52 protein-coding genes and 2 pseudogenes are annotated in these 56,473 nt (G+C 54.8%); 19 read left to right on the forward strand and 35 right to left on the reverse strand.

Translation table 11 applies throughout. The features are described from left to right. Positions 1 to 218 precede the first annotated feature (218 nt). From PMI17_RS11805 to PMI17_RS11825, 5 genes are all read right to left on the reverse strand, one after another. Positions 219 to 1,244 (reverse strand): Gfo/Idh/MocA family protein, encoded by a 1,026-nt coding sequence (locus PMI17_RS11805; protein WP_007889722.1) that lies wholly within the window; start codon positions 1,242 to 1,244, stop codon positions 219 to 221. Between the two features lie 120 nt (positions 1,245 to 1,364). Then, on the reverse strand, positions 1,365 to 2,546 hold the full coding sequence (locus PMI17_RS11810) for an FAD-binding oxidoreductase (protein WP_007889724.1): 1,182 nt from the start codon (positions 2,544 to 2,546) through the stop codon (positions 1,365 to 1,367). Between the two features lie 118 nt (positions 2,547 to 2,664). After that, a complete protein-coding gene (locus PMI17_RS11815) occupies positions 2,665 to 3,606 on the reverse strand; it encodes a 2-hydroxyacid dehydrogenase (RefSeq protein ID WP_007889726.1) in 942 nt (313 codons plus the stop codon). 245 nt (positions 3,607 to 3,851) lie between these two features. Further along, the gene (locus tag PMI17_RS11820) at positions 3,852 to 4,226 is read right to left on the reverse strand and encodes a hypothetical protein (protein WP_007889728.1); all 375 of its coding nucleotides are present in this window, start codon (positions 4,224 to 4,226) and stop codon (positions 3,852 to 3,854) included. A gap of 200 nt (positions 4,227 to 4,426) precedes the next feature. Continuing rightward, complete coding sequence (locus PMI17_RS11825; RefSeq protein ID WP_007889732.1) at positions 4,427 to 4,888, reverse strand: helix-turn-helix domain-containing protein; 462 nt, start codon at positions 4,886 to 4,888, stop codon at positions 4,427 to 4,429. A gap of 259 nt (positions 4,889 to 5,147) precedes the next feature. On the opposite strand from PMI17_RS11825, the gene PMI17_RS11830 reads away from it, so the two are divergent. Genes PMI17_RS11830 through crtB form a run of 5 tightly spaced genes read left to right on the forward strand, consistent with a single transcriptional unit; the run spans position 5,148 to position 10,918 of the window. Further along, complete coding sequence (locus tag PMI17_RS11830; RefSeq protein ID WP_007889734.1) at positions 5,148 to 6,053, forward strand: polyprenyl synthetase family protein; 906 nt, start codon at positions 5,148 to 5,150, stop codon at positions 6,051 to 6,053. Between the two features lie 14 nt (positions 6,054 to 6,067). Beyond that, on the forward strand, positions 6,068 to 7,345 hold the full coding sequence (locus PMI17_RS11835; protein WP_007889737.1) for a glycosyltransferase: 1,278 nt from the start codon (positions 6,068 to 6,070) through the stop codon (positions 7,343 to 7,345). Beyond that, positions 7,345 to 8,514: a lycopene beta-cyclase CrtY gene (crtY, locus tag PMI17_RS11840; RefSeq protein ID WP_007889740.1), complete on the forward strand. Its 1,170-nt coding sequence runs from the start codon at positions 7,345 to 7,347 to the stop codon at positions 8,512 to 8,514. Before PMI17_RS11835 ends, crtY begins: the two co-directional genes overlap by 1 nt. Continuing rightward, the gene (locus PMI17_RS11845; RefSeq protein WP_007889742.1) at positions 8,511 to 9,992 is read left to right on the forward strand and encodes a phytoene desaturase; all 1,482 of its coding nucleotides are present in this window, start codon (positions 8,511 to 8,513) and stop codon (positions 9,990 to 9,992) included. Before crtY ends, PMI17_RS11845 begins: the two co-directional genes overlap by 4 nt. After that, entirely contained in the window at positions 9,989 to 10,918 is a 930-nt protein-coding gene (gene crtB / locus PMI17_RS11850; RefSeq protein ID WP_007889746.1) for a 15-cis-phytoene synthase CrtB, read from the forward strand. Before PMI17_RS11845 ends, crtB begins: the two co-directional genes overlap by 4 nt. Here the strand turns inward: crtB and PMI17_RS11855 are convergent. Beyond that, on the reverse strand, positions 10,857 to 11,390 hold the full coding sequence (locus PMI17_RS11855) for a sterol desaturase family protein (RefSeq protein WP_007889748.1): 534 nt from the start codon (positions 11,388 to 11,390) through the stop codon (positions 10,857 to 10,859). The genes crtB and PMI17_RS11855 overlap by 62 nt on opposite strands. A gap of 176 nt (positions 11,391 to 11,566) precedes the next feature. On the opposite strand from PMI17_RS11855, the gene PMI17_RS24840 reads away from it, so the two are divergent. The 3 genes from PMI17_RS24840 to PMI17_RS11865 all read left to right on the forward strand — a co-directional run bounded on the left by PMI17_RS24840 (position 11,567) and on the right by PMI17_RS11865 (position 13,440). Beyond that, on the forward strand, positions 11,567 to 11,806 hold the full coding sequence (locus PMI17_RS24840; RefSeq protein WP_071531055.1) for a type II toxin-antitoxin system CcdA family antitoxin: 240 nt from the start codon (positions 11,567 to 11,569) through the stop codon (positions 11,804 to 11,806). A gap of 2 nt (positions 11,807 to 11,808) precedes the next feature. After that, entirely contained in the window at positions 11,809 to 12,117 is a 309-nt protein-coding gene (locus PMI17_RS11860) for a CcdB family protein (RefSeq protein WP_007889750.1), read from the forward strand. Positions 12,118 to 12,249: 132 nt separating this feature from the next. Continuing rightward, the gene (locus PMI17_RS11865) at positions 12,250 to 13,440 is read left to right on the forward strand and encodes an MFS transporter (RefSeq protein WP_036621002.1); all 1,191 of its coding nucleotides are present in this window, start codon (positions 12,250 to 12,252) and stop codon (positions 13,438 to 13,440) included. Here PMI17_RS11865 and PMI17_RS11870 read toward each other — a convergent pair. The 3 genes from PMI17_RS11870 to PMI17_RS11880 all read right to left on the reverse strand — a co-directional run bounded on the left by PMI17_RS11870 (position 13,433) and on the right by PMI17_RS11880 (position 16,003). Beyond that, on the reverse strand, positions 13,433 to 13,777 hold the full coding sequence (locus PMI17_RS11870) for a helix-turn-helix transcriptional regulator (protein WP_007889758.1): 345 nt from the start codon (positions 13,775 to 13,777) through the stop codon (positions 13,433 to 13,435). The genes PMI17_RS11865 and PMI17_RS11870 overlap by 8 nt on opposite strands. Before the next feature lie 97 nt (positions 13,778 to 13,874). Beyond that, positions 13,875 to 14,816 carry a sugar phosphate isomerase/epimerase gene (locus PMI17_RS11875; RefSeq protein WP_007889760.1) on the reverse strand — a complete coding sequence of 314 codons (942 nt, stop codon included), beginning with the start codon at positions 14,814 to 14,816 and terminating at the stop codon, positions 13,875 to 13,877. A gap of 8 nt (positions 14,817 to 14,824) precedes the next feature. Further along, entirely contained in the window at positions 14,825 to 16,003 is a 1,179-nt protein-coding gene (locus PMI17_RS11880; protein WP_007889761.1) for a Gfo/Idh/MocA family protein, read from the reverse strand. 405 nt (positions 16,004 to 16,408) lie between these two features. On the opposite strand from PMI17_RS11880, the gene PMI17_RS11885 reads away from it, so the two are divergent. The 5 genes from PMI17_RS11885 to PMI17_RS11905 all read left to right on the forward strand — a co-directional run bounded on the left by PMI17_RS11885 (position 16,409) and on the right by PMI17_RS11905 (position 22,373). Then, on the forward strand, positions 16,409 to 17,422 hold the full coding sequence (locus PMI17_RS11885; RefSeq protein ID WP_007889762.1) for a LacI family DNA-binding transcriptional regulator: 1,014 nt from the start codon (positions 16,409 to 16,411) through the stop codon (positions 17,420 to 17,422). A gap of 17 nt (positions 17,423 to 17,439) precedes the next feature. Beyond that, entirely contained in the window at positions 17,440 to 18,264 is an 825-nt protein-coding gene (locus tag PMI17_RS11890; RefSeq protein WP_007889763.1) for a sugar phosphate isomerase/epimerase, read from the forward strand. 276 nt (positions 18,265 to 18,540) lie between these two features. Then, positions 18,541 to 19,269: a gluconate 2-dehydrogenase subunit 3 family protein gene (locus PMI17_RS11895; protein WP_007889764.1), complete on the forward strand. Its 729-nt coding sequence runs from the start codon at positions 18,541 to 18,543 to the stop codon at positions 19,267 to 19,269. An 18-nt stretch (positions 19,270 to 19,287) separates the two neighbouring features. Continuing rightward, positions 19,288 to 21,057 (forward strand): GMC family oxidoreductase, encoded by a 1,770-nt coding sequence (locus tag PMI17_RS11900; protein ID WP_007889765.1) that lies wholly within the window; start codon positions 19,288 to 19,290, stop codon positions 21,055 to 21,057. A gap of 2 nt (positions 21,058 to 21,059) precedes the next feature. Next, entirely contained in the window at positions 21,060 to 22,373 is a 1,314-nt protein-coding gene (locus tag PMI17_RS11905; RefSeq protein WP_007889766.1) for a cytochrome c, read from the forward strand. Positions 22,374 to 22,435: 62 nt separating this feature from the next. Here the strand turns inward: PMI17_RS11905 and PMI17_RS11910 are convergent, their stop codons facing one another. Together PMI17_RS11910 and PMI17_RS11915 are read right to left on the reverse strand one after the other, a co-directional pair. Further along, positions 22,436 to 22,900 (reverse strand): heme-degrading domain-containing protein, encoded by a 465-nt coding sequence (locus PMI17_RS11910; RefSeq protein WP_007889767.1) that lies wholly within the window; start codon positions 22,898 to 22,900, stop codon positions 22,436 to 22,438. A 168-nt stretch (positions 22,901 to 23,068) separates the two neighbouring features. Next, a complete protein-coding gene (locus PMI17_RS11915) occupies positions 23,069 to 23,419 on the reverse strand; it encodes a cupin domain-containing protein (RefSeq protein ID WP_007889768.1) in 351 nt (116 codons plus the stop codon). A 144-nt stretch (positions 23,420 to 23,563) separates the two neighbouring features. On the opposite strand from PMI17_RS11915, the gene glsB reads away from it, so the two are divergent. Then, positions 23,564 to 24,487 carry a glutaminase B gene (glsB, locus tag PMI17_RS11920; protein WP_007889770.1) on the forward strand — a complete coding sequence of 308 codons (924 nt, stop codon included), beginning with the start codon at positions 23,564 to 23,566 and terminating at the stop codon, positions 24,485 to 24,487. Between the two features lie 9 nt (positions 24,488 to 24,496). Here glsB and PMI17_RS11925 read toward each other — a convergent pair whose 3' ends face one another. Together PMI17_RS11925 and PMI17_RS11930 are read right to left on the reverse strand one after the other, a co-directional pair. Further along, complete coding sequence (locus PMI17_RS11925) at positions 24,497 to 24,874, reverse strand: type II toxin-antitoxin system death-on-curing family toxin (RefSeq protein ID WP_007889772.1); 378 nt, start codon at positions 24,872 to 24,874, stop codon at positions 24,497 to 24,499. Then, positions 24,871 to 25,092: a type II toxin-antitoxin system Phd/YefM family antitoxin gene (locus tag PMI17_RS11930; protein WP_007889773.1), complete on the reverse strand. Its 222-nt coding sequence runs from the start codon at positions 25,090 to 25,092 to the stop codon at positions 24,871 to 24,873. The genes PMI17_RS11925 and PMI17_RS11930 overlap by 4 nt, the downstream gene beginning before the upstream one ends. 264 nt (positions 25,093 to 25,356) lie before the next feature. On the opposite strand from PMI17_RS11930, the gene PMI17_RS11935 reads away from it, so the two are divergent. Next, positions 25,357 to 25,773, forward strand: a complete 417-nt coding sequence (locus tag PMI17_RS11935; protein ID WP_007889774.1) for a DUF2946 domain-containing protein — start codon at positions 25,357 to 25,359, stop codon at positions 25,771 to 25,773. 72 nt (positions 25,774 to 25,845) lie between these two features. Beyond that, positions 25,846 to 27,585, forward strand: coding sequence for a DUF2534 family protein (locus tag PMI17_RS11940; RefSeq protein WP_007889775.1), 1,740 nt, complete (start codon positions 25,846 to 25,848; stop codon positions 27,583 to 27,585). Positions 27,586 to 27,686: 101 nt separating this feature from the next. On the opposite strand, the pseudogene PMI17_RS11945 reads toward PMI17_RS11940, so the two are convergent. The 3 genes and pseudogenes from PMI17_RS11945 to PMI17_RS11955 form a co-directional block, all read right to left on the reverse strand. Further along, positions 27,687 to 28,702: pseudogene (locus tag PMI17_RS11945) on the reverse strand (NAD(P)-dependent alcohol dehydrogenase). A gap of 184 nt (positions 28,703 to 28,886) precedes the next feature. Beyond that, a complete protein-coding gene (locus PMI17_RS11950) occupies positions 28,887 to 29,903 on the reverse strand; it encodes an NAD(P)-dependent alcohol dehydrogenase (RefSeq protein WP_007889780.1) in 1,017 nt (338 codons plus the stop codon). Between the two features lie 122 nt (positions 29,904 to 30,025). Further along, positions 30,026 to 30,295, reverse strand: a complete 270-nt coding sequence (locus tag PMI17_RS11955) for a hypothetical protein (RefSeq protein ID WP_007889782.1) — start codon at positions 30,293 to 30,295, stop codon at positions 30,026 to 30,028. A 289-nt stretch (positions 30,296 to 30,584) separates the two neighbouring features. Here PMI17_RS11955 and PMI17_RS11960 point away from each other — a divergent pair, with 289 nt between their 5' ends. The 3 genes from PMI17_RS11960 to PMI17_RS11970 all read left to right on the forward strand — a co-directional run bounded on the left by PMI17_RS11960 (position 30,585) and on the right by PMI17_RS11970 (position 32,939). Beyond that, a complete protein-coding gene (locus PMI17_RS11960) occupies positions 30,585 to 31,145 on the forward strand; it encodes a hypothetical protein (protein WP_007889783.1) in 561 nt (186 codons plus the stop codon). A gap of 115 nt (positions 31,146 to 31,260) precedes the next feature. Continuing rightward, positions 31,261 to 32,184 (forward strand): extracellular solute-binding protein, encoded by a 924-nt coding sequence (locus PMI17_RS11965; protein WP_007889784.1) that lies wholly within the window; start codon positions 31,261 to 31,263, stop codon positions 32,182 to 32,184. Next, positions 32,184 to 32,939: a molybdenum ABC transporter permease gene (locus tag PMI17_RS11970; protein ID WP_007889786.1), complete on the forward strand. Its 756-nt coding sequence runs from the start codon at positions 32,184 to 32,186 to the stop codon at positions 32,937 to 32,939. The genes PMI17_RS11965 and PMI17_RS11970 overlap by 1 nt, the downstream gene beginning before the upstream one ends. A gap of 54 nt (positions 32,940 to 32,993) precedes the next feature. Here PMI17_RS11970 and PMI17_RS11975 read toward each other — a convergent pair whose 3' ends face one another. From PMI17_RS11975 to tssH, 19 genes and pseudogenes are all read right to left on the reverse strand, one after another. Beyond that, positions 32,994 to 33,467 (reverse strand): heme-binding protein, encoded by a 474-nt coding sequence (locus PMI17_RS11975; RefSeq protein WP_007889788.1) that lies wholly within the window; start codon positions 33,465 to 33,467, stop codon positions 32,994 to 32,996. 87 nt (positions 33,468 to 33,554) lie between these two features. Beyond that, positions 33,555 to 34,166 carry a response regulator transcription factor gene (locus tag PMI17_RS11980; RefSeq protein WP_007889789.1) on the reverse strand — a complete coding sequence of 204 codons (612 nt, stop codon included), beginning with the start codon at positions 34,164 to 34,166 and terminating at the stop codon, positions 33,555 to 33,557. Between the two features lie 4 nt (positions 34,167 to 34,170). Continuing rightward, a complete protein-coding gene (locus PMI17_RS11985) occupies positions 34,171 to 35,478 on the reverse strand; it encodes a sensor histidine kinase (RefSeq protein WP_238541541.1) in 1,308 nt (435 codons plus the stop codon). A 325-nt stretch (positions 35,479 to 35,803) separates the two neighbouring features. Next, positions 35,804 to 36,259: a type VI secretion system baseplate subunit TssE gene (gene tssE, locus PMI17_RS11990; RefSeq protein WP_007889791.1), complete on the reverse strand. Its 456-nt coding sequence runs from the start codon at positions 36,257 to 36,259 to the stop codon at positions 35,804 to 35,806. Then, a complete protein-coding gene (tssJ, locus tag PMI17_RS11995) occupies positions 36,256 to 36,792 on the reverse strand; it encodes a type VI secretion system lipoprotein TssJ (RefSeq protein ID WP_007889793.1) in 537 nt (178 codons plus the stop codon). Before tssJ ends, tssE begins: the two co-directional genes overlap by 4 nt. Further along, positions 36,770 to 37,837, reverse strand: coding sequence for a type VI secretion system baseplate subunit TssG (gene tssG, locus PMI17_RS12000; protein ID WP_007889794.1), 1,068 nt, complete (start codon positions 37,835 to 37,837; stop codon positions 36,770 to 36,772). The genes tssJ and tssG overlap by 23 nt, the downstream gene beginning before the upstream one ends. Further along, a complete protein-coding gene (tssF, locus tag PMI17_RS12005; protein WP_007889795.1) occupies positions 37,801 to 39,555 on the reverse strand; it encodes a type VI secretion system baseplate subunit TssF in 1,755 nt (584 codons plus the stop codon). Before tssF ends, tssG begins: the two co-directional genes overlap by 37 nt. 62 nt (positions 39,556 to 39,617) lie before the next feature. After that, positions 39,618 to 41,189: a type VI secretion system protein TssA gene (gene tssA / locus PMI17_RS12010; protein ID WP_007889796.1), complete on the reverse strand. Its 1,572-nt coding sequence runs from the start codon at positions 41,187 to 41,189 to the stop codon at positions 39,618 to 39,620. A gap of 2 nt (positions 41,190 to 41,191) precedes the next feature. Next, positions 41,192 to 44,611, reverse strand: a complete 3,420-nt coding sequence (locus PMI17_RS12015) for an ImcF-related family protein (protein WP_007889802.1) — start codon at positions 44,609 to 44,611, stop codon at positions 41,192 to 41,194. Beyond that, positions 44,608 to 45,732: a hypothetical protein gene (locus tag PMI17_RS12020; protein ID WP_007889804.1), complete on the reverse strand. Its 1,125-nt coding sequence runs from the start codon at positions 45,730 to 45,732 to the stop codon at positions 44,608 to 44,610. Before PMI17_RS12020 ends, PMI17_RS12015 begins: the two co-directional genes overlap by 4 nt. A gap of 141 nt (positions 45,733 to 45,873) precedes the next feature. Continuing rightward, positions 45,874 to 46,224, reverse strand: coding sequence for a hypothetical protein (locus tag PMI17_RS12025; protein WP_007889806.1), 351 nt, complete (start codon positions 46,222 to 46,224; stop codon positions 45,874 to 45,876). Then, a complete protein-coding gene (locus PMI17_RS12030) occupies positions 46,209 to 46,988 on the reverse strand; it encodes a hypothetical protein (protein ID WP_036621010.1) in 780 nt (259 codons plus the stop codon). Before PMI17_RS12030 ends, PMI17_RS12025 begins: the two co-directional genes overlap by 16 nt. Positions 46,989 to 46,991: 3 nt before the next feature. Next, complete coding sequence (locus PMI17_RS25715; RefSeq protein ID WP_007889816.1) at positions 46,992 to 47,561, reverse strand: PAAR domain-containing protein; 570 nt, start codon at positions 47,559 to 47,561, stop codon at positions 46,992 to 46,994. Positions 47,562 to 47,625: 64 nt separating this feature from the next. Next, positions 47,626 to 48,699, reverse strand: coding sequence for a T6SS immunity protein Tli4 family protein (locus tag PMI17_RS12040; RefSeq protein ID WP_007889818.1), 1,074 nt, complete (start codon positions 48,697 to 48,699; stop codon positions 47,626 to 47,628). Next, positions 48,696 to 48,839, reverse strand: a pseudogene (locus PMI17_RS25720) (acetyltransferase); the annotation flags it as partial. The pseudogene PMI17_RS25720 and the gene PMI17_RS12040, both read right to left, overlap by 4 nt. Positions 48,840 to 48,894: 55 nt before the next feature. Then, the gene (locus PMI17_RS12045; protein WP_036621014.1) at positions 48,895 to 50,025 is read right to left on the reverse strand and encodes a T6SS immunity protein Tli4 family protein; all 1,131 of its coding nucleotides are present in this window, start codon (positions 50,023 to 50,025) and stop codon (positions 48,895 to 48,897) included. Beyond that, positions 50,018 to 51,640, reverse strand: coding sequence for a hypothetical protein (locus tag PMI17_RS12050; protein WP_007889828.1), 1,623 nt, complete (start codon positions 51,638 to 51,640; stop codon positions 50,018 to 50,020). Before PMI17_RS12050 ends, PMI17_RS12045 begins: the two co-directional genes overlap by 8 nt. A gap of 3 nt (positions 51,641 to 51,643) precedes the next feature. Then, positions 51,644 to 54,145: a type VI secretion system Vgr family protein gene (locus PMI17_RS12055; protein WP_007889829.1), complete on the reverse strand. Its 2,502-nt coding sequence runs from the start codon at positions 54,143 to 54,145 to the stop codon at positions 51,644 to 51,646. Between the two features lie 43 nt (positions 54,146 to 54,188). Further along, positions 54,189 to 56,473 (reverse strand): type VI secretion system ATPase TssH (gene tssH / locus PMI17_RS12060; protein WP_007889832.1); only part of this gene is annotated, 2,285 nt, incomplete at its 5' end.

A 56,473-nucleotide genomic window follows, 5' to 3' on the forward strand; every position in this document is an offset into this window, starting at 1 on the left:
GCCGGTCCGTCAGGAATCGCGATTGAGTGAAGGCACCGCGAAGCGGCGGGATGGGCTGGCGCAGGGCCGGGGAGTGCAGAGGGCGCGGCCAGGCGACCTCTGCTCGGTCGCCGCACAACATAGCTGAAACTATTCCAGTCAATGGCGAACGAAAGTCGCTCAGCGCTGAACTAATCGGCATTATGCCATTCATGGCGACCGATGAACCGAATATCAGGTTAATCGATGGTCACCACGCGATTTTCCCGCGAGCTGATAAAGGCGGCATCCAGTACCGCCAATACGTCAATGGCTTGTTTGGCGGTCACCGGCGGTTCGTTACCGTTGCGCACCGCTTCGGCAAAGGCTTCATAGTAGGCGTGATAGGCGCCCTGCTCCGACGGCACAGCTTCGTCGCCCTCTGCGTGGTGTAAAGTGCCCCAACGGTCGCGTTGCTCGAAGCCCCAGTTGGCCAAATCATCCGCTGGGCGCTTACCGGCAAAAATCGCCTGCGCCTGTACATCGGTGCCTTGAGAAAGATAGCTTCCCTTCTCGCCGTAAACGCGCAGCTCACGCGCGACAAGATGATTCACCTTGCTGGATGAAACATAGGAATGGCTGCCATTTTTATGCGTGAGTGTGATGAAGAAGCTGGCGTCGGTTGGACCTTCATCCACCTCAATAATGTCCAGTTGCGCGTAAACGCTGCTTACCGGGCCCAGCAGCCATAACGCCTGATCGACCAAATGACTACCCATATCACGCAGCAAACCGCCGTTGGGGCCGCCTTCCAGCGTTTCCGGTTCGTCGAGATCCATACGATTATGCAAACGCCATACTTTGCCCAGGCGTTGCTGCTCAATCAGTTTCTTCAGCGTCTGGATATCTGCATCAAAGCGGCGGTTGTGATAAACCCCCAGCACCACGCCTTTCTCCTGCGCCGCCGCAGCCAGCTCACGGCCGGTTTTGGCATCCGGCGCAAAGGGTTTATCGGCAATCACCGCCACACCCGCATCGATCGCTTCCAGCACCAACTCACGGCGGGTTTGCGGCGGCGTGGTGATGGTGACGATATCTACACCCGCTGCCAGCATTTCGGTCAGGCTGGCGTAAATCGGCACGTCGGGGAAATCCGCTTTCACTTTCGCAATGGTTGCCGGTGCGCGGGCGACAATCCCCGCCAGCTCAAGCCCTTTTGCTGCCGTGATAAAGGGGGCGTGGAAATTTTTGCCGCCGGTGCCGTAACCCACAATGCCAATTTTCATGCTTGCTCCGTGTGCGTTAAAAGAGAAGTTAATGTCATTACCAATAACATATTAGTAACAACTTAACGCGTTCAGCCACACAAAATTGGCATAAAAATATCATTTTAATAGAAAATGGCTTTACTGTGCCGCCGGGAAATTCCGTTTGATCGGGGCGAATTCTTCCACACTTTTCCCCAACAGACGCTGCGGGCGGAAGTCACTCAGTAATGCACTCGCCGCATCCTTGACCAACTCCTCAGCCACCAGCTTGCCAATCAGCGGCGAAAGCGTGATTCCGCTGTGCGTCACCGCCACATACACGCGCTGATGCGGCGTCACATAACCCAGCGCGGGCAAACCATCTGCAGGTCGCGCACGTTGCCCCACCACGATCTGTTCAATCTGCAACTCGCCAGCATCGTCAAACAACGCGTGATAACGTTCGCGGAACTGCCGGGCGATATCGCTGAGGAGGGATGGTGGTGCGGCGGAATCGGCCAGATGATCCAGCTCCAGCGCTTGCAGCAGCAAACGTCCGCCGCCATCCGGGCGCACGTTAAGTTGCGGCGAGATAAGATTGGCGTGCAGCGACAGCGGTTGCGGCGCGGTACGCACCAGGAAGCTGCAGGCCACCGCGTTGGGTTTGCTGGTATCCAGTAGCGCCAGATTGAGGCCAAGTGAATTCAACAGCTGATTGGCCCAACGCCCGGTGGCCAGCACCAGACGATCGCCCTGCCACTGCTCGCCGTTTTCAAGTTGGAGGGTAACTTGCGTAGCACTCTCGCTGATGCTGATGATGCGCTGTTGCTGATACAGCACCGCGCCATGCGCTTTAGCCTCTGACCATAAACGCGCCAGATAAATCGCGGGATGCAACACCGATTCGCTGGGGAAATGCCACACGCTGCCGCTAATCGCTTGCGCGCGCAGCTCAGGAATATCGCGCAGCACATCAGCTGGCGAAGCTTCACGCGCCGCATAGCCAAGCGACTGCAGCGACGTTGCGCGCTGCAGTAAGCGCTGCTGCGCATCGCCCTGCGCGGCCCACTCCCAGGTGCCACCGGTCTCCAGCCAGCGCAAACCGTTCGGCTGCGCCTGTTGCAGTTTGCGGTGCTCTTCCATTGATAGCGCATTAAGCTGGTGATAACTGTGCGGCTGTTTGCCGTTGGAGTTAACCCAGGCGAACGTGGTGCTGCTGGTTCCTGCACCGATATGCTGCTGTTCGAATATTGTGACTTCAACGCCCTGCAAAGCTAAAGCGCGCGCCACCGCTAAACCGATAACGCCGCCGCCAATAATTGCAATTTTTTGTGCTGTCATAATGGGCTCCCGAATAAAGTGCCAATAGCATAACAGCCCAAACAGATGAGAATTGCGATATCTTAATAAGGATTGTGGCTCAGGTTATAAGAATTTCATCTGAATACCGACATCATAATTATACCGCCGTCAGAATCTTCCCATCAGCGAAATAGGCCAGCAAATTCTCCAGTACATTATTGGTCATTTGCGCACGTGTTTCATGAGTTGCGCTGGCAATATGGGGAGTTAATAGCACATTATCCAATTGACGCAGCGCCGGATTAATAATCGGTTCTTGCGGATAGACATCCAGTGCCGCACCTTTAATGGTTCTCTGCTGTAAGGCAGCGATCAGGTCCGCTTCATTGATGACCGTGCCGCGCGCGATATTGATCAGCACGCCCTCTCTACCCAGCGCTGTCAGTACTTTTGCATCGACTAATTGCAGGTTTTCCGCGCTGCCCGGTAATGCCAGCACCAGAAAATCGCTAAATGCTGCCAGCTGCTCAATGTTGTCGCAACGCTTATAACTTACCTCTTTCGCCGTGCGCGCGGTATAAGCCACCTGCATGCCAAAGGCTTCGGCTCGGCGGGCAATGGCTAATCCAATTGCACCCAAGCCAGCAATACCGATTCTTTTCCCGCTGGCGCGACTGGAGAGCGCTACCGCATTGTTTTCCCAGGCACCCGACTGCGCAAATTGATGGTAAGCCACCAGATTGCGAGAAAATGCCAGCGTCAAAGTCAGAGCTAAATCCGCAACGTCATCGGTGAGGATATCGCGCGTAATACTGATCTGAATATCATGCGCCGCAGCATAATTAAGGTCGATACGATCGGTGCCCACGCCAAATACCGCAATCGCTTTACACTCTGGCAGCTGCTCCAGCAGTGCAGTCTCAACCCCAACGTCGCCACGCGTGACAATCGCCTTAATCGCTGTGCCGTGCCGCGCAATAAATACTGCCGGATCGGGCTGTTCATATAAACGATAGCAGTAAAAATGCTGGGTTAGCTTTTCATCCAGCTGTGGCATCAGCGGCTGAATTATCAAAATGGCAGGTTGTGAAGTTGTCATTATATTTTCCATTAGGTGTATTTATTTGCCACCAGCCTAACGGAGTTATTTATGTTACGGCGCAGCTGTTACTTTTTTCGCTAATACGATCACACTGAAAAGGGGAAATGATAAATCGCGTGGAATGAGAAAAATGACAGTAAGTATCCATGGTTTTGGTAGCGCACAAGGTTTTCTTGCTCGAAATCTTGCCTAATTTTATGGCAACAGGCTCAAATATTAATAAAAATACAAAATCAACGAGGTTAAATTAGTAAGCGAAACTTGTCTAAAGCACTTACTGTCATAGGTAAACCTTGTCGTAAAAGAGAACTAAGATAATCGGTCACACACATTTCAGGATTTTTAAAGCATGCGCGCTGAGCATTCACTGCTTGCAATACCAACGCCTGATTTAAGTCGAAGAGATCCATTATAAACTCGTCAGGGTGAAGGGCTTCAATGTGAAATTCTGTCATCAAATCTGCTGGAAAATCTTTTAAATTCATCGTGACAATGATTTCAGCCTTACCCCTGATAGCGGTCGCTACCACATGGCGGTCATTCGGATCGGGCAGTGTGATGCCTGGAATTAGCGGCTCAAATCCAGATACCATGGCATCCGGAAGCGCTTTATTCATCTACGCCTTAGTACGAGCAAGCTGCTCATAAGTTATTTCAGGTCGATTTGCGCGTAAATTACGCTGCCATTCATTCTGAATAATTGAGGTCCATTTCGGTTGGTAAAGCCCCGTCAAACCAAGACGAATCAATACATCACGCAACGTGGATGGATATAAAACACATGCATCCAACACGACGGCAAAAGGTGAATGGTTCATTAGTAAAAATTAAGTTCCTGGCCCTGGTCAGCCAACGCTTGCATTGCATCATTGCTCTCTTGGGCGCGTTTTTCTTTGAAATTCATAAGATCAGCGAAGAGTACGCGACGATGGCGACCTGTTTTATGGTATGGAATCTGACCTTCTTCTAATAGTTTCACCAGATGTGGACGTGAAACGTTTAAAATATTCGCCGCTTCCTGCGTTGTTAATTCAGCGTGTACAGGAACCACCTGAACTGCATTTCCTACAGCCAATTCACCCAACACCGACATCAGCAGCGTTAGCGCCGACGTAGGAAGTTCGATGTAATGTGTCTCGTTATGCACATCCTGAATGGATATTTTTTGCGTTTCCAGTTTGGTGGAAAGATAAGTCGCGAGATCCCTCTGCCCACGCAAAGCAGCCTCAATCTCCTTCGGAGCCGGGAGGCTCACGTTATCCAGAATTGAGTTTTTCATAAGTTTTCCAACTAGCAGTGAGTGATTAACACGGGTTTTAATGAGCGAATAGTAATCGAAACAAACGAAAAAAACAATATTCGAAATAAACGAAAAGAACCGATACCGATCACAACGTGAAGCAGCTCAGATTTAAGTCAATCCTACCCGTGGGGTGTTCTAAATCTTTCGACCACGCGGCGCCCGCTGGCGAACTCACCTTACGCAGTCTACGGTTAATCAAAAAGCATAAAAATTTCACCAACCATGGATAGCCACGATGACCGCCCATGTCGATACCACAGCACATCAGGAAAGCGAACTTCTTCAGCTGCAGCAAAATTTACAGGCACATCTTGAGCATTTGTTGCCTGCGGGTCAGCCTGCCGATCGCGTGCGTGCCGCCATGCGGGCCGGGACTTTGGCGCAGGGCAAACGCATTCGACCTTTATTACTGATGCTGGCCGCGCACGACATGGGGTGCGAGCTGACTCAACATGGTCTTCTCGATCTCGCCTGCGCGGTAGAGATGGTGCACGCTGCATCGCTGATTCTTGATGATATTCCATCAATGGATAACGCGCAGATGCGGCGTGGTCGCCCCACCGTGCATCGCGAATTTGGTGAAAACGTGGCGATTCTGGCGGCCGTCGCCCTGCTTAGCCGCGCTTTTGAAGTGATTGCGATTGCACCCGGTTTGCTCGCGCAGCACAAATCCGAGGCGATTGCTGAACTCTCCTCCGCCGTTGGCCTGCAAGGATTGGTGCAAGGGCAATTTCAGGATCTGCATGAAGGCGCGCAGAGCCGCAGCCCGGAAGCCATCGCGCTAACCAATGAATTGAAGACCAGCGTGCTGTTTCGCGCCACGCTGCAAATGGCGGCGATTGCCGCTGATGCTGCGCCGCAGGTGCGGCAACGTCTCAGCCTCATCGCTCAGGATTTGGGTCAAGCTTTTCAGTTGCTCGACGATCTCACCGATGGCTGCAAACACACTGGAAAAGATGTGAATCAGGATCAGGGCAAATCCACCCTCGTACAAATGCTTGGTGCTGATGGTGCGGAACGCCGCCTGCGCGATCACCTGCGCAGCGCTGATGCGCATCTCGCCAGCGCCTGCCATCGCGGCATCGCCACTCGCCAATATATGCACGCCCTGTTTAATCAACAGCTGGCGATGTTCAACTGAGCGCGGCTCCGCCCGTGGGCCACTTTGCGGTGATTGCACCGCCGCTTTACAGCCACTTTCACGCCTTGCAGGCGCTGGCACAAACGTTGCTGGCGCGCGGCCATCGCATCACGTTTATTCAACAAGCCGATGCGCGCACCTTGCTCAGCGACGAACGTATTGATTTTGTTGCCGTCGGGCAGCAGACGCATCCTGCCGGATCGCTGGCGCCGGTGTTGCATCGCCTGGCGTCGCCGGGCGGCTTATCGCTGTTTCGCGTGATCAGGGATCTTGCCAGCACTACCGACATGCTGTGCCGCGAGCTACCGGCAGTATTAAAGGCATTAAAGATTGATGGTGTGATCGCGGATGAAATGGAGGCGGCGGGAGGTTTGGTCGCGGAGGCTTCACGTCTGCCGTTTGTGTCGGTGGCCTGCGCGTTGCCGGTCAATCGTGAAGCCGGCATTCCACTGGCGGTCATGCCCTTTCGCTTTGCCCAGGACGAGAAAGCGCTGAAACGTTTCCAGGCCAGCAGCGATATCTATGATCGTATTATGCGGCGTCACGGCGAGGTGATCCGCAAACATGCACGCGCGTTTAACTTAACCGAGCGCAGCGGTTTGCATCAGTGCCTGTCGCCGCTGGCGCAAATTAGCCAGATGGTGCCCGCGTTTGATTTTCCGCGTCAACATTTGCCGGCCTGTTTTCATGCGGTGGGCCCGCTGCGCGCCCCGATTTCGCCTGCCCCGCTCAATGCGCCCTGGCCAGCGCTGCGCCAGCCGGTGGTGTATGCCTCGCTTGGTACGCTGCAGGGCCACCGTATGCGGCTGTTTGTGCGTCTGGCACAGGCGTGCCGCCAGCAGCGGCTGTCGTTGGTGATCGCCCATTGCGGTGGCCTGAATGCGCATCAGGTGCACCAACTTGAGTTGGCCGGTGCCGCGTGGGTGACCGATTTCGTCGATCAGCGCGCGGCACTGCAGCATGCGCAGCTGTTTATCACTCATGCTGGCTTGAATAGCGCGCTGGAAGCACTCGAGTGCGGCACGCCAATGCTGGCGCTGCCGATAGCCTTTGACCAGCCCGGCGTGGCGGCGCGCATTGAGTGGCACGGCGTGGGCCGCCGCGCTTCACGTTTCAGCCGCGTCCCGCAACTGGAACGTCATTTACACCAGCTGCTAAACGACGAGCGCTATGTGCTACGCATGTCCGCGATTCAGGCGCAGCTGCAGCGCGCAGGCGGCTGTCATCGTGCGGCGGATATCGTCGAGCAAGCGTTATGCCAGCAACAAGTTGTGCTCGCGGAGGCCACCTAATGCGTACGCAGTATGATGTGATTCTGGTCGGCGCCGGACTGGCGAATGGCCTGATTGCGCTGCGCCTGCGCCAGCTGCAACCGCAACTGACTTGCCTGCTACTGGAGAGCAACGCGCATCCGGCGGGAAATCATACCTGGTCCTTTCATCGCAGCGATCTCACTGCTGAACAGCTGAATTGGCTGGAACCGCTGATTTCCGTGCGCTGGCCGGGTTATCAGGTCCGTTTTCCCACGCTGCGTCGTACCTTGCATGGTGAGTATTGTTCGATTTTCTCAAGCGATTTTGCTCGCCAGCTGAAAGACGTCATTGGCGACGATCTGTGGTGTAACGCGCCGGTAAGCGTGGTTTCACCTACGCAGGTGACGCTGGCAGATGGCCGCGAACTTCATGCGCAGGTGGTGATCGATGGTCGCGGCTTGCAGTCAACGCCGCATCTTCAGCTGGGTTATCAGGTGTTTGTCGGACAAGAGTGGCAGCTGGCACAGCCGCATGGTTTGCAGCAGCCAATATTGATGGATGCCACCGTCGACCAGCAAGCGGGCTACCGTTTCGTCTACACGCTGCCGCTCAGCGCCGACCGCCTATTGATTGAAGACACCTACTACGTTAATCAACCCACGCTGGACGAAAACGGTGTACGCCAACATCTCGCCGACTATGCCGCGCAGCAAGGCTGGAAGCTCAGCATGCTGCTGCGTGAAGAGCATGGCGTGTTACCCATTACCTTAAGCGGTGATATCGACCGGTTTTGGCAGCAACAGCGCGACCAGCCCAGCAGCGGGCTGCGTGCCGGATTATTTCACGCCACCACTGGCTATTCATTGCCGTCAGCGGTCGCGCTGGCAGAGCGGGTTGCCCGCAGCTTGCCCGGCGACGCCAGCACGATCAGCCAGCAGATCGAACGCTTTGCGCGTCAGCAGTGGCGCGATCAGCGCTTTTTCCGACTGCTGAATCGCATGCTGTTTCTCGCCGGACGTCCCGAGCAGCGCTGGCGCGTGATGCAACGTTTCTACCGGCTCGACGCCGGACTGATTAGCCGCTTTTACGCCGGGCGACTGCGCCTGCGCGACAAAGCACGAATTTTATCCGGCAAACCGCCGGTGCCTATCGGCGAAGCGCTGCGCGCGCTATTGATGACTTCAGGTAATACAGGGAAGAAAAAATGAAACGCACTTACGTGATTGGCGCAGGCTTTGGTGGCCTGGCGCTGGCGATTCGCCTGCAAGCCGCGGGCGTGCCGACAACCTTGCTGGAGCAGCGCGATAAACCGGGCGGACGCGCTTATGTGTTTGAGGATGAAGGTTTTACCTTCGATGCCGGGCCAACGGTGATCACCGATCCCAGCGCCATTGAAGAGTTGTTCACGCTGGCAGGAAAATCGCTCAGTGATTACGTCGAACTGATGCCGGTGACACCGTTCTATCGCCTGTGCTGGGAAGATGGTAAACAACTCGATTACGATAACAATCAGCCGCTGCTCGAGCAGCAGATTGCCACGTTCAACCAGCAGGATGTCGCTGGCTATCGCCAGTTTCTCGCCTATTCGCGCGAGGTGTTTAAAGAGGGTTATCTGAAACTCGGCACGGTGCCGTTTTTGCATATTCGCGACATGCTGCGCGTCGCCCCGCAGCTGGGTCGTTTGCAGGCCTGGCGCAGCGTTTACAGCATGGTAGCGAAATTTATTCAGGACGATCACCTGCGCCAGGCCTTTTCCTTTCACTCATTGCTGGTCGGCGGTAATCCTTTTGCAACCTCATCGATCTATACCTTAATCCATGCGCTGGAGCGTGAATGGGGCGTGTGGTTTCCGCGCGGAGGCACCGGCGCGCTGGTCAAAGGCATGGCGCGACTGTTTGAAGATCTCGGCGGCGAACTGCTGCTGAATGCCGAAGTCAGCCAGCTTGAAACCACAGGTGAGCGGATTAGCGGTGTTGAGCTCAAGGATGGCAGACGTTTCGCCGCCGCCGCCGTGGCCTCAAATGCCGATGTGGTCCATACCTACGACACGCTGCTGCGCCAGCATCCGCACGCCCGCAAGCGGGCGACCTCGCTGAAGCGTAAGCGTATGAGCAACTCGCTGTTTGTACTCTATTTTGGCCTAAATCAGCCTCATACGCAGCTCGCGCATCACACGGTGTGTTTTGGTCCGCGCTACCGCGAGTTGATCGATGAAATTTTTAACAGCAACGAGCTGGCAGAGGATTTTTCGCTCTATTTACACGCGCCCTGCAGCAGCGATCCTTCGCTGGCACCGCCGGGCTGCGGCAGCTTTTATGTGTTAGCGCCGGTGCCGCATCTCGGCACCGCTGACATCGACTGGCAACAGGAAGGACCGCGCTTGCGCGATCGAATTTTTGCTTATCTGGAGCAGCACTATATGCCGGGACTACGTCAGCAATTGGTGACACACCGCATGTTTACCCCGTTTGATTTTCGCGACACGCTGCATGCCCATCACGGTTCGGCGTTTTCGCTGGAACCGATTTTGACGCAAAGCGCCTGGTTCCGTCCGCACAATCGTGATGCTGATATCAGCAATCTTTATTTGGTTGGCGCGGGCACGCATCCCGGCGCGGGCGTGCCGGGTGTGATTGGATCGGCCAAGGCCACCGCCCAGCTAATGCTGGAGGATCGCCACCAATGAACCGTCAGCCACTCCTTGAGCAAGTCACGCAAACCATGGCGGTAGGTTCGAAGAGTTTCGCCACCGCCGCAAAATTATTCGATGCGCCAACGCGCCGCAGCACGCTGATGCTGTATGCGTGGTGCCGCCACTGCGATGATGTGATTGATGGACAAACGCTAGGCGAAGGGGGCACGCAACACCCGGTGGAGGATGCGCAGGCACGCATGCACCATCTGCAGATTGAAACGCGTCGCGCCTACAGCGGTGCCCACATGGATGAACCGGCGTTTAAGGCTTTTCAGGAGGTGGCGATCATCCACCAGTTGCCTCAGCAGCTGGCGTTTGATCATCTGGAAGGTTTCGCCATGGATGCGCGCGATGAACACTACGCAACCTTCGATGACACGCTGCGCTACTGCTACCACGTCGCGGGCGTCGTCGGCTTGATGATGGCCCGCGTGATGGGCGTTCGCGATGAAGCGGTGCTGGATCACGCCTGCGATTTAGGGCTGGCATTTCAGCTTACTAACATTGCTCGCGATATCGTGGAAGATGCGCAAAACGGCCGCTGCTATCTGCCGCAAACCTGGCTCGAGCAGGCTGGATTACGTGCCGAAATGCTTGGCGATCCGCAACATCGTACCGCGCTGGCATTGCTGGCGGCGCGCTTAGTGGCGGAAGCGGAACCTTACTATCATTCGGCACGATCCGGCTTGCCGGGTTTGCCGCTGCGTTCGGCGTGGGCCATTGCCACCGCACACGGCGTTTATCGCGAAATTGGGGTAAAAGTTCAGCAGGCCGGTGCGCACGCCTGGGATGCTCGGCAGCGCACCAGCCGGGCGGAAAAACTGGCGCTGCTGGTGAAAGGCGCGGGTTCCGCCATTACTTCACGCGTGGCTCGTCCTGAGCCGCGTCCGGCTGATTTGTGGCAACGTCCTCGTTGAGTTTGCGTCCGTGGCGCTGCCGCAGCGTGGCCTGTAGCTTGTTAAGCGACGGCGCATACAGGAAGCCAAATGATACGCAGCCTTCACGTCCACGTACCGCATGATGCATGCGGTGCGCCATGTACAGGCGCTTGAGATAGCCTTTACGCGGGATGTAGCGAAACGGCCAGCGTTGATGTACCAGACCATCGTGCACCATGAAATAGAGCGCGCCGTAAGTGGTCATCCCAGCGCCAATCCACTGCAGTGGCCACAAGCCCTGCACACCGACATAAATCAGCACAATCGCCAGCACTGCAAATACCACTGCGTAGAGATCGTTAAGCTCAAACTTACCGCTGTGCGGTTCGTGGTGTGATTCATGCCAACCCCATCCCCAACCGTGCATGATGTATTTATGCGAGAGCGCCGCGACGATTTCCATCACCATCACGGTCGCTAACAGAATAAGCGCGTTCCATAACCAGAGCATTGTTCGTCCATTTGTGGAAAAAGGGGGAAATACTAAAGGTGGACGCGGATAGCGGATGGCGCAAGGTAAGATGATTGAGTTTTTCAGGTTTATGGGAGGCGCGCATTGAAGTATCAGCAAACATCACACATACTCATCACACATGTTTATACACGTGTAATGTACACGGGGAAATTATGCCATCTACAACTGTAAGACAAAAAAAAACAGTCAGTGTGACACTTGAACCCACTTTGCTTGAACAAGCGAGAGAAGCTGGCCTTAATCTATCAGCAATTCTCTCCCGAGCTTTGCAACATGAGATCCGAGCAACAGAAGCAGAAAGATGGAAGCGTGAAAATAGCGAAGGTTTACAAGAGTTGAACCGCATCACTGAAGAACATGGATTATTGTCGGATGAATACAGGACGTTTTAGCAATGCAATATTTCATTTATCGCAACACCAACAAGAATAGCGAATACCCTTTTTTGATAGATGCCCAAAGCGAGATTATCGGCGAGCTGGCCTCGCGAATCGTTATTCCACTTTATCCCGTTAATCTATTCAAAAAAAACCAGGTGAAGCGACTCAATCCGGTGATTACTGTTGAAGGTGAGGAATACTTAGTCATGACCCACGAAATGGCAAGCGTACGCGAATCACTTCTCGGCGATCAAGTTATGGATGCGCATGTTTATCGACAGCGCATTAAAGATTCGATTGATTTTATCTTCGATGGGTTCTGAGAACTTTACATCAGCACATCCCCTCGTTAGTATTGCCCTCCTTTCAGCGGCCTGCCGCCGCTGCGTAAGCGTTAACGTCAACCAACGCACCATATGCAGACCTGGTCTGCCTCATTGCTATGGTGCGAAAATATGACCCATACCGCTTTATCTGCGAATCCTGCCCTACGTCGTTCTGGTTTTTTCCTTTTTTTGCTGCTGCTGACGGCGGCCAATTTGCGCACGCCGATTACGGCGGTCGGTCCGGTGCTGGAAAATATTCGTCTGACGTTTGGCCTGAGCGCCAGCGCGGCGGGGGTGATTAACTTCTTACCGCTGCTGATGTTTGCCACCTTAGCGCCACCGGCTGCGTGGTTCGGCAATCGTTTTGGTCTGGAGCGCAGTTTATGGGGCGCGTTGCTGCTGATTACGCTGGGATCGGTGCTGCGCATTAGCGGCAGTGAAAATGCCCTGTGGGCCGGCACCGTAATTCTCAGCTCCGGTATTGCTGCCGCCAATGTGCTTCTGCCGCCGCTAATTAAGCGTGATTTCACCGAGCATACCGCGCGTTATATTGGGCTGTATGCAATGACCATGGCGATTACCGCCAGTATCGCGTCTGGCGTTGTCGTGCCGCTGGCAGAGTTGAGCAGCGCAGGCTGGCGTCTTTCGCTGGCGGTATGGCTGATTCCGGCGATAGTCGCGCTGCTCGCCTGGCTGCCGTATTTGAGAAAGCCCGCCACTCAGAAAAAAGGTACAGCCAGCGCCGCTCCCACGCGATCGCCCTGGCGCGCCGCATTAGGCTGGCAGGTTTCCCTGTTTATGGCTTGCCAATCGCTGGTGTTTTACACCTTAATTGGCTGGTTCACCCCTTTCGCGCAAGACAGCGGCATCAGTCAACTGGAAGCCGGCGGCATGCTGTTTGTGTATCAGATAGTGGCGATCGTTTCGAATCTGGCCTGCATGAGCGCCTTGAAGAGAATGCGCGATCAGCGCGTAATCGGTTTTCTCGCGTCACTGGCAATCTTTGCGGCCGTAGCAGGGTTGCTGCTTGCGCCGAACTACGCGCTAATGTGGCTGATTCTGGCGGGGCTGGGGGCGGGAGCGTCAATGGTGATTTGCCTGACGCTGTTTAATCTGCGCACTGGTGATCATCTGCAGGCCGCGAAATTATCGGGCATGGCGCAATGCGTCGGTTATGGATTGGCGGCGCTCGGACCGTTGTGCTTTGGCCTGCTGCATGACGTCAGCGGCAGCTGGCAGTGGCCGCTAATGTTGCTATTAGTGATTGCGGCGTTGCAGATGGTGGTGGCTACGCTGGCGGGCCGCGCGCGGGTTATTTAACGTGGAACTCATTCAGCGTGGCGGTGGTGAGCGCATCTTGCTCAGTGGCACTCAATAACGAATCCAGTAAACCGGGAAAACGCGCGTCGAGATCGTCGCGTCGCAGCGACAGCAGGTTTTCCCGGCCGGACGGTTTCTGCCAGATAATGCCGCCCTCGCGCAGCACGCGCCAGTGATGGGTCAAGGTCGATTTCGATACGCCTTTCAGCAGCGACCCGCAGGTATGTTCACCGCCATCCGCCAGAATGCTGACTACCGTCATGCGCATCGGATTGCCCAATGCCGCCAGTACATTTTCCAGACGAATATCAGCGCGCGGTGGGTGATTTTCCAGCATGGCTTGCCTCTCAATGGTTCGTATAAGTACGAATTATCAGGCAGGCGCTGGAGGAAGTACAGCACACGGCGAGCGCAAACCCGCCGTGTATTGCACCTTACTGGCTAAGGGTTTGCTTGAGTGCCGCAATCGAGGAGGTGATGCCGGCGTCCACCGACATGGTAAGATCTTCCATCTCCAGCGATACCCAATCGTTATAGCCCATCATGCGCACCACCGAGAAGAACTCCTTCCACCACTGCAGATCCTGGCCGCAGCCCACTGCAACATAGTTCCACGCACGGTTGGCAACGTCTTCCACCGGTTTGGTTTCCAGTAAGCCGTTAATGTTCACCAGCCCACGTTCCAGTCGCACATCCTTGCCGTGGCAGTGATGAATCGCCGGGCCGAGCGCGCGCGCGGCAGCAATCGGATCGGCTCCCATCCACAGCAGATGGCTGGGATCGAGATTCAGCCCGACTATATCGCCTACCGCATTACGCAGACGGAACAGGGTTTCCGGATTCCACACCAGCATCGAGCTGAAGTTTTCAAGTGCAAACTTTTCGACGCCGCTGGCTTTGGCACGTTCCACCAGCCCTTGCCAGTAAGGAATTGCCACTTCATTCCACTGATAATCGAGGCAGTTTTTCAGCGTGGGCGGCCAGCTTACGGTGTAGGTGATCCAGTTGGGAATGGTGTCATGCGGGCTAGCGGGCGGCAGGCCACTCATCATGACGATTTTCTTCACGCCCAATTCACCGGCCAAAACCAGCGCGTTTTCCGTATCGCGCTTGTGCTTATTGCCCAACTCGCCCGGATCGAGCGGATTTCCCGACACATTCAGCGCTGCAATTGACATGCCGCGACTCTCCAGCGCCTGCAGCAACTGCTGCCGTTGCGTCGCGCTCCCCAGCAGCGCTTCGGTGCGCAGATGCGGCGCCGGGGACCAGCCACCGGTGGTCATTTCAACGCCGTAAACCCCCAGCTCCAGCAGTTTATCCAGCATCTGTTCAAACGGCAGATGACCCAGGCTATCGGTACAAAAAGAGAGTTTCATGGCATTCCTTATTCGTAATTAACCCAGCTCGCGCCGTTATCCGCAGACCGCACGCAGTTTTCGATCCAGCGCACACCTTCAATCCCGGCGTTGATGTCCGGATAGATCAGGTTATCGAGCGTCTGTTGGTCGCCGCGTTGCGTGGCGCTGATGGCGATGGCAAATTTGAGATAGATATTGGCCCAGGATTCCGCCAGCCCTTCGGTATGCAGCGCCCCGAGACGTTCATCAGCCAGGGCGCTTTCGTGCAGATACGGCATGCCGTGATGCATAATTTGATTCGGTTGGCCCTGCACTTCATACTTCAGCTCGCCCGGGTTGTAATCGCTCCACTCCAGGCTGGCACGCGAACCAATCACCCGAATGCTTTGGCTGTCCATCGAACCGGCGTTGATGGAGGACGCCCACATGCGCCCTACCGCACCGTTGTCGTAATGCATCAACACCATCGCGTTATCTTCCAGCGGCGCACGTGACGGAATAAAGCTCTGGCGATCGCACAGCAGCGATTTCACTTTCAGCTGCGGCAGCACCAGCTGTGAGATGTAGAAGGTGTGAGTAGAGATATCCCCAAGTACAAACGAAGGTCCGGCAATTTTGGGATCGACCCGCCATTTCTGCGCTTCGCTGAACTTGTCGGCGCTGTCATTGGCGCTAAAGCCGTGGGTGTATTGCAACTCCACCATGCGCACATCACCAATTTCGCCATTAGCGATCATCGCGCGCATCTGCATCAGCAGCGGATGGCCAGAGAATCCGTACGTCACGCCAACGATCAAGCCTTTCGTCGCGGCCAGTTGTTTGATTTCCTGCGCTTCGGCACAGGTGAAAAACAGCGGCTTCTCGCAAATCACGTGAATACCAGCATTCAGAGCGGCTTTGGTGATTTCATAGTGAGTGCCATTTGGCGTGGCAATCGATACCACTTCCACGCCATCTTCCCGCTTCGCCTCTTCGGCCAGCAGTTGCTGATAATTGTCGTAGCAGCGTTCTGCCGCCAAACCGAGATTGACGCCAAAATCGCGACCGCGCTCGGCATCAATATCAAACGCGCTCGCCACCATTTGATAGGCGGTGTTATCACGCAGGGCGCCAGAACGGTGTTTATAGCCAACCTGGCTTAGGCGACCGCCGCCGATCATGGCCCAGCGCAATGGACGTGGGATACTCTTTTCACCGTTGAGCATAACAACTCCTGTTAATTTTGCACCCGGGTGCAAAATGAGTGGCAGTAAGATTCGAGGGTATTTATTCTGCTAACATTAACTTTGTTACCGGGTGCAAAAAAGCCTGCACTCATGAGTATAAACGCCATTTTTTCGCGTTAAACTGAGCGAAATGTCTGCGATATTGACTTTCCCGTCAATCTGGCAAAGTGCAAATCAGCGAAATCGATCACAAAATCTTAGTGCAATGCACCCGATTGCAAAAAATGTTGCAATCGGGTGCATTGATCAAACATAATCGCAACATCATAAAAACAAGATTATTTGTCGCGCTTTGCGCCAAATGCGTGCGCTCAGGTGTTTATTTTCCGTTGGCTTTAACGTTCAATGCTGGGGGTCTTCCGCTAATACCCCTACGCAGGTGCTATGAGTAAACCAACCGAAAAATCACATAAAGCCACCGCCAGCGACGTTGCGCGATTGGCAGGCGTCTCGAAATGGACGGTCTCGCGCGCTTTTACGCCGGGCGCGTCAATTTCTGACAAAGCGCGCGAACGCGTCATGGCCATTGCCAGCGAGCTGGGCTATCGCCCTAACCTGCTGGCACGCAGCCTGTCGCAAAAGAAGACACATATTATTGGCGTGGTGATCGACGAGCTAAAAAATCCGCACACCATGCTGATGCTCGACACTGTCACCCGCCAGCTGCAACAGCGCGGTTATATGGCGCTGCTGTTGAATATCGGCAGCGGCGAAAATTATCGCGCAGTGCTTTCGCTGGCCGACCAGTTACAGGTTGATGGCATGCTGTTTCTCGGCACGGTGCTGAGTGATGAATTAATCGCCGTTGCGCGCGAGATGCACCACATTCCGTTAGTGCAGGTGTGCCGTAACAATGATGAGCCTGGCATTGAAGTGGTCAGCATTGATGGCTTACATGCGGGCAAAAAGCTGGGTGAACTGCTGCTGGCACAGGGTTATACGCGCATCGGTTACATGATGGGACCCGCCACCAGAAGCCACCACACGTTGCGTCTGGAGGGCCTTCAGCTCGCGCTGAACGATGCAGGCTTGCAGCTCGACGTGTTGCTGACGGCAGGCGCTTATGCCCGCGAGTGTAGCTATACGGCGTTAACCGATTACCTAAATGCGCAAGCGCCCGATCAGCGCATCGAAGCGCTATTTTGTGAAAACGATGTGCTGGCACTCGGTGCATTAGCCGCACTGCGCGAAGGTGCAGGCAATAAATTTATGGCGGTGGTGGGCTTTGATGACATCGATGAAGCCAGTCTGCCGAGCTGGCAGCTCACCAGCTTCAGCCAGCGTATTGATTTGATCATCACAGAAGCCTTAAACCGGCTGATTGATGGACGTGCCACTCCAGGTGGCGTTTGGTCTCAGGGAGAATTGCGTGTTCGTCGCTCTCACCTGAAGCCGTGAGGTAACAAGGAGGAGAGATGAAGTTGTCGTTGCATGGCGTGTCTGTTTGGTACAGCAATGCCGTCACTCAGTTACGCATCGCCCATGAAACGGGCTTTAGCGGATTAGAAATCCTGCCAGAACATCTGTATCGCTATCTGGATAACGGTGGCAGCTATGCCGCCTACCGCGATTTGATGGCGAAATACAGCATCGAGATTACCTGCATCAATGCACTGAAACGCATTGGTCGCCATGAGCCACAAGCGCGAGCCGAGCTGCTGCGCGAAGCGGAAAAAATCTGCCAGGCCGCTGTGGAGCTGCGTTGTCCAGTGGTGCAAATCATGGCGCTGACCGAACTTGATCACCTGACTAATGCCGAGCGCGATGCCATCCTGCTGGACAACATCTCCGCGATTGCCGATATCGGTGCGCCGCTCGGCATCAAATTCCAGATTGAAGTCGTGGCGTTCACCGCGTTCAACTCACTGCAGCACGCGCTCGATCTGATCAAACAGAGCGGCAAAGATAACCTGGGTGTGGTAGTGGATTTCTGGCATCTGCATGCGGGCGGCGCTACCACGCCAGCGGAAGTGGCGCGCATGGATAAAGATCTGATTTACGGCGTGCATTTCTGCGATGGCCGCGCGGCTAAACCGGGCGAGGCCTGGGACGAATGGGTGCAACGTAACTATGCGCCGGGTGAAGGCGATGTGGATATTGCCGCCTGGGTCGAAGCTGTGAAGGCTACCGGATACGATGGCGTCTGGTCGCCAGAATTATTAAGCCCGCATAACTGGGAAGATGACCTGTGGGATATTTCCCGTCACTGCATTGATGATATGAATAAATATATTAATTAACAGAAAGGGAGCCCGATTAACGGGTTTCCCATGAAGCTTATTTGCCATGGCGCGGAAAACCTCCAGCCTGATAAATAGCGCGTTGGCCCTATTGCAACGCGCGATGCGTATTTTAATACCTTCTGCCAAAAAATAATAACGAACGTGGATTCGTCGATGACGCCTGAGCGCTATTTGCATTGGGCATCACTGCGTCTGTCAGTTTAGAACGTCGTGCTCTGTAAATAATAATCTGTGGTGTCCATCTGAGGATGGAATGATTAAGGGATAAGAAGTATGAACCGAAGAGAAGCGCTCTTTTCACTCAGCGGCATTGTTGCATCGCTCGCCGTCGCGCCGCAGCTGCGCGCCAAAGAGCTGCATAACGTCCCGCTGGAGACCCAACTCAGCTCCGATCACTTGCCCCAGCCGGCATGGCGAGACGGCTATCAGGTACTCACCAACCCATTGGATCGACAAAACCTGGCGGCCATTTTTGATCGTCTGATCCCCGCCGATGATCTTGGCCCATCCGCCAGTGAAGCGGGCGCGATTGAATTCCTCGATAACCAATTAGCGGGTGATTATGGTTCTGGCGCAGCGCTCTATTTACAGGCGCCGCTGCACCCGGAAAATGAAGAAGCATTGATGGGCAGCCCGCAATTTCTCACGCCACCGAAAGCGCGCTATTTAACCGGCTTAGCGGCGCTGGAAAAGTGGGCACAGCAACATCATCAGGCCTCACTGCATACCTTATCTGCGCAGCAGATCGATGAATTTCTGACAAAGATGGAAGACGGCAAAATTGATTTAGGAGCAGACGTTAATAGCCAGGCGCTGTTTGAATTAATGCTGCAAAACGCGCGTGAAAGCTATTTGGCCGATCCGATTTATGGCGGTAATAAAAATATGGTGGGCTGGAAGATGATCGGTTTTCCCGGTGCGCGCTATGACTATCGTCCTTATATCGAACGCCGTAACGAAAATCTGGCACTTATTCCCGTCAGTCTGATTCCTAACGATTAAATAGCCGGAGCTGAGTTAATGTCACTAGTAAGAAATAAAGCTGACGTGGTGATCGTCGGCCTGGGTTGGGCCGGTTCGGTGATGGCGGAAGAGCTAACCCGTGCGGGACTCAATGTGGTTGCCATTGAGCGCGGAGCCTGGCGTGATACCTCGACCGATTTCCCGGTCGCCATTGATGCCGACGAACTGCGTTTTCATACCCGCCGTAAAATTTTGCAGCCCATGAGCGTGGAAACCACCACCTTCCGTAACCGCAGCGATCAGCTCGCCGCCCCGGTGCGTAACTGGTCAGCGTTCCAGTTTGGCTGGAACGTCGGCGGCGCAGGTACACATTGGGCTGGCATGTCATGGCGTTTTACGCCGTGGGATTTTGAAGTGGCAAAGCAAACCCGCGAGCGCTATGGCGTTAAAAAGATGCAGGACTTGCAGTTGCAGGACTGGGGCGTGACCTACGACGACATGGCGCCGTTTTACGATCGCTTTGAGCGTATTGCCGGGACGTCTGGTATCGCCGGCAATCTCAACGGTCAGTTGCAGAAAGGCGGCAACGTGTTTGAAGGACCGCGCTCGCGCGACTATCCGACGCCACCGCTGAAAGATACGCACTGGATGAGCAAATACCGCAAAACCACCGAGAGCATGGGTTATCACCCCTTCACCATCCCTGCAGGTAATCTCTCTCAGGCTTACGTGAATCCACTCGGCGTCAGTATGGGCCCGTGCACCTATTGCGGCTTCTGCGACTTCCACGGCTGCGGCAACTTCTCCAAATCATCACCACAAGCGTGCATCCTGCCGGTGCTGATGCGCCGCCCGAACTTCACGCTGCTGACCGAAACCGAAGTGCTACACGCGGTGAAACATGACGATGGCAAAACGGTAAAAGGCGTTAAATTCATCACGCAGGATGGCGTGGAAGGCTTCCAGCCAGCCGATATCGTCTGCATCACTGCTTATCAGATGGATAACGTGCGCCTGATGCTGCTCTCCGGCGTAGGCGAGCAATACAATCCGCTGACCGGTCGCGGCACCATTGGCCGAAACTACAACTATCAAACCTGCTCCACGGTCACCGGTTACTTCGATAACGAATATATGAACCCGTTCATCGGCGGCGGCGCGCTTGCGGTGCAAATCGATGATTTCAACGGCGATAACTTCGATCACAGCGAACTCGATTTCATTGGCGGCGCGGGCATCATGGGCTTCTCCACCAACGGCCGTCCGATTCAGAACATGAATAGCCTGCGTCCTGGCACCAGGCGTTGGGGCAGCGAGTGGAAAGCGGGCTACAAACGCGATTACCAAAGCGCTGGCACCATCTTCTGCCAGGGCACCTCAATGCCGATGCGTGAAGCCTATCTCGATCTCGATCCGAACTATAAAGATCGTCACGGCCAACCGCTGATCCGCACCACCTTCGACTGGAACCAGAACGATGTGCGCATGGCGAGATATGTTACCGACCGCGCTATCAACATCATGAAAGAGATGGGCGGCCAGCACATGGTGGTCGATAACCAAGCAGAGAAGAGCTGGAACCCTTACCAGCAGCACAGTTCGCATACCATTGGTGGTGCGGTGATGGGCGCCGATCCCAGCACCTCGGCCCTCAATCCTTATCTGCAAAGCTGGGATGCGCACAACCTGTTTGTGGTGGGCGCGTCGGCCTTCCCGAATAACGGCGGTTACAACCCCACCATCACCATTGGTGCGCTGGCGGTTCGCGCCGCACAGGCGATTCACCAGAAGTACATCAACAATCCGGCACCGCTGGTGGGGGCGTAATCATGGCGAAAGCAAAGAAAATAACTTACACCCTCGCCGCACTGGCGGTGCTGGCGGGCATTGCAGCAACAGGCAGATTATGGGTGGTGTTGGACAGCGCTCGCTCCAACGTTGCCGACGATAAGGTGCAGTTGGCCGATTTTCACAGCAACGATGATGCGGCCATCAAACGCGGCGAATATGTGATGCGTCTTGCCGACTGTGCCGCCTGCCACAATGCCGACTTCTCCGGCGGCTATAACATCGATACGCCGTTTGGCGCGCTGAAAACCTCGAACATTTCGCCAGATCGCGCCACCGGAATCGGCAAAATGACCGAGCGCGATTTCTTCAACGCGGTGCGTCAGGGACGTGGCGATCACGGCTTCCTGTATCCGGCGATGCCGTACACCGCGTACACCCAGATGAGCGATGGCGATATGCACGATCTTTGGGCCTACTTCTCGGCGCAAAAACCGGTGAACAACGCCGTAGATGAAAATGCGGGCATGAACTTCCCGTACAACATTCGTCTGGCGATGGCGGGCTGGAACCTGTTGTTCTTTGATAACAATGCGTTTAAACCGCAAACCGCGCAGAACGACGAGTGGAATCGCGGCAAATATATCGTGGATGGTCCAGCGCACTGTAGCGTTTGCCACACCGCGCGCAACGCGCTAGGCGGCGAGATCGGTAGCCAGTATCTGCAAGGCGGTAATCTGGGCAGCTGGTACGCGCCAGACATCACGCCAAATCCACACGCTGGCATTGGTAAATGGAGCGACGCGCAGATTGCCGACTACCTGAAAACTGGCTCCAACGGCGAGAGCGTGGCGGCAGGCCCGATGGCGGAAGCGGTTGAACACTCAACGCAATATTTTAACGATCGCGATCTGCAATCTATCGCCACCTATCTGCGCAGCTTACCAGCGTCGTCCACCGCAAAAGCCAGCGGATTTGTGATGGATAAAGCGCGTCAGGAACAGGCCGCGCTGCGTTATGAAGTGGATTGCTCTGCCTGCCACGGTTTGTCGGGAGAAGGTATCACCGGCATGGTGCCAGCCTTCGCCAGCAATGGCGCGATGCAGAACGATCCGACCAACATGATTCATGCGCTGCTGGATGGCGCTCGTGCGCCGCACACCGAAGGCCGCCCAACGTCCGCAGGCATGCCGGCATTTTCCTGGAAGCTCAACGATCAGCAGATGGCCGACGTGCTCAACTACGTGAGGAATTCGTGGGGCAATCAGGGTGCAGAAGTGAAAGCCAGTCAGGTTGCCGATCTACGCAAAGCCACCGGCGCAGGGGATAAGTTGAAACTGCCCGCGATGAAATAACAGTCATTTTTTCATCAGAAGTTGAAGCGGCGCGATTTCGCGCGCCGCATCACACTGGATTATCAGCGCAGCAGCTGGGTAATTCCCCACAGCGCTAACGCATGATCGTCTGCAGAAGGTAAACCGCTGATGGTGACGGCGCCGATGATCGCGCCCTGAGAAGTCAGCAATGGGAAGGACCCACCGTGATCGGTGTAATCTTCCTGACGGATATTGCGCTGCTGTGCCATCCGCTCGCCCTTCTGCTCATTAAAAAGTCCCACATACATCGACGAGTGGCCGGTTAACAGCACGGTGTTACGTTTACGTCGCATCCATTCCAGATTCTCTGGCGCAGATCCTGGCAATGCTGCAAGAAATAGCACCTGGCCAAATGCATAGACTTCGATAGCGATAGGCGCATTCTCTTCACGGCCACGCTGCTGGATGCTTTGTCCAATTTGCCAGGCTAAATCGAAATCAAACTGCGGTAAACGGTGTTCAGCTTCCTGCTGCAACAGGCTGTCCAGAGACGGGAGCGATGACATGATAGAATCCTCTCAAATTGAAGTTAATTTTCCATATTTTATAACATGGAATATATTTTTCGCGCGTAATGAGGCTCTCAGTTCATTAGTCACTAAGCGGAATCGTGCGCCACCCTCACTACAGGCGCGCCGCTGGACCACTTCGACGCACAGCGTCGACAAGCGTCCTTAAGCCAAATCCGTCGGCAGCGCGCCATAATGCACCGCGAGCCACACGGTTGGGCCGCTGCTGTCCGTCCAGTTAACGCGATGGCGGCAGCCTGCTGGAATCTCGACAAAATCGCCAGCATGCAGATGACGCTCCTGCGCTTCGCCTTCCAGCTCCAATCCTGCCGATCCTTGTAAAACCATCACCCATTCACCCTGCGTCTGGCAGTACCAAAAATCGGGTGGACTCGCTTGCCCGGTTGAAACGATGCGTTCGATATGCAGATTAGGCTGCGCCAGCAGCGCTTCAAACGTCTCAGCGCTGCCGTTCTGTGCGGCGGCGGGGAAATCGCGGAACAGGTTGGTTATCATCGCGCGGGCTCTAAAGTTAATGAAACAGCCCGCACTGTAACGCAGGCTTCACCCAGAAGGCTCACAGAATTTCGCGCTGCCGATTGACGCGCTGCGCGCAAATCACCATTATCCTGGCCACGATTGGCTACACGGAGCGTGAAGGTGTCGGAACTCAGTAATGCACTGCTTGAAGAGATAGTTAGCGAAGTTCGCCCATTAACCCAGCAGGGAAAAGTGGCGGATTATATTCCGGCGCTGGCCGATGTAGACGCCGATCAGCTCGGCATCGCTATTTGCACGCCCGATGGCCGCTGTTTTCAGGCCGGTGATGCCGCGACCCGTTTCTCCATCCAGTCAATCTCCAAAGTGTTGTCACTCAGCGTGGCGCTGACGCTGTACGAAGATGGCGAGATCTGGCAACGCGTCGGTAAAGAGCCTTCCGGCCAGGCATTTAATTCGCTGGTACAGCTTGAGCTGGAACAGGGCAAACCGCGCAATCCGTTTATTAATGCCGGCGCGCTGGTGATGTGCGATCTGCTGGAAAGCCGCCTCACCGCACCGCGTCAGCGCATGCTGGAGATCGTAAGGCGTCTGGCACAGCAACCGGACATCAATTACGACCGCGTCGTGGCGCGTTCTGAATACGAGCATTCGGCGCGCAACGCGGCGATTGCCTGGCTGATGAAATCGTTTGGCAATTTCCACAACGATGTCAGCAAAGTGATGGAAACCTATTTTCACTACTGCTCGCTGGCGATGAATTGCGAAGAGTTGGCGCGCACCTTCCTGTATCTCGCGAATCACGGCCGCACTCAGGATGACGAATCGGCGGTGATCTCGCCGCGTCAGGCGCGTCAGGTGAATGCGTTGATGATGACCAGCGGCATGTACGATGGCGCGGGTGAGTTCGCCTGGCGCGTTGGGATGCCGGCTAAATCAGGCGTTGGTGGCGGTATTGTGGCCGTGATTCCCGGCGAGATGAGTATTGCGGTCTGGTCGCCTGCGTTGGATCACTCGGGCAACTCATTGGCCGGCACCGCGCTGCTGGAAAAACTCACCGAGCGGCTGGGACGATCGATTTTTTGATGTTCTAAGTTAATGCGACCCAAAAAATGTGCGCAACTGATTTGCGAGATAAGCCACTCCAGCTTCGCCTGTTGCTGCCATGACAGTTAACTCAACTAATTCGGGGCGGTCATGAACGCGTATGCCATTACGCTTTAAAAACAACATCGTTACGTTAAGAGATGTTCTCTTATTAGCATCGGCAAAAATATGCCCGCGTGAAATTGCCACCCAATAAGTGGCTGCGAGCTCAAAAATATCGTGGATGTTTTCGTAGTACTCACGATTAATAACACGCGTAACGATAGCGTCGGCACGACCCGGATCAGGCATACCCTCGACGCCGGCATAACGCTTTAAAACGTAATCGTGGAATGCAATAACCTCTTCGGCCGAAACGTGATTCATCTATCGGTTAGCGCTTTATTAGATGCATCAAATTCACCCATTAATTCGGCAAATTCTGCGTCAAGTGCAGCTTTACGATATGCTTCGAAACTGGCTTTGCTGATGACGATAGCGGAATCACCACTACGACGAGTAATTTCAACAGCTTCGCCTGCTATCACCTGATCCAGAAGCTGAGATAAATTTTCTCTGGCGCTAGTATATGTAAATTTGTTCATAACCCCTCCAACATGTACAGGTGAATGGTACATATCTTATGCTTAGTCAGCAATCTGATTTACGAAACGTAAGTATTTATGGATTGAGTGGAAATGTTTCTTCTCTGTTTTTAACAAGTTAAATAGAGGTTAACAAACGCGGCGCGTTAAGTGACTATTTTCAAAAGGTGCGAATTTTTTCTTAAATAGCCTCTATTTTTTTAACCCATCCATGTCAATCGCGTTACACTTCCGCCTCATTTACGGAATCATCCACTAGCAACCATGACGTTTACACATCACTTCCGCCAGCGTTTGACTGCCTGCGTCGCCATTGTGGCGGTGCTGCTGCTGTTCGTCGCGCCGATTGTATCGAAAACGTTGATGGAGCGGCAAAACCAGATGCTGGCGATGCCGCAACACAGCATGATGAGCAGCTCGATGAGCCATCATGAGATGATGATGGCGGATATGCCGATGCCCGGCATGAGCCATCACATGATGGATGACGGCGAGTTCGCCTGCGGCTATTGCGATCTGTTGGTGCATGTCCCGCTGCTGATGTGGGTGTTCATCCCATTCATCTGGCTAATCATGGTGATCTCGCGTGCGCCGCCGCTGCCACATGTGGTTGCGCCGATTGTACGTCGCGTTAGCAGCATCCATCGACCGCGCGCCCCTCCTGCACTTCTTCCCTGCTGACTTAATTTTTTGCAGTGCACGCTCAACTGTAGCGTTGCGCTAAGACAATTTCTTTTTGGAAGGAAGACGGCTTTGTCTGCTGCTCACTCTGCAGCACCGCGCGGTGCGGTGCTTAATTTGCTACGTCGCTTACATTTTTACATCGGTCTGTTTGTCGCCCCGTTCATCTTTATCGCGGCACTCAGCGGCACGCTTTACGTGTTAACACCCCAGTTGGAAAACCTGATTTATGCCGATGCGCTGACCGCCGAACCGCACGGCAATGCGCAGCCGCTGTCGGCACAAATCACTGCCGCGCGCGCTTATGCTGGGGAGAACCAGCACATCTTCGCGGTACGTCCGGCGCCCGGCGCAACGGACACCACACGCGTGCAATTCAGCGATTCGTCACTCGGCACTTCGCAGTCACGCGCGGTGTTTATCGATCCTTACAGCCTGAAAGTAGTCGGTGATCTGCCGGTGTATGGCACCAGCGGCGTATTGCCGCTGCGCACTACCATCGACTTACTTCACAGTAGCCTGCTGCTTGGCGATTTCGGACGCAATTACAGCGAACTGGCCGCATCCTGGCTGTGGGTAGCCGCACTTGGCGGTGTAGTGCTGTGGTTGGGAACGCGTCCAAAACGTAAGCTGAAACAGCAGCGTAAAGGATTTGCCTTCAGCCGCCACTGGCATGTCACGCTCGGTTTAACGCTGGTGGTCGGATTGGTGTTCTTCTCGATCACTGGCCTGACATGGTCGCAGTGGGCGGGCGGCAATATTGATCGCATGCGTACCGAGCTAAACTGGCTGACGCCGCAGGTTAATACGTCGCTGAACAGTGATGCGCCCGCAGCCCCCGCCGATCCGCATGCCGATCATATGCCGGATATGGATATGGCCGGCATGAATATGTCGATGTCATCCATGACCAAACCGGCGACGGCGCCAGCAAAACCGATGCGTAATAACGCCGCCGATGCCGATTGGGATCGCGTGCTGAATGCGGCGCGTCAGGATGGACTCAGCGCGGCCAAACTTGAACTACGTCAGCCGAAAAGCGCGGAAAAAGCGTGGGCGGTAACGGAAATTGACCGTAGCTGGCCAACTCAGGTGGATGCGGTTTCGGTTAATCCACAGGACTTTAGCGTGGTGGACCACGTCTATTTCGATCGTTTCCCATTAGTTGCGAAGCTGACGCGCTGGGGCGTCGACGCACACATGGGCGTGCTGTTTGGTTTGCCTAATCAGCTGTTGCTGGCGTTCTTTGGTTTGGGTTTGTGCAGCATGATCGTGTTGGGTTATCGCATGTGGTGGATTCGTCGCCCGAAAGATGTGGAAGCGAACCCGGCACAAACCCTGACCGAAAGCTGGATGGTGCTGCCGCATTATGCGAAAGGTGCCTGGTTGATGGTAGCGCTGGCGCTTGGCTATGCGCTGCCGGTGATGGGGGCGAGTTTGCTGGCCTTCCTGCTGGTGGATATTCTGCGCTGGCGCAAGCAGCAACGTGCACCGCTGGATGAGGCGGCCCTGCTGGCCTCACAGCAATCGCCGCTGGGCATTATCCGCGCGCGTTTTGCGGTGAAGCGTAAAGAGATGCGCTACTTCCTGCGCGGTTTGTTTATTCTGGCGCTGATTGTTGGTACCGTGATGAGCAACGCCATTATCGGTGGCGTGATCGATCAATATGGCATTCCGTTTAGCCATTGGTCGCTAACCATGTATATCACGCAGGGCTTTATGATCGCGTTATATACCACGGTGTTTACCGCGCTAACGTCGATTCCATTGTGGTATTTCTTCCTCGGCGAGAAGGATGATTCGCGGGGCTGATGTAAAACGGTGCGCACTTTTTCTTTATCAATGCACTAAGTTGTAGCGGCGCAATTTATTGCGCGATAAATCGCGCCGCTACGGTATGTGCCAATACGCGTCTAAAAATCTGCTTTCAACACCACACGATAATGCGCTTTACCGGCACGCACGTGATCCAATGCGGCATTCACCTGCGACATAGGAAACTCCTCCACCTGTGGCGCAACATCAGTGCGCGATGCCAGTTTCAGTAACGCACGTAGTTGTCCCGGCGAACCGGTAGACGAACCCGTTAACGCCCGATCGCCCACAATCAAACTGAATGCCGGCACTTCAAATGGCTTCATCACCGCGCCGACAGTGTGAAACGCGCCTTTGCGCGCCAGCGCCTGATAATAGGGCCTCCAGTCCAAATCCACCGCCACGGTGCTAATAATCAGGTCAACTGCCCAGCCAATGCGCTTAACGCCTGCGGATCGCGGCTGTTTACCACCCGATCGGCGCCCATCGCCTTGATCGAATCGGTTTTCGTCGCTGAGGAGCTGAACGCAGTAACCTGAGCGCCCATGGCGCGTAGCAATTTGATCGCCATATGCCCCAGCCCACCGATGCCAATCACGCCAACGCGACTGGTGGCGGAAATGTTGTGCATCAATAGCGGTTTGAACACGGTGATACCGCCGCACAGTAAAGGGCCGGCAGTGGCGATATCCAGCGCCTCCGGCAGCGGAATCACCCATTGCCAGTTGGCACGCAGATGGCTGGCAAAACCGCCGTGATTATTAATGGTCGAGGTTTTACCGTTTTCGCAGTTCACCTGATCGCCTTCAATGCAGGCATCGCAGTGCTGACAGCTTTTCGCCGTCCAGCCGATACCCACGCGTTGGCCTAATTTCAGCCCTTTATTGTGCGCCGCATCACCCAACGCCACGACGCGACCGATCACTTCGTGGCCCGCGATCAGGGGATAGCGTGAACCGCCCCATTCGTTATCAATCATCGACAAATCGGAGTGGCAGACGCCGCAATAATCCACCTCAACCTGCACATCTTCCGCGGCCAGTGGACCGGCATCATATTCGTAAGGCACCAGCGCCTCACCCGCCTGCAGAGCGGCATAGCTGGAAATCTTCATTGCTGTCCTCAATGTTGGTTTGCTGGCAGCAGTTTATCAAAGCACTACGTAATATTGTGCCGAATAATCAGGTGATTAAGAGGGTGGATGCTGTTTGAAGGGAGGTGAGTGCAGTAAAACGGTGCGCAGGCGTGCGCACCTTGCGACCTGAGGTCGGCATTCATGCCGACCTGGTCATCTGAGGTTAGAAATCAGCTTTCAGAACCACGCGGTAATTGGCTTTACCCGCACGCACGTGATCCAGCGCTTCATTGATTTTTGACATCGGGAACTCTTCAACCTGCGGCGCGATATCCGCACGCGATGCCAGTTTCATCAGTGAACGCAGCTGGCCTGGCGAACCGGTGGATGAACCGGTCACCGCACGATCGCCCATAATCAGGCTAAACGCTGGTACTTCGAACGGTTTCATCACCGCGCCAACGGTGTGGAACTTGCCGTGAGGCGCCAACGCCTGGAAGTACGGCTGCCAGTCAAGATCGACCGCGACCGTGCTGATAATCAGATCAAATTGTCCGGCCAATGCATTCAGCGCCTGCGGATCGCGGCTATTCACCACACGATCGGCACCCATCGCTTTAATTGACTCGGTTTTGCTGGCGTTGGAGCTGAACGCCGTCACTTCGGCACCCATCGCGCGCAGCAGTTTGATCGCCATGTGGCCTAAGCCACCAATGCCAATCACGCCGACGCGGCTGGTGGCGGTGACATGATGCATCAACAGTGGTTTAAACACGGTGATGCCGCCGCACAGCAGCGGGCCTGCTGAGGTGTAATCCATCGCTTCTGGCAGCGGGATCACCCATTGCCAGTCGGCACGCAGATGGCTGGCAAAACCGCCCTTGTTCATGATGGTGGGCACGGAACCATTTTCACAGTTGACGTGTTCGCCGTTGATGCAGGCATTACAGTGCTGGCAGCTTTTTGCCGTCCAGCCGATGCCCACACGCTGGCCGACTTTCAACCCTTTGGTCTGCGCTGCAGCACCTAACGCGCTGATACGACCAATCACTTCATGGCCTGCAATCACCGGAAAGGAGGAGATGCCCCATTCGTTATCAATCATCGATAGATCTGAATGGCACACTCCGCAGTAATCGACCTCAACCTGCACCTCTTCCGCAGCCAGTTCACCTGCCTCATACTCGTAAGGCACCAGCGCTTCACCCGCATTCAAGGCGGCATAACTTTTGATTTTCATTACTGTCCTCTGTATCTACGTTTTTGACAGGGCAAGTCTAGCAGAGCGTGTTTACCGCTCATGACCATAAATCCGCCACTTAGTCACTTTGCCGCGAATAGACAGGGGAAAAGCATCCAGGGTTAAAGAGGATCGTGATTAAGCGGCGAGCGGTACGCCACGCGCGCTTCTTCAATCAGTTGGCTGGCGGTGACCGTGGGCGGTAAGCGCATCAGCACTTTGCTCGCTTGCCAGTAACAGAGCACCATTAATTCATCTGTTTCGCTTTCAGCCATCTCCAGCAGCCGCTCGCGCAGTGTGGGGACGTCCAGCGTTTGTTGCTCATCCATAAGTTCTGCAATGGTTTCATTGAGAACCTGATGGATGATTTTCCAGGAGAGATTGGCAAACACATTGAACCTCGATGCTTAACGTTTGGCTCCAGGCAAATGAATCAAAAATGCTGCAAGAAATAAAATTGAAACAGAACTAACTATAGCCGCTTATTTTCTGCACTAAGGCGCTGCAGGCAGACTTTCTTGTAGCTCGCGGATCTATAAAACGATTTTTATTTCAGCACATTTTCGCCAGCCGAATGGCCTTGTAACAAAAAAACACAAGCCTGCACTGGCTGTCGGCGCAGCGCTTTGCCAAAGTAAGGCAGCGTTATCCGTTCAACTCCATTTTCTACAGGGAATAACAATGAGCCAATCCGCCGCATTACATGCCGACCCGCTGGTTTGGGGCCACGGCCCGAAGGTGTTTGAAGTGTTTCTGGAGCCGACCTGCCCGTTCTCGGTACGCGCATTCAATAAACTGGATGCGCTGCTGCAGTTAGTGGGAGAAGAGAAGATGACGCTGAAGATTCGTCTGCAATCGCAGCCATGGCACATGTATTCCGGCGTGATTGTGCGTTACATCCTTGCCGCTTCCACTTTGGCTGAGGGAAAAGCGGCCGCTAAAAAGGTGCTGCAGGCGGTCGCCGATCATCGTGAAGAGTTCGAGTTTACCGATCACAGCCACGGTCCAAATATGGATGCCACGCCCAATCAGATACTCGATCGTCTGGAGAAATACAGCGGCGTAAACGCTCGCGAGCCTTTCCTGCGCGCCGAGTTGCAGAACGAGATTAAATGGCACAGTAAATATTCGCGTCAAAATGGCATTCATGTGTCGCCGACTTTCATCACCAACGGTTTGGTGCAGCTGGATATTGGCAGCGGTGACGACATCGAATCCTGGGCAAAGCGCATCCTCGCTTAGCCGCTTCGGCCCGTTGCGACGGGCCTTTGGTATGATTTCGCAATAGATTTTCGCTTGCACTGTCCGCACCAATTCCGATAATCGCTATCTACCTAATTATATAGCGAGAAAGGGAATGCGATTTACTCACCTCAGCGCGCTGCTGCTTACCGTCGGCGCGGGCTTTACGCTGCATGCACAAGCCAATACCGATATCCGCGTCACTTATGCCGGTTCGATGGGTAAAGTGATGGATCAATCTTTAGGTCCAGCTTTCGCTAAACAAAACAACGGCAACTATGAAGGCCAGGGTCAGGGCGCCTATGGCATGGCACGTTTGCTGGCGAGCAAGAAAATCACCGCAGATGTGTTCGTCTCGATTACGCCGGGGCCGATGCAAATCCTGAAGGATGCGGGATTGATTGATGACGCGATTCCAGTGGCGAGCACCAGCATGGTGGTGGCCTATAGCCCAAAAGGCAAATACGCGCAGCAGTTCGCGCAGGCCAAAGGCAGTGATGCCAGCTGGCTGAAGGTACTGGCAACGCCGGGCATTAAATTTGGTCGCACCGATCCGATCAACGATCCCAAAGGTCAGAACATCATCTTTACCCTGCTGCTGGCTGAGAAATATTATCAGCAGCCAGGCATCGCCGATAAAATCATGGGCGGCTATCAAAACCCGGCGCAAACCCATCTGGAAGGCGGCCTGCTGACGCGTCTGGAGAGCGGCCAGGTGGATGCTGCGGCGGGGTATGAGAGCGAGGTGATCTCCGCACACCTGCCCTACGTGGCGCTGCCCGACGAGATTAATCTGAGTAATCCGGCGATGGCGAAGCAGTGGTACGACACGGTGAGTTTCAATGTGAAAGACAGCGCAGGCAAAGACAAAGTGCTGCACACCCAGCCGCTGGTTTACTACGCCGCGGTGCTGAAAAATGCCCCACACGGCGCGGCTGCAGGTCAAGCCTTTGTGGATTTTATGCTGAGCCAGCCGGGCCAGGCGCTGTTTAAACAGAATGGTTATGCCGCGCCGAAAGGCGGTTCCCTCTACCCGTAATGAAAACCCGTCACGCCACTGCGCTGTGGCTGTCACTGCCGGCACTGCTGCTGTTGGCGGTGCCCTTTATCACGTTGATTGGCGTTACGCACTGGCAGCATCTGCAGCTGGCGTGGGGCGATGGCAATGCCATCGCGACCTCGCTTGGCTTGGGTGCTGTCGCGCTGGTGCTGATTTTTGTCAGTGGATTGCCGGTGGCGTGGTGGTTGTCGCAGGCACGCGGTCGTGCGCGATTGATCGTTGAATTGCTGGTGATGATTCCGCTGCTGACGCCGCCGCTGGCAATGGGCATTTTGCTGGTAAGCGCTTACGGCCCTTATAGTTTGCCAGGTGAGCTGTTGGGGAGGTTTGGCTGGACGCTGGTTAACAATCCCGCCGCGTTTATTCTCGCGCAATGGTATGGCGCGCTGCCCTACTTCGTCACCACCGCACGTTCCGCGTTTGCCGGCGTACCGCAGGATATTCTGGAAGCGGGTCGCACGCTTGGCGCTTCTGCGTGGCAACGTTTCTGGCGTTTGTCGATACCGCTGGCCGCGCCGGGATTGGCCTCCGCTAGCGCATTAGCATGGGCGCGAGCAATGGGCGAATTTGGCATCGTGATGATTTTTGCTTATTTCCCCCAAGGCATGCCGGTTCAGCTGTATAACAACCTGCAAAACAACGGTATTGATGCGGTTTATGTACTGCTGTGGCTGCTGCTGCTGTTTACTTTGCCGGTGCCGTTGATCAGCTTTGCGCTGTCACGACGCGTTTAAGGTCGTCGTTGATGGCGACCAGGTGCGCATTCATGCGCACCTTACGCAAAACGATTACTGAATCGCTTTCAGCGCATCCATCGCACAGGCTTCATCCAGATTACCGCCCGGCGCACCGCCGATACCAATCGCGCCAATCACCTGATCGCCGCTTTTCACTGGCACACCGCCAGCCAGCAGCAGGAAGCCTGGAATATCACGCATATTCTGCGCACCGGCATTGTTCTGCGCCGCTTCCATCACTTTACCGCTTGGATTTTTGGTGCTCAGCGCGGTGTAAGCTTTCATCTGACTGGCTTCGACGGTATGCGGACCGGCGTTATCCATGCGCTGCACGGCTTTAACCAGACCAGCGCGATCCACGACGGTCACGGTAACGTTATAGTTTTTCGCTGCGCACGACTGAATCGCGGCGCTTGCCAGCTTCTGTGCATCAACCAGCGAAAGGTTGGATTCGGTTAATGCCGCGTGGCTACCGAAGGAAACAAAGGCCGCCGCAGCGGCAATCAGAGAAAGGCGAATGTTCATGGGTCACTCCTGAGTAGTTGATGAGTGACACTTTAGGGTGCAGAGCGGGAAAAAAATATTCGGGCGATTACGCGTTCGGCCTGGTAGTTATACCTGGTTCAGCTGCTGCCAGGCGTGAATCAGCTGGGCGAGATTACTCAGCTCCAGCTTGGCAAACACCGCAGCCCGGTGCGCTTCAACGGTGCGCGGCGACAGCGATAAATCCCGCGCGATCTCTTTGCTGGTTTGCCCGGCAATCATCAACTGCATCACTTCACTTTCGCGCGCGGAGAGCAGCGCAAACCGCGCCTGCAAACCCTGTTGCGATTGCCAACGTTGCGCGCGCTGCTCACTTTCGTTTATCGCCTGGTGAATGGTTTCCAGCAGCGGTTCAATATCCAGCGGCTTGGTGAAAAACTCAAACGCGCCCTGACGAAACGCGCGACGGCAGGCTTCAATGGTGCCGTGGCCAGTCATAATGATCACCGGCAGCAGCGGATGACGATCGCCCTGCTCCGCCAGCCAGCTCAGACCGCTAATGCCCGGCATGCGCACATCCAACAGCAAACAGCCGCGCAGCGGCTCCAGCGCTTGAGTGGCCGCTTCAAACGAGGCCAAATCAGCAAAATCTGCCACGTCGTATTCCAGTGTTTTCAGCAGAAAACCGAGCGATTCCCGTACCGATAAATCATCGTCCACTAACCAAACCTTCGCGCCCATTCCTTTACTCCGCCAGTTGGAAAATTAAGGTAATTTCCGCGCCGCCCTCAGCGCGATTCCCCAGCCTAAGCTGGCCATTCATACGTAACATCAAACTCTCGACCAGCGTCATGCCTAATCCCATGCTGTTGGCGCGCGAGCTATAAAACGGCATACAGGCCTGCGCTAATCCTTCCGCAGAGAAACCCGGGCCGTTATCGCTGATGATGATTTTGATACCTTGCGGAACCTGTTCCGATGCAATGTTCACCCACGCATCCGGGCGTCCCTGCTGCATATGAATCGCGTTTTGCAGCAGGTTATGAAACACCTGCTCCAGCCACTGGGGATCGCTGAGCACCTTCGCCTGACCATGCTGAAACTGCTGGCGCAACGCCACATCACCATCATCCAGCTCCTGCTGCAGCAGGAGCGTCACGCGCCGCCATACCGCTTCGGGGTTAACGGCAGTCATTGCCACCGGACGTTCACTGACGATGTCGCGAAAACGTTGCAGCAATCCTGCAAGGCGCTCGGTTTGCAGACTCATAGCATTGAGCGCTTGCGGCAGATTCTCGTGTTTGCCCTGTTTCAGCAGCAGTTGGCTGCTGTGCAGCCAGGTGTTGATCGCGGTCAGCGGCTGGTTAATTTCATGGATAATGCCCGCGGTGAACTCGCCCAAGGCTTCGCGACGCGTGCGCTGAAAATAGTCGGCACGCAAACGCATCTCTATGTGCTGGCGCCAGTGGCGCAGCAGCCACCAGCCGAGTCCGCCGATCACCAGCCACAATAGCAGCGCCAACATAAACGGCAGTGCATGCAGCGCGCGCAGATCAGGATTAGCGCTGCCTTTGAGTAAAAACGGTTGATAGTGATTGATGAACGGTCGCTGCCATTGCCAGCGGGCATTTGCATCATAGTTTGGCGTCTGAATCGCCGTTGGCGCATGAATATGAAAGGCCAGCGCCAGCGCCACGTCCGAGGTTTGCAGCGCAAAATGCAAATCCACCAGCATGCGTATCTGACGATAGGGATTGTAAAGCCAGTATTGACCGCCGCTGACCTCTTCAAAACGCGGCGCTGTTAACGCACGATTCACCGTGTGTTCGATCAAAACCAGCTGCGGAAATTTCGACTGTAACAAGGCAAGATCTTCGTCACCGGTCAGTAACGGCAACAGCGTTTCATTCTGCGTTTGATAGGCCGCGAGTCGATTAAACTGTTGGTTAAAATGCGCTTCGCCCGCGCGCTGTTGCTGCAAAATTTGATCGGCGAACAGTGCGATCAAGGTGATCAACGTTAACAACAGCCAGACCAGCCAATACCTTTTCATCCATGGTCGGTAAGTGTGAGGCATAAATTTCCATCGCTCTGCAGTCAAAAAAACCTCCATTGCGCATAGCGAGGAGGTCAGCTCTTAACGAGTTAAGTCAAACGTTGTAACCCGCGCCGTATAGGGATTCAATGACTTTCCCTGGATTACTATGGTTTTCAGAAGTCTACCTGGATTGACCATAATTATCAGTGGATCTTGCTATGGATGGTAAAGGTAAGATTTCAGCATTACGGCAATCCAGGCTGGATGCCATGAGCAGGGCTCTACGCCGGTCGTTAGATAGTGAGGTTGAGATGAAGTCATTGCTGTATTCGGTGCTGGCTCAAAGGGGTGCACGGGCATCCAGATAGTGCTGCTGTTTCATATGGCGGATCATCATGCGGCCTTCCGGCATAAACTCGGTGCCGAAGCGAACCAGCCCGATCTCTTTAAGTTCGGCATCAATGGCATAACGCAGCTCGCCGGGCATGCTCTGTTCCAGTAACACCACGTCAAGACGCTTCAGGCGCGGCTCATATTTCAGCAGCACCGCAGAGAGCGTATACAGCAGTTGATGCGCGGTGCCGGGCATGCCCTGCAGGATGCGCGTCATGTCGGGCAGGCCGTAATCGGGGAGATGCGACAGCGATCCGGCGCGGGTATTGAGGATGCGCTGCATATTATCGAGCACGGAAAGGATCACCTGATCCTGCTCCTTCACGCGATCCAGCTCAAGACCACCAGAAAAGCTGCCTTTCAGCAGCTCATACAGCGAAGGTTGATGATTGCCGCCACTCATGGTTTTACCTCGCTGATCAGGCGCAGGCTGTTGCTGCTTAACTCAATCACGCGTGCTTTATCCGGAGCCAAATCGTTGCGCTCCAGCACCAGCCGCCAGCTGTTTTTCGTCATATCCGGCTGCTGGAACAGTGCGACTACCGCGACAAATTTTGCTTCTTTTCCCATCGGTATATTCAGCGACACGTCGCCGCCCGGGGTTAGCACCACGTCGCGATCGGCGAGGAGTTCTGACTTGAGCACGTCCGCCGCATCGCCGGTCAGTTGCTGATATACCGCGCCGTCGAACGCCTTGCGCTCGCTAAGCTGGAACACGCGCACCATCACCGGCTGCGACAGCGGATTATGCTCGCGGCTGTCGCTGTTGAGGCTTGCGCGCGCGCTGAAATCAAGGTGCAGGGTTTTAATCTGCTTGTAGAAAATCGCGTCAAACGCCGCGACGGATCCATCAGTGACTTTCTGCTGCAAACCGCAGCCGCCAAGCAGCAACAGTGCGCTGCACATTATCATGTTAATCAAAGTGGTAACTGACACGTCGCTGCTCCTCGCAGGGTTTGACCGGGCTCATGCCTGCATAGCAGCCCAGTTCAGTGGTAAAGGTTTGGGGGATGTCGCTGCACCCCTTGTCCGCGCCGAGCACGCCGGTCATGCCGAGCCAGAACGGCGCATCGCCCAGTTCCGGCGGGGCCAGCAGTTGGGTATCAAGACACAGCCGGATGCGCGCGCGATAGCGCCAGCCAAGATAGACGCGCAGCATCACCAGAAAGTCCTGATACAGCTGGCCATCCGGCAGCCAGCGATGAGCCTCATCCGGGCAGGCGGTCTGCAGTTCAATCAGTAGCTGGCTGTTAGCATCCATCGCTTCATCGCCGAGCGGCGCATTGCCGTCGAGTACGAACTCGCATTTCAGCGGATGGCTTACCGGCACCGGACGCAAACAGTGCGGCTGCACGCGAACCGAGGTGCCAGGCGCCAGTAAACGCACCAGCGCGCGAATGCCCTCTTCCGTTCTGCCCGGCTGGCGCATGACGCCGAGTAGCGCCAGAAAGCGCGAAACCGGCGTGGCGATATGCCTGCCGGTGCCCGGAATACCCAGCCCCACCAGCCCGAGCAGCGACTGCGAGGTCTTATCGCTGCCGCCCGCTTCAAAAGTTGCCGGATACGAGTATTTGCGCCAGATGCGATAAAACTGCGTCAGGATGCGATGATTGAAAATATCCAAAAATCCCTGCAGCGCTTCATGCCCTTCATCGCGCTGGGTGATGTCATCGATATAGCTGCCGGGCAGCGGCGAATCCACGCCGTATAAACCCAAAAACGTGGTGCGTACCACCGGCGGCGCGGCGGCATCGGTTTCAGGGTATTCAACCGCTTTCAGCTCGCCAGCCGGAAAACCCATGCCGGGATGCGGCAGCAGCCGCACCGCGTCGTTTTCCGGTTTATTAGTGCTGCCCAGCGGCGGCTTATCTTTGTGTTGCTGCTCTATCAGCTGACAGAAGCGGTAAAAGTTCAGCCGTGTTAGCTCCTGCTCCAGCCGTGGCGTCAGCCGGAGATGCGGCGATTGTGCTTCTCTTCCCATTCGAGGCGCTCTCCGGTTGGCTGCAGGATTAAAATCAGACGGTTAAACAGGTGGATATCGGTATACAACGCGAAGAAGCGGCTGAGCATTTCGCCAAACAGGCAGATATCGCCGCTGCCGGCAAAGCCGCTGCTGTCGAGGGTGATTTCAATCTGCACGCCGCGCAGCAGATAACCCTGCTCAAAGCGTTCGGTCTCTTTGTGGCAAACGTGCAGAATCGCCTCCAGACGACGGCAGTTCATTTCACTGTGCGTCCAGTCATACAGCGCCAGCGTGCCGCGCAGTACCTCGGCGTTATCCATCATCCACAGGAAGCTGGAACCGAGATGGCTCAGCACGCGCCAGTGAAAACGATCACGATTGGGCGGATAGCACGGCAGCGTCGGTGCGCACAGGTTGCGCACCTGCATCGCCACGTCGGTGCTACTTACGGCGGTATCCAGCAACGTGCTCTGCAACGCACGGCGCGGCAGCTGGCCGTTGGTGCCGGTGACGCTCACCGACAGGCTTTCGTTCTCCGGCAGGCTGTGATTATCAAAGGCTTCGCCACCGAGGATCATCCAGGTTTCATGCAGCCCGGACGGGCCGCGCCGCACGCGCGTGTGATAGTAATGTTCCGGCGCTTCGTGACGCAGCATGCCGCCTTTGTGGCGGAAGCTGCTGAACGGTACGTACGGCAGACCTTTCGATGAAATCACTGAATCCACCGAGTAAATTTCAGTATGTCCGTCCTGCACGCGCATCGGGCGTAGCATATATTCGGTCTGTAATCCGTTGATCATCAGCGGATCGGATTCCATCGCGAACAGATTAATCACCGGCACGGCGTTGAGGCGCAGATGTTTTTCGCTGAACTGGAAATCATGCTCCCAGCGCTGGGCCAGCACCACATCGAGTTCAAACCACGGCAGAGAGGCGGGCAGCGCCACCTGCTCAAGCCCGCGCAGGTTCACCGCCATAAACTTCTCGCGGAAGGTGAAGTATTCCAGCAGCAGCTGATAGCCGCTGAAGCTGCCCTCATCGCCCGGCCACAGCCGATCCTCCTCGCTGAAGCCCTGCGCGCTGAAGTGCCCGTCGAAGCGGCGGTTGTCGGTTTCGCCTGGCAAACGCAGTGCGATGCTGGTGACGTTAAGCGTCAATGCTTCGTGCAGTGCGCAGGCCAGCGGCGCATCGGCATTGAGATAGAGCGGAATGTGGCTGACATCGATGCGGCTCCAGTCGGCCAGCGCGCCGCCATTAAAGCGCAGGCGGATCACCGAGCGGCCGGCGGCATCGGTGTTTAACTTTGCCGACTCCAGCGCCAGCGGCAGCACCTGCACCTCACGCGTGGTGGTGTAGCGACAGCGCGTGCCTTTTTCACCCACCGGACGTGAAATCACTTCAAAGCCGCGCGCCAGGCGCATCGGCTCCTTCATCTCACGCCAGTCGGGCGTGAATTCCACCACCGACATCGACGGAATGGTGCGCAGATAGTGCGGCCACAGCAAGCTCACCAGCCCTTCGGTGAGCTCAGGCAGGTCATCGTCGAGCTTTTCCCGCAGTCGACCGATCATAAAGGCAAAGCCTTCGAACAGCCGTTCAACGTAGGGATCGCGGGCGCCGGCTTTGTCGAGATTGAGCATTGCTGCCTGTTCAGGGTGGGCACGAGCGAACTCTTCGCCCGCTTCCTGCAGGTAGCGCATTTCAGCGTCGTAATAACGCAGGGTTAAGTCGTCCATGGTATTCACTAAGTAATGTGCCGGCGGAGTGAATCAGGCGGCAGAAAGTTGAAAGGCGGATGTCAGCTGCAGAGGATGGCGGCCCTGACCGGGTCAAGCGTGATAAGGCCGGACAACAGCGCGTCCATTTCCGGTTGAATGCGCGTGCGTTCCCTTTCGCTACGCGCTGCTCTGGCACGCAGCAACTTCAGTCGTCGGGCTCGCACTTCGAATAATAAGGTTGGTTCCCACTGCGAAAGCGTCAGTGCTCCAGCATTTTGATTGAGTTCATGCAGCAGATGCAGTGCCATTTCGCTCTTACCAAACTGCTCGCACACGCGCGCCATAAGCAGGCGCAGCAGCCACTGATCTTTCGTATTGCTGGTGCCCGGACGCATTTGCAGCCAGGCGAGTGCGGCTTCGACGCTTTCCGCTTCCGCTTTTTCCGCCGCTTCACTTTCCAGCGACAGAATGTCGTTGCCCGGCCCGGCAAACGGCGCGTCGCTCTCTGTTAAGCGCACATCGCCCATCACTTTCTGCGCGATCCAGCTGCGGGTCACCTCATCGGCAAACGGCGTGCCGTCTGAATACGAGAGCGTTTCCAGTCCCGGCAGCCTTAATAAAAGCCCATGCAAATCCTGCTGCACAATGTTCGCCAGCGCCGCGCCCTTGTCCTGACGATTCAGCGCTTCACAGGCGTACCACTGCAGATCGAACCACACGTGATTGATGGCCTGCGCAAACAGCGAGTCGGTCAGTTCCAGCAGCTCCGTCCAGCTTTGCTGCAGATACAGGCGCTTGAGGTGCGCACGATGATCGGGTTTCGGCGGGGGCAAACGCGTATTGCCGCCGGGTCCGAGCGCGGGAAGATTGAGGATGGTATCCCAGCGCACGCTTTTCATCAGATGATGTGCCGAAAGCCAGCCGCCGGGCTGCTCGCGCAGGTAGTTTGCCAGCACTTTTGCCTGCGCCTTCAGCGTTTCACCGGAGTTGACCGGCGCGAGTGCGGCAAGAGCTGAATCATCCACGTCCGCATGCGCCGGGCTGTTAAGCGGCACCATGGCGCTGGCTCCGCCGTTCTGCGCCAGCCGCAGCTCCAGCGCACGCAACAGCGGCTGAAGTCCGTTACGCTCGTCTTCGTCCAGAGCATCTTCAATCAGCAGCAACGCGCCGCTGATACGACAAACCCGTGCGATATCAGCTTCCGGCCACAGCGTCAGGCTGTCGAGCATTCTGGCGCTGCCGAGCCAGGCCAGCGCGCCCTGACGGCTGCGGCTGCGCTGCGGATGAAGCTTTCCACCAAACTGATGCAACGCGGCGGCCAGCAGTTCCAGTCCTTCCGCCAGCCCCTGCTCACCGTCCTGATGCAGGCGTGCCCAGGCGTAAAAAGTGATAACCCGGATGTCCTTGCTCACGGTTGTCAGCAGCGATTCAGCCAGGCGCGCAATGGTGTCAGTATCAAACCCGGAAAGCTTGTTCACCTCTTCGCGGATCTGCATAAACTGATCGTCGTAAGCCGGATCGTCTCCGGCGGGCAACGCTTGACTGATTGGTTCAAGCCAGCGCGCCCAGTCGCTGCGGCGCTGTTGTGCATCGGTTCTCAGCGTAGACTCATCCACGCCGCAGGCGTGCACCAGTTCGGTCATCGCGGTCATTATTATGCTCCGTCCATATTGGTGGTGAAGTCATCCGTGCTTGTTTCACGCGGGGCCATCGCTTCTGAAGCACTCGCCGCATCCACGCTGAAAATTTCTGTCGGCAGCGTAAAACCACGCAAACGTAGCAGCGCCAGCGGACCGTCGCGCATCTGGGTACGCAGCACCCACGTCAGGGTGCGTTTATCCGGCGTGGTGAAACTTAGCAACCAGCGGCTGCGATCGAGGCGCTCACGTTTCGCCTGCTCCAGCCAGCGGATAAAGCCCCAGGTGCCGGGATAATCGCCGTAAATCTGCGCGCTGCTTTTCACACCGGTCCAGGTCAGCAGCGTACCCGGCTTCAGGCTGTCGCCCGGCCAGCGCATCGCCTGCCACGTCGCCATCTGGTTGAAATACCGCAGCGGCTGACCATCCAGCATTAGCTGGGTTTCAATCACCTCCGGCGCAGCGCGGCCCTGCAATTCAAAGCTGATGCCCTGCGTGCCGTCGGTAAACAGAATATCGGACAGCTCGCGCAGCTGATTTACCGCCTTGAGGAAAGCAGGATTGAAGGTCAATCCCTGGCTGTGCGCCGCATCCGGTACCCAGCTGCTGCCCTCTTTTTGCAACACGCCACCGAGACGGCTGCTGAGAAAGCTGTCGATACGTCCGGCGTCGCGGCGGATAAACTCCGCCAGCATCGGCAGTGACGCGTCGCTTTGCCCGGCGGCAAATGGATAGCGCCCATCAAACGCAGTGCGCCAGTTTTCCACGATGGCGCGCTGCCACTGCGCGTTCAGGCTCACCGCCGACGGCTGCAGGATGGTTTCCCACGCCTGCGTCAGCGGCTGCACAAACATCGTCTGCCCGAATCCACTCCACTCTTCGCCGAGGCTCGCCGCCATCAGGCTGCCGTACTGCTGGGTATCGGTGAGATCAACGCTCTTGCCCTGGAAAACCGTCTGCGCCAGGGTTTGCAGCATCTCCTGCGGATCCGGTGCGGCGGCAACCTGCTGCAGACGCAGGCGCACGCGGGTGATGCGGGTTAAATAGGTTTGCAACGTCAGGCTGCTGTCGGCGGCCATCAGCTGCGAACCGCTGTTTTTGCCGGTGAGCGCCAACAGCGGGCCGAAGGTCACATCCAGCGGGCCTTCGGGGCCGGTGGCTTTCTGGCTGATCACTGGCTTATCTTTCTGGCCAATCAGATCTTTGGCTGAATTGATCAGCGTGTCGGACAGCGCCTCGCGCTGCTGCCCGGTCTGCCCCTGCCATGCCAGCGTGTTCATCAGCGCAATCAGCGGCGACTGCCGCACGTCGCTCATCAGCGTCAGCTGGTCCGTGACGTCGGCAATGTTCTGGGCTGGGTTAAGCCGGATGCCGTTAAGGACGTTGAGCCAGCTGGCGGCAAAGTCACTGAAATAGCGCTCAGTTAACCGCGCCTTCAGCGCCTCGGGGGAAATTTCCTGCGGCACGGCGCTGCGGGTGTCACTGAGCACCCAGTCGATTTCATCGCGCCGGGTGCTGGCCGCTTTCTCAATCTCCTGGCGCACGCCGCCTTCCCACGCCTGGCGTGTAAACACGCCAGGCACTTTGTCCTCGCTGCTGAACAGCCGGCGCATATCTGTGCCCGGCGTCATGTCTTCCAGCGTCAAATCGGTATAGTTGCGGCGCACGTCGCGCAGAACGTTTTGATACAGCGTCATCTCGGCGTTGCGCTGGCCGGTCTGCAGCAGCAGTACCTGACGCGCCTGACTCAGCAGCGACGCATCAGGTTTGATGCGCCAGCCCGGCTGCGACGGCAACGACGCGGCATAGAATGCCCACAAATTCGGGGCCAGCGTCTGCCACAACGACGTGGAAATGCCAGGATATTCCGGCTGAACGGTCGCCATGGTCTGCGCATAAAACGCCGGTTCGGCACGCTCCGGGCGCGCCATCATCAGCCAGGCCTTTAACTGCTTATAACCCGGCTGCGCCAGCGTGGCGCGCTGCGGGCTGGCGGCAGGTAAACCAGCCAGATAAGTCAGCTTCTCTTCCAATGCGATGCGCGCCGGTTCGTGGATCATCCGCTGCGCCGCGACGCCGTACCACGGCAGCAGCGCATCATGCAGCTGCTGCGTGTGATTAATGCCGAAGCGCTGATACCAGGGCGCGCCGTGCTCCAGCCAGTGCTGCTGCTGACCGAGATCGTTACGCAGGCCGTGCAGCGCAATCAGCTGCGCATCGTCAACCTTCGTTGAATTCACCAGTACCTGGGCTTTCTCCGCCGCACTGACAATCTGATGACGGTTGAACAATGAGGAGGCCAGCATGCCTGCACCAGCGAGCAGCATCAGGCTCATCAGCGACCAGGCCAGCGTCTGTTCCCACGGCAACCCGGTGCGACGACCTCTGGCGCGGTCTAACGCGATACTCTGCCAGAGCGCGCTATCGGATAATGCATGAGGATGCACGCTGTCCAGCGCAGGCTTTGCTTCCGGCAGGCTGAACATCAGGCCCCGTAGAAAAATGCGTTGTTGGGAAGCATAGAGCCATGGCGCCAGTTGCTGAGCCCAGCGGGCAATACCGCCAACTTTAAGGTGCTGGCCCAGACGCAGCAGAAAATCATGGCCGTTTTTCTCAGTGACCTGACTGACACCCTGCGCTCGCAGGACCGGCAACAGCTGCTCAAGCTGATGGATAATATCGTCTTCTTTTGCGCGAGGTGGAAAGCTTGCCCCTACTGCCTGCTCTGTACGCCCGTCTTGTGGCCACTTGCTGTCGCACAGCTGCCACAGCCAGACCGGCGCGGAATAGCGCAGCAGTTCACTGATTTTTTCCAGCCCGCGCAAATCGTTGTCGCTGACTTGCGGTGTCAGGTTAAAAAACTGAGGCATGATGCGAACAATACCGTCCAGTGGGCGTCCATGGCGCAGTTTACGCAGCGCGGTGTATTTTCCCTTGTCGGGTTCAGCGGTCAGGCTGCCGCCGTAAATCAGAACAGTAAGGTTGCCTTCAAGCCACTGCTGCTGTTGCAGGCCGGGAATCAGTTGCTCAATTGCGGCTTCGTCGCCAGTGACCAGTAGCAGGCGAACTTTGTGACGCCAGAAGAAGTTGTGGCGGCGGCGGAGATGTTTTTTAAGGCCAGAAAAAGATTGGACCCTATCTCTACCCTCAACGGAGATCGGCCCGATATTCTCGCCAGGCACCTGCGGCTTATAGACTACCTGACTTCTTTTCTGCTTCCATCGCCACCAGACAGGTGAACCAATCAGGCCAAGTAGTAAGACGGCAAAAAAGCCCCCCCAAATTGTCCAGATTCTCTGAGTTGATATCCCGATGCTATTTAAACTGTCCTGATTGATAAAAAGAACAAAAGCACTTATCCCTGCCAGACCAATAACCAGTAGGAAATATCCCCATGATCCATAACGTGCATTGGGTAATATTTTTTGTTCGATCATGCGTAAAGCTCCCTGGTAATCAAGCAAAGTATCCCTGTTTGCAGCGGCGTCTGATTAACCAGCAGCTGATCTTTGACCGTTATATTGGCGGCTTCAGCCATCATGGCTAAAGACAGTGGTAAAGCCATCTCTCCAGGTGGTCCAAAGGAGAGATCGATAGAATGCAGCGGCCTTTTTTCAGGCAGAAGCCACTGTTGGTGAGTTGCGTACTGCATAATTTCTGAGGCTGTTTTTTCAGCCGCCCCCAACAACCAAACGTATTCCAGATTCTCCTTATCAGGTTGTATATATTCAAATAACATATCTAACTCATTAATAAGCTTCCCGGCTTCCAGCGGCATCATCCGAGTTATGCCGGCGATAACAGGTAGTGAATGCTGGCGCACAAAATCAGGTGAAGTGATAAGCTGAGCAGAAATAAACTCACTCGACGACCCGACGCTTCGAGCGGGCCAGTCCTGGAGACAAAGAATTAATATTAGCCCATCAGAGATCTTAACATCATAGAAAGAATCTACGATTTTCATGGAATGGATTGAATTGGGTATGAGATCCCATTGTTGAAAAATCAATTCATCGCGTTCTTTATCAACTCTGTTTGCCGGTTGATAAACATAAATAGAGTAGAGAAGATGACGATAGCCCGGATACTGCTGTTCCAGTTTTCGGTCTATTTCTTTCATTAATGTTGGAAAACTATGTGGTGAGTTGAATAAAGGGCGAGCTTTCTTAGGAAACGCCGGAACTTTTTCCAACTCACCCAATAGAGCCTCCATCCCTTTTTCTTCCGGAGAAAATAACACATTGCCAATCACGGCAAGCTGTTGTCGACTCCAGCTCCGCCATTCGTCTTTGGTTCGTTCTGTTTCGAAATCCCAGGCCCGGTTGGCTACGATGGACTGTTCATAACGATTAAGCATTACCCCGTATAAACATAACCAAAGCGATAATGCAGGCAGGGTTCCATAAAATAAAACATCCGCGTAAGTTGCCATATTCCAGACCCATAAGCTGGAAATAGCACCTGCAATTAACATCAATATCAATACCATTATCCAGAGCCAATACTTTGGTGCTGGAAGCGGTTTTTTTTCAGGAATATCAGGTATAGGCCACGCCATAGTAAAACTCGACACCTGTATGTTTTATTTAAAATCAAGAGGAGAGGTTAAAATAGCCATGAATAATACTCCTGATTACGTTGGCGTTACGATGCTTGGTAACAGGATAAATTAAATAATAAGATAACTTATATTTTATGGCTATCGCTGTAGAATTTCATATTTCAGGCTTAGCCATTCTTTTTTGTAGGCTATCTTAAGAATAGACACAAGCATCTTATGTTTGCATTTTGCGGCAAAGCCTTTTTTACTTTTATATTCACAAATATCAATCCATAACGATTTTTTATCAAATCCGCTCCATATAGAAGGTGCTGGCGTCAGGAGGTTGGTGTAACAAACAGGGGCAACCCATTCAAAAAAAATTTCTTCAACTGTAGCGACAGGGAATTTTTTTGCTATTGATGAAATATATTTTAAGTCAACTTCGTTATCGACAAATATATCTGATAGTGCGCCACATAAATCGAAGTAAACTAGTTGATCTTCCACGTTGTAAACTCCTCGATTTCCTCATCCAGACTGTCAGCGACTACCGAGCCAGCGATACCGCCCGCAGCGCTACCTAATAATACTAGCGCAATGGCACAGACCGGAGCCCCTGGGCCGCAAAGTGACGACACTGTGAGGCCTGCTAACCATCCACCCGCGACACCGCCGCCAACTTGCATACCCTGCCTTATCGCTTCTTTAGGTTTGTTTTCCGCATTTAATATTTCATAGGTTGCCAGTGATGCTGTAATTAAAATACCAACCTTTCCCATTACTTTTAGTCTTTTGTTTGATGTAGTGAATCTAGGGTTGTCTCGCGATGATGACTCAATGATTTCATAATGAATAGAGCTTTTCTGCTGCTCAGTTAACTCCTTGAAGGAGCGTTCGAATTTTTTAAACGCATACTTATCGTATAGATCATCTAATTTTGGTGGCGTTTTTTTATGTTTTTCTGCAAATGACAAGCCTGTTGAGGAGGTGTATTTTCTATGCTCCTCCAGAATTTTATTTCTCATCTCGTAGCAAAATTCAGAAGCTTCTTTCACCGTTATTTTTTTAGCCTTAACCATTTCTTTTACTTCTGATGTAACTCTTTTAATATTTGATGTGTAACTGGTTCTGATATTAGCATCGTTAATAGCATCAGTAGAAAACTTGATAGCTGCACCCTCAAGAGCAGCAATTGCATTATCCAACACCGGGGTCTCTAACTTATGCTCTTGCCCTGCCTCATACAGACCTTTAATGATCATATAATCCATTAATCACCCCATTATATTCTTTAATAGTTGGCTGGTCATACTTTCTCCAATGCTGTTGTCATCACTCGGGCTTTCAATTTCAACGGAAATACAGGACCTGGCAGAAATAGAAGGAATGTATACTTTATTATTTTCATCGAAAATTCCTTTATGCACGCTGCCATCATCCATTGTTAAACGATAATTAATACCTGCATAATTTTCTGTTTTTGGCAAAGCAAAACTTATCCATAAATTATCCATTGCATATTTAGCCTCTTTAACATCAGAAATTGCTTCTTCCAATCCTGCCACATCCCCCTTAGCGTAACTATCCGGAATACCCGGGATAAATTTTGCGTGGCACGGGCAGGAACTAAAACTGTCAAGTGACCCCGCCAGAACCTGGCCTCCATCGAATATATCTGCTACTCCGCCCAGGATTTTATAAGTTCCCGGATGCTTACCACAGTTAACCATGTCCCCTTCTCTGGCAGCAGAAACGCCATACCATTGAAACGTAGGATCACCGGTAAGGATCTTCCCACCGCACGTGGTGCTATCACCAACTCTTAAAAAATAGCCGACGCTCATAGCGCTACCTTTATTTTAAAATGTTATGGAAGTTCATGGAAAGCATTACCAAATTCACTAAAGGCTATTTATAGCGCAGGGAATTGACCAGTCTGTCCCAGATTTCAATCATCTGCGCTTCGCTATAGCGCGTTTTTTTATCAAAATTGTTTATTCCCATGGTTAACCATGGTTTCGCTGGCGCAGCATCGGCCTCGTTGGCATACAGGTCAAACTCATAAAGAGGATTGACATTATTATCCACAGTTTGCGGACCACCGGATAACCATGCCTGGGCTGGTACTCCACCCGGTGAAAGTGCATATTTTTTAATGGTATGCTGATCAGTTATTTTGAGTGTTTTTTCGATTTCTGCAGTACGATTAAAAAGTGTGTCATTAGAACCGGGGTATTTATTATTTGTATACACGCCTAGAATTAAGTCATCATTTTCATAACTAAATGTAATTTTTTCAATATGCTGACCACTATCATCCCGGATAAATCCGTTCGGAATGCACACGCCTTTAGCCGACGGAATATCCTCATCTTTTCTGCCGCTTAACCGGGATATCAGGGACTGCAGGGCAGCCAGCTTGGCTGGTTTCTCATTCATTTGATCTTCGGTAAAACCAGCCTTAATATATGTTTTTTTCCTTTCTATATATTTAGTACTGGATAGATCAAGTATTTCCGCTGTGATAATAAAAGCTGTCATATTGACAAATACATGTGCCTCCAAAACTCTTCCGAGATCATCTTCCCCTGAAATATTCCTGTCGAAAATAACCCCTCTACCACCAGGAAGGATAATTTTCTCTTTTATAAATGGTGCGTTTACAGACTCATTTTCAGGCTTATTAATGGCATCGCGTAGCGTTTGCTCTCTTAACTGCACCCGCTGTTTAAATGCGGGTGGATAGAGAGGTTTGCTTTCAATTTTAAAGTCATCGATAAAAATCATATCGTGAAGCTTATTGTTAAACGACGCAGGAACATCAATCACATAACGCCCGATACACTGCGGTTTGGTTTGCGCAAACAAAGTATTTATTACTGGACTTCCCTTCTGCACTGGCGTGGATGCCGTAGCCGGGGTAATTAACAACATACTGCCCGCTATAAGAGATAACGCTGTAAGCTGCCGAACAGTCTTCATGGGCCCGGGATCTCCTGAACCATTTTCACAATCGCCCTGAGGGTAAACTGCAGGGCAGGCCTGTACTGTATATCCTTCAGGCTGCTGACGTCATAGGCTCCCTAATGGTCAACGTGGGTTGCCAGAACGCTTTTGATTTCGCTGGTTTGAAATTTATGAACAGATGATGCAAATAACTGCCATTCTTTTCACCAGTCAGAACGCTCCCGGGCGCACACGTACGCTACGGCTTATCGTGTCCCATAATGCGATAATTTCCTCTTTGCTGAAGGAAGTTGGCGACATGCGCTGATTATCCAGGGTAAGCATAAAACCCGGGGTCTTATAACTGGCCGTCATTTCATTGATATACATCTCAAAATGATATCGTGGTTCATCGTTGTCTTCTTGCAAGCCTGTTGCCAGGAACTCCTGCACCTGCAGCCCGTTTACACTAAATGCCCCTTTTCTTTCTATTCCTCCCCGTGAACGGGAAATATTACTTTTTATTTCTCCCATTCTTTCCAGCACGGTATTTTCTTCTCGCGTAAAGTTATCATTCGAAACCGCAATGCGTATATTGTCGAAAGTATTACTGATGAGTCCTATGTTAATATCCTCCCGTTCCATTGCTATTGGGTCGGAGGCAATAAACGCATGGGTGATACAGGACCCTGGCTTCGTCGGAATGACGTCATTATCCCTGCCGCTGATCCTCGCCATCAGCAATTGCATCTGGCTGACATCACTTGCGACATAGTTTCTGGCTGGTCGCCCCCTTCGTTGCTCATTATATATAGAGCTCGAATCATTTATGGTCTGCTTTTGAAATTTAATAACTACGCCATTAGTATATAAATAGCCTTCCAGCATGCGCATTGCGTCCGCAACACTTTCGTTTTCATTCCTTTCAAAAATTACACCATCCATACTATCCGGTAACAACCAGACTTTTTTTAAAAAGGGCATATCCTGAGCGTCAATCGTTTTGCTTTCTCGCAGAGCCTTTTCACGTAATGCGATTAACTGCACAAAACCCGGATGATACATTTTCTTTGTCGCCAGATAGGTTTTATACGAATCCTCCGGCCGGGAAATAACCGCTGCCCAAATATTGTTATCCAGAGATGCTGTTTCACTATAGGCCTCAAAGGAGGATGGCAGATCGAGCATATAGCGCCCGACGCAGTAAGGTTTCATTTCAGCGTTTATCTTATTCATATCTACCTGCTGTGATGCTGTTAGTGTTTGCGGTGACGGGTTATAAGGGCGAAAATATTGATACAACCCATATCCCACGACGATTAAAGCGGCGACGATTATTATTTTTTTTTTTATATTATTCATGGTACGCAAGCCCTGTGTTTTTCACCTGTTGTGCAATTCTGATAATTGAGCGAAGAGTAAACCAGCGCGCATTCATGGTGTTGTCCGATTTATATGCCCCCTCATGGTCAACGCCCACACCGAGCTGAGCTTTTAACTTCGGAGAATTGATCACTGCCGCTCTGACCGGTACCGTACCGTCGCCATCGTCCGCTGGGGTCGATAATTTATATTTACGTGTAACATAACCTTGATCGGGTATTTCCAGCGTTGCATAGCGGATGGTCTGGTTTAATTTTCCCGCAGGGTAGAATATTTCCCCCTGTTCGCTGACCTGCGAGCGGTAGGCTTCCGGGGTATGTTTTCCACTTGCGTCCTTCCAGTGCAGTTCTGCATAAGAGGGATATTTCACGCCGTCATTTCCATAAAAAGCATAGGTACTTTCATGGTAGCGTCCATTAAGTCCTTCTATAAACTTTCTAACTTTATTATCAATAATATCCACATATAATTGCCAGTCCTTCTCCAGTTGAATTTTATCCATATCTTTATTTTCTGGATTAATAAAGCGTTCCTCGCACAACCCCCACCACGCCGACCTCTGAGTGTAGATTTCCGTATAAGGGTCTGTCTGAGGCAAAGGCAGCTTAAAGCCCTCAACGTGAAACCAGCCCATACCGTATCCCTTGCCAGGCAAGAGCTGTAGAGGGCCCGGCGATTGTGCCAGCACAGAGGTCATTTCAGCGCCATTACTGCCAATTACTAAACCTGGTATTCCTTCCTCCCCCGCTTTCATCCGTTTATAGGCCATCGGGGCGCCACGATCTGGCATCACCCCGTGCACGATACCCAGTATATTATTCTGTCCGTAATCGCCTTCCAGCAGTTCCGAATAATAACGGGCGACGAGCCCCCCCATTGAATGGGTCACCAGAATTACCTTCTCGCATTTGCGTCCGCTAGCTTTGTAATCGCCAATAATCTTTTCAATACGCTTGGCCAGCATTTTAGCTGAATCCACATTCGACTGTAGCCAGTTATAGCCCACTGCATGGACCGGAAAGAGGTACTGATAGCTTAGTGCCACTTCCTCAGAGGTCAGGTTACTCTCCCCCATCTCGGCTCCCAATGCTTTATCCAGCAGCCTCTCACGCAAGGTCAGGCTACCATTTTTACTGGTCTTATTTTTTAACATTGTCTGGTTATCGTTCAGCGCTTCCTGGAGCCAGGGGAGGAAAGTGCCGTAGCTCATCGCCCCCACTTCTCCCCAGCCTCTTTCCCGGCGAGATTTAAATAACAAGCGCTCTTCCAGACTTTCAGTCTCGATTTTCCCGCTGGGATCAACCACGGTTTTGGTAGGATCCAGTAATTTTTTCCTTTTCGCTGGCCCCCTTCCAATCCAGGGTAACATGCTTGCATTACCATTGACGGTCCAGACCGGATTACCGTCATCGGGGTTCATTAAATTACTGCCCATCACCCCCGGTAAAAACACAACCGGGATGACTCTGTCCGGCATCTTATAAAGTTTGAGCCACTGCTCCTTGTCTTTCGGCGTGGCAATGACCTTATAGAGGGGGTGACCAAACTTGTCGTAGCCTAGCAGGACACTATTGCTTTCAGTGGCTTCAATCATTTGTTAGTCCTCATCCTTCAGGTTTATCTGCAATGATGCAGGGTCAACCAGGTTTTGCTTTTCCCCACGACCGGATGCAGAGGTCATTAACTCCTGCACGGTACCATCGCTGTGCGTCAGGCTGATTTTCTGACCCGCTACAGCTTTATCAGAATAGGGCCACCGTACTTCAGGTCCTATTTCAAATTCGCTGCTCTCCCAACTCTGTGCCGCCTGGCTCATACTCTGCCCGCCGAACTTCTGCCACACCGCCGCCCGCTGGATGATTTTGTCCGGTGCCGCGCATTCCACGACACCATCAGCAATACGGATATAACCGCCTCCGCTGGTGAGAATAATTTCCTGCTTCGCGCTGATAACCAGCTTGCCTTCGCTACTGCTGATGCGAATATCTTTCAGCGCATCCAGCGTCATTTCATCCCCCTGCGCTTGTATCTCTACCTTTCCTTTGCTGGCAAAAATTTTGATACCCAGCTTTTGGGCGAATAAACTCATTCTTTCCCCGGCCGCTACGGTAAATCTTTTCAATGCACTGAAATCAGTATGTTTGCCGCTGGTGCTGATAACATTCTCACCCGCTGATAGCTGCACACTTTTTGGCGTGCTTTGTGCAATGCCCTCCGGAGCAGAGAGTAACAACGCAGATCGTTTCAAATCGGTAAGCGTTTGCTGCAGCAGCATCTTCTGAGCCTGGATATCGGCTATTTCGGCTTTCGCTGTTTCAACCGCACTACTCAGCGCTTCGGCCTGGTTCAGGGCCAGTCGCAGCTGGCTCAGCGCCGCCCCCATATCCAGCGCATTTCCCTGCGCCGCCGTCTGCCCGTCGGCGCTGATAAACAGCCCTTTGCTGGCGCGGATGGCGCCCCAGCTGTCAGTGCGCAGCTCAAAACCTTCGCCGCGCGGCTGGCGCTCACCGTCCACCAGATGTCCGAGATTCAGCTGACTCTTGCCGCCGTACTCGGTGCTGAGCTTGATGTGCTCCTGGCCGCGCGTGTCATCGAGGCGCAGCTTGTTGTTGGCTGGCGTGCGCAGCACGTTGCGCTTGTAGTTGCGGATGGTGACGTGGTCGGCGCGCGATGAGTCGTGCAGCACCCCGGCGATGTACGGGCGGTCCGGGTTGCCGTGCTCGAAGCCAATCGCCACCTCGGTGCCGGCCAGCAGCGGCAGGTGCAGGCCATAGGTGTCGCCGGCGAACGGGCGCGCCTGGCGCACCCACAGGCTTTCATGCCCGCTTTCCCAGCCCGCGCGGTCAAACAGCATATTGACGCGATAGCGTCCGTCGCGGTCAATGTGCCCGTAGGTGTCGTTGGTGGTGGTGCTGGTGATGCGCGCCGGTAGCGTGCCCGCCATCACCGGGCGCGGCGCGGGTTCCGGACGGTAGCCGTAGCGGCCTTCCGCCGGGATGCCGTGAAACGCGGTTTCCATGCTGCTGTCGCGCGCCGCGCGGCAGACAAGCGAGGTGATAACCACGCCGCTGCGAAACATCTCCGCCGCGTTGCTGCCGCTGGCGCGCACCACCACACCCGGCATCAGCGAGGCACAACTGGATTTGGCGCTCAGCTGCGTCTGCCGGTTGAGGTAGCGCTCGTGGCGCAGCCGGGCGTAGAACGCGCCGCTTTCGGTTGCAGGCGTTGCGCTGTAAACCTCGCCCGCCTGCAGATAGTTATCCGCCCAGTGATAGGCCTCGCCGTAGGTGGTGTCGTCGCCGCCGGTGACGTCGGCCTGCGCGTTCATGTCGGCGCTGGCGTCGCGGTAGTTGTAGTCGCGGGTGCTAACGGTTTTCTCCACCACCCGGAAGCGGCTCTCCATCGCCCACACCGATTCTACGCCGCTGTCGTGCAGGCCGGACGGCGGCACGGCGGGCAGCGTCAGGCCGGTCACGTAGCCTTGCGGGCCGTCGTAAAACTCCACCACGTCGATGTTGAGGCGCGTGTCGGTGGTGAAGCGGAACCAGATGCCGACCTCCGCCAGCAGGCGCGAGATGAAGCGCAGGTCGTCCTCGTCAAACTGCATCACCTGCTCGCGCTTCGGGTAGTCGCGGCTGAGGTTAAATACAAAGTCCTGCCCGCGCATGCCGTGGCGCTCGCGCAGGATGGCTTCGGCAATCTGCGGCACCGACATGTCCTGCCAGATGGCGTTCTGACGGGTGCGGGAAAGCAGCGCCAGCCGCGGCTGCAGCGTGATGGCGTAGCGCGCTTCGTCCGCCGAGACCCCGAGCGCATCAAAGCCGGTTACCACGCCCTGCACCACGCGCAGCGGACCGGCTTTGTGCAGCCGCTCGCTAAGGCTCTGCGAGGATGGCAGCAGCGTCAGCGACGCCGGTTTCCGCAGCATCGCTTCGCGGCTGATGTGCTTGTCAGTGCTGGTGAAAATGATGTTCCAGCTGAACGGCGCGCTCAGCGCTTCTGCGCCTTCGAAGCTGAGCACGTCCAGCGGTGATGTGCTGTCGGTGATCTTCAGCAGATGATGGCTGTGGCTGAAGGTGATAATGGCCGTCTCTGTCATGGTGAAATCCTTTTATTGCCGCGTACAGAAAACCGTCGTTAACTCAGAACGTAAAGGTCACATCGCCTTCTTCACTGGTATCCAGCGTCAGGCTGTTGCTTAAGGTGCCGCTGGCGTGGTGCTGCAAAATCATCTGGCTTAGCACCGGCAGAATCTGCTGATTGAGCAAACTGTCGACGTTGCGCGCGCCGGTGTCCGGCAGCAGGCAGGCGTCGGTGAGCATGTCGTACAGACCTTCGCCGATGGTGGTGCGGATGCCGTAATGGCGTTGCAGCCGCTGGCTGACCTGCTTCAGCTTCATTTCCACGATGATGCGCATTGCGTCGCGCGCCAGCGGACGGTAAATCACCGTCTGGAAGCGCGCCAGCAGCGCGGGCTGGAAGTGGTCGCGCAGTATCGGGCGCAGGCACTCCTGCAGGTCGGATTCGGCGGCGTCCGGTGCTTCATCAAGCAGCTGCATCAGAGCATCGCTGCCGAGGTTCGAGGTCATCAGGATTACCGTGTTGCGGAAGTCGATTTCGCGCCCTTCGCCGTCGCGCATAAAGCCACGGTCAAACACCTGATAAAACAGGTTGATGACGTCGCGGTGCGCTTTTTCCACTTCGTCAAGCAGCACCACGCTGTACGGGCGCTTGCGCACCGCTTCGGTAAGAATGCCGCCCTGCCCGTAGCCGACGTAGCCCGGCGGCGAGCCTTTGAGTTGGGAAACGGTGTGCGCTTCCTGATATTCGCTAAGGTTGATGGTAATTAACGACTTCTCGCCGCCGTACAGCAAATCGGCCAGCGCCAGCGCGGTTTCGGTTTTGCCGGTGCCGCTGGTGCCGACCAGCAGGAACACGCCCTGCGGGCCGTTTTCCGAAGTGAGTCCGGTTTTCGAAGCGCGCAGGCGCTGGGCGATGGCGCTGAGCGCGGCGTCCTGACCGACCACACGCGTGGCGAGCTGGGTTTCCAGCGTCAGCAGCTCCGCCTGCTCGTCCTTCATTAATGAAGAGAGCGGTACGCCGGTCCAGTCGGCAATCACGCCCGCCACGATGCGCGCGTCGACGTCGGCGGTGAGCAGCGGCTCGCCGGGCTGCAGCGCGTCGAGGTCGGTCTGGAGCTGTGCGATGGCGCTGCGCTGGCTGGCGTCTTTGCGCCCTTCCAGCAGCTGCTGCATCAGCGACTGCACAATGCCGTAGCGCTGCTCCAGCGCCTCCAGCTCTTCATCAGTGAACGCAATCTGCGTCGCGATGTCGGCCAGTCGCTCCTGCGGAATGGCGCCGCCGAGCGCTTCATCGTCGAGGATGGCGCGCTGCTCAATATTGAGCGCGTCGAGTTTTGCTCTGAGTCGTGTGATGGCTTCTGGCACCGTGTCCTGGCTCATGCGCACACGCGCGGCGGCAGTGTCGAGCAGGTCAACCGCCTTGTCCGGCAGCTGGCGGCCGGTGAGATAGCGACGCGACAGCGTGACGGCGGCGCGCACCGCCGCATCGGTGATGTGCACGCCGTGGTGTTCGGCGTAGCGGGATTTCAGGCCGCGCAGCATCAGGCAGGCGGTATGGTCATCCGGCTCGTCGACTTTCACCATCTGGAAGCGGCGCTCCAGCGCGGCGTCTTTCTCGAAATACTGTTTGTACTCGCTCCAGGTGGTGGCCGCGATGGTACGCAGCTCGCCGCGCGCCAGCGCCGGCTTCAGCAGGTTGGACGCGTCCGCGCCGCCCGCTTGGTTGCCCGCGCCGATGATGGTGTGCGCCTCGTCGATAAACAGCAGGACCGGATGTGGCGCGGCCTGCACTTCGGTGATGATGTTTTTCAGGCGCTGCTCGAATTCGCCCTTCACGCCCGCGCCCGCCTGCAGCATGCCGAGATCCAGCGTATGCACGCTGACCGGCTTGAGGCTGTCCGGCACGTTACCTTCAACAATGCGCAGCGCCAGGCCTTCGACCAGCGCGGTTTTACCCACGCCCGGCTCGCCGACCAGAATCGGGTTGTTTTTGCGGCGACGCGACAGGATATCGACCATCTGGCGGATTTCGTTGTCGCGGCCAAAAACCGGGTCGATTTTGCCGCTGCGCGCGTCAGCGGTGACGTCGCGGGTGAAGCGGACAAGGGCTTCGGTGGTTGGGGTTTCGGTTTCACGTGCCGCGGTTTGTTCGAGGCTGCTGACGGGCATCTCCAGCTGTTCCGCTTCCGCACGCTCATCGGACTGCGCTTCCAGCATCGGCTGTAAACGCTCAAGCTGGCTCATGCGCAGGCTCAGCAGCGGCCACAGACCTTCGCAGCGTACCAGCGACGGCTGCTCAGACAGCGCCATCAGCAGGTGAATACTGCGGATTTGCGGGTTGTTAT

The organism is Pantoea sp. GM01 (assembly GCF_000282675.1).
Taxonomy (GTDB): Bacteria; Pseudomonadota; Gammaproteobacteria; order Enterobacterales; family Enterobacteriaceae; genus Pantoea; species Pantoea nemavictus.

What these genes read in the sequence shown, in the direction of transcription:
- PMI17_RS11805 (WP_007889722.1), bottom strand. Translation starts at nt 1,244, where the DNA reads ATGAAAATTGGCATTGTGGGTTACGGCACCGGCGGCAAAAATTTCCAC.
- PMI17_RS11810 (WP_007889724.1), bottom strand. Translation starts at nt 2,546, where the DNA reads ATGACAGCACAAAAAATTGCAATTATTGGCGGCGGCGTTATCGGTTTA.
- PMI17_RS11815 (WP_007889726.1), bottom strand. Translation starts at nt 3,606, where the DNA reads ATGACAACTTCACAACCTGCCATTTTGATAATTCAGCCGCTGATGCCA.
- PMI17_RS11820 (WP_007889728.1), bottom strand. Translation starts at nt 4,226, where the DNA reads ATGAATAAAGCGCTTCCGGATGCCATGGTATCTGGATTTGAGCCGCTA.
- PMI17_RS11825 (WP_007889732.1), bottom strand. Translation starts at nt 4,888, where the DNA reads ATGAAAAACTCAATTCTGGATAACGTGAGCCTCCCGGCTCCGAAGGAG.
- PMI17_RS11830 (WP_007889734.1), top strand. Translation starts at nt 5,148, where the DNA reads ATGACCGCCCATGTCGATACCACAGCACATCAGGAAAGCGAACTTCTT.
- crtY (WP_007889740.1), top strand. Translation starts at nt 7,345, where the DNA reads ATGCGTACGCAGTATGATGTGATTCTGGTCGGCGCCGGACTGGCGAAT.
- PMI17_RS11845 (WP_007889742.1), top strand. Translation starts at nt 8,511, where the DNA reads ATGAAACGCACTTACGTGATTGGCGCAGGCTTTGGTGGCCTGGCGCTG.
- crtB (WP_007889746.1), top strand. Translation starts at nt 9,989, where the DNA reads ATGAACCGTCAGCCACTCCTTGAGCAAGTCACGCAAACCATGGCGGTA.
- PMI17_RS11855 (WP_007889748.1), bottom strand. Translation starts at nt 11,390, where the DNA reads ATGCTCTGGTTATGGAACGCGCTTATTCTGTTAGCGACCGTGATGGTG.
- PMI17_RS24840 (WP_071531055.1), top strand. Translation starts at nt 11,567, where the DNA reads ATGCCATCTACAACTGTAAGACAAAAAAAAACAGTCAGTGTGACACTT.
- PMI17_RS11860 (WP_007889750.1), top strand. Translation starts at nt 11,809, where the DNA reads ATGCAATATTTCATTTATCGCAACACCAACAAGAATAGCGAATACCCT.
- PMI17_RS11865 (WP_036621002.1), top strand. Translation starts at nt 12,250, where the DNA reads ATGACCCATACCGCTTTATCTGCGAATCCTGCCCTACGTCGTTCTGGT.
- PMI17_RS11870 (WP_007889758.1), bottom strand. Translation starts at nt 13,777, where the DNA reads ATGCTGGAAAATCACCCACCGCGCGCTGATATTCGTCTGGAAAATGTA.
- PMI17_RS11875 (WP_007889760.1), bottom strand. Translation starts at nt 14,816, where the DNA reads ATGAAACTCTCTTTTTGTACCGATAGCCTGGGTCATCTGCCGTTTGAA.
- PMI17_RS11880 (WP_007889761.1), bottom strand. Translation starts at nt 16,003, where the DNA reads ATGCTCAACGGTGAAAAGAGTATCCCACGTCCATTGCGCTGGGCCATG.
- PMI17_RS11885 (WP_007889762.1), top strand. Translation starts at nt 16,409, where the DNA reads ATGAGTAAACCAACCGAAAAATCACATAAAGCCACCGCCAGCGACGTT.
- PMI17_RS11890 (WP_007889763.1), top strand. Translation starts at nt 17,440, where the DNA reads ATGAAGTTGTCGTTGCATGGCGTGTCTGTTTGGTACAGCAATGCCGTC.
- PMI17_RS11895 (WP_007889764.1), top strand. Translation starts at nt 18,541, where the DNA reads ATGAACCGAAGAGAAGCGCTCTTTTCACTCAGCGGCATTGTTGCATCG.
- PMI17_RS11900 (WP_007889765.1), top strand. Translation starts at nt 19,288, where the DNA reads ATGTCACTAGTAAGAAATAAAGCTGACGTGGTGATCGTCGGCCTGGGT.
- PMI17_RS11905 (WP_007889766.1), top strand. Translation starts at nt 21,060, where the DNA reads ATGGCGAAAGCAAAGAAAATAACTTACACCCTCGCCGCACTGGCGGTG.
- PMI17_RS11910 (WP_007889767.1), bottom strand. Translation starts at nt 22,900, where the DNA reads ATGTCATCGCTCCCGTCTCTGGACAGCCTGTTGCAGCAGGAAGCTGAA.
- PMI17_RS11915 (WP_007889768.1), bottom strand. Translation starts at nt 23,419, where the DNA reads ATGATAACCAACCTGTTCCGCGATTTCCCCGCCGCCGCACAGAACGGC.
- PMI17_RS11925 (WP_007889772.1), bottom strand. Translation starts at nt 24,874, where the DNA reads ATGAATCACGTTTCGGCCGAAGAGGTTATTGCATTCCACGATTACGTT.
- PMI17_RS11930 (WP_007889773.1), bottom strand. Translation starts at nt 25,092, where the DNA reads ATGAACAAATTTACATATACTAGCGCCAGAGAAAATTTATCTCAGCTT.
- PMI17_RS11935 (WP_007889774.1), top strand. Translation starts at nt 25,357, where the DNA reads ATGACGTTTACACATCACTTCCGCCAGCGTTTGACTGCCTGCGTCGCC.
- PMI17_RS11950 (WP_007889780.1), bottom strand. Translation starts at nt 29,903, where the DNA reads ATGAAAATCAAAAGTTATGCCGCCTTGAATGCGGGTGAAGCGCTGGTG.
- PMI17_RS11960 (WP_007889783.1), top strand. Translation starts at nt 30,585, where the DNA reads ATGAGCCAATCCGCCGCATTACATGCCGACCCGCTGGTTTGGGGCCAC.
- PMI17_RS11965 (WP_007889784.1), top strand. Translation starts at nt 31,261, where the DNA reads ATGCGATTTACTCACCTCAGCGCGCTGCTGCTTACCGTCGGCGCGGGC.
- PMI17_RS11970 (WP_007889786.1), top strand. Translation starts at nt 32,184, where the DNA reads ATGAAAACCCGTCACGCCACTGCGCTGTGGCTGTCACTGCCGGCACTG.
- PMI17_RS11975 (WP_007889788.1), bottom strand. Translation starts at nt 33,467, where the DNA reads ATGAACATTCGCCTTTCTCTGATTGCCGCTGCGGCGGCCTTTGTTTCC.
- PMI17_RS11980 (WP_007889789.1), bottom strand. Translation starts at nt 34,166, where the DNA reads ATGGGCGCGAAGGTTTGGTTAGTGGACGATGATTTATCGGTACGGGAA.
- PMI17_RS11985 (WP_238541541.1), bottom strand. Translation starts at nt 35,478, where the DNA reads ATGAAAAGGTATTGGCTGGTCTGGCTGTTGTTAACGTTGATCACCTTG.
- tssE (WP_007889791.1), bottom strand. Translation starts at nt 36,259, where the DNA reads ATGAGTGGCGGCAATCATCAACCTTCGCTGTATGAGCTGCTGAAAGGC.
- tssG (WP_007889794.1), bottom strand. Translation starts at nt 37,837, where the DNA reads ATGGGAAGAGAAGCACAATCGCCGCATCTCCGGCTGACGCCACGGCTG.
- tssF (WP_007889795.1), bottom strand. Translation starts at nt 39,555, where the DNA reads ATGGACGACTTAACCCTGCGTTATTACGACGCTGAAATGCGCTACCTG.
- tssA (WP_007889796.1), bottom strand. Translation starts at nt 41,189, where the DNA reads ATGACCGCGATGACCGAACTGGTGCACGCCTGCGGCGTGGATGAGTCT.
- PMI17_RS12015 (WP_007889802.1), bottom strand. Translation starts at nt 44,611, where the DNA reads ATGATCGAACAAAAAATATTACCCAATGCACGTTATGGATCATGGGGA.
- PMI17_RS12020 (WP_007889804.1), bottom strand. Translation starts at nt 45,732, where the DNA reads ATGGCGTGGCCTATACCTGATATTCCTGAAAAAAAACCGCTTCCAGCA.
- PMI17_RS12030 (WP_036621010.1), bottom strand. Translation starts at nt 46,988, where the DNA reads ATGGATTATATGATCATTAAAGGTCTGTATGAGGCAGGGCAAGAGCAT.
- PMI17_RS25715 (WP_007889816.1), bottom strand. Translation starts at nt 47,561, where the DNA reads ATGAGCGTCGGCTATTTTTTAAGAGTTGGTGATAGCACCACGTGCGGT.
- PMI17_RS12040 (WP_007889818.1), bottom strand. Translation starts at nt 48,699, where the DNA reads ATGAAGACTGTTCGGCAGCTTACAGCGTTATCTCTTATAGCGGGCAGT.
- PMI17_RS12045 (WP_036621014.1), bottom strand. Translation starts at nt 50,025, where the DNA reads ATGAATAATATAAAAAAAAAAATAATAATCGTCGCCGCTTTAATCGTC.
- PMI17_RS12050 (WP_007889828.1), bottom strand. Translation starts at nt 51,640, where the DNA reads ATGATTGAAGCCACTGAAAGCAATAGTGTCCTGCTAGGCTACGACAAG.
- PMI17_RS12055 (WP_007889829.1), bottom strand. Translation starts at nt 54,145, where the DNA reads ATGACAGAGACGGCCATTATCACCTTCAGCCACAGCCATCATCTGCTG.